Consider the following 40,662-nt stretch of genomic DNA (forward strand, 5'->3'; position numbering starts at 1 on the left):
TCGGTCGGGTTGCACCCCACCCGGCTGCCCGAGGGTCGTGGGCGGGCCCCGCTGCCCTGGACGATCATCAAGGGCATCCGGTCCAGCGCCGTCAGTCTGTTCTTCCTGAACGAGGGCGCCGACGAGGGCGAGCTCATCGCCCAGCGCGAGTTCACGGTGAGCCGCCGCGACGACGTCACCGAGGTGTACCGCAAGGTGACCGAGATCAACATCGAGCTGCTCGCCCAGTACGTCCCGCTGCTGCTCGCGGGCCAGGTGGTGGCGCGCCCGCAGCCGCCGGGCGGATCGGTGTGGGAGCGGCGGCGGCCGGAGGACGGCGTGATCGACTGGTCCAGACCCGCGAGCGAGGTCTACGACTGGGTACGCGCGCTGGCCGCGCCGTACCCGGGAGCCTTCACCTTCGTGGGTGGGCGCAAGCTGTTCGTGCACAGCGCCGACCTCATCGAGTGGGGCGAGCACCGGGAGCCGCCGGGCACCGTGCTGGCGCCGGTCTGGTCGACCGGCGGCGCCGGGGCTCTGGTGGCGTGCGGCTCCGGGCTGCTGGTCCTCCGCGAGGCTCAGTGGGAGGGCGCCGGACGGCACGACGCGCTGGCCCTGCTGGAGTCGGGCGAGCTGTCGGTAGGCACATGCCTGGGGACGTGAGGCTCACCGGGGCGGTGATGGCGCACCCCAAGCGCATGGAGGCGGCCGTCAGCCTGGCGGGCGGCGTCCTCGACGTGGTCACCGATCCCGATCCGGCAGGGCGGCCGTCGGCGTTCCGGACGTCGCTGCTGGCGTGGTCGAGCATCCCCGAGGGAGCCACCCACCACGTGCTGCTCCATGACGACATGGTGCTGTCGGACACGTTCTTCGAGCGGGCGGCGGCGGCCGCCCGGGCCATGCCGGACGCGGCGCTGGCGCTGTTCGCGTTCTGGAACTCGCGCAACGGCGCCGCCGTGCGCCTGGGCGCGCTCGCCGGGGCGCGCTGGGTGCGCGGCGCCGGGGAGTACACACCCGTCGCGGCGCTGCTGCTGCCCCGCCGGGTGGCCGAGGGGTACGTGGAATGGGCACGCGGGCGGGGCGGCACCTGGCCGGACGACGTGCTGATGGGCCGGTACCTCCGGCAGGCCGGTGTGCCGGTGTACGTCGCGGTGCCCAGCCTGGCCGAGCACGAGGACCTGGCCAGCCTGGTGGAGAACGACTTCCAGGGGCTGCGGCGCTCACCCTGCTTCTTCGCCGACGAGCCGCTGTCCGACGAGGCCAGGGTGCTCGGCTCCCTGACCGCGATCCCGTTCTTCAAGCGAGGGGTGGCGCAGTGCGCCGTGCCCGGCGGCTCGGGGTGGCGGGACATCCGCTGTGAGGACTACCTGGACGGGCGGGGCTTCGACGTCGGCGGCCTGCGGGCGCGTTTCCCGGGCCGCTGGTGGCCGCTCTGGCTCACCGCCTTCACCATGGGCGTGGTACAGGAGAACTCCGGGGACCCACGGGTGCTGGATCGGGCGCTGGGGACCATGGGGCCCGGCGGGCTCTGTCACGAGCTCGGGGCTCGCGAGCTGGCCCGGCTGTCGGACGAGCTCCACGACGTCGCACGCGACGGGCTGGCGGCGGGGCTCTCGGCCGCTCCCCAGGCGGTGGAACGGCGGACGGTCGCCGTGACCGGCCCTGACACCTGGCTGCGCGACCAGGTCACGTGGGCGCTCGCCGACCGCGGTCACCTGGCATCCGATCATCCCGACGCGCTGGTGCACGTCTGCGCGCCGGAGCCGGACGCCGATCCGGCCGAGGAGCTGCGACTGGCCCGCGCGGCCTTCGCGGGCTTCGGCGGCCGGAAGGTCCTGCTCGGCTCCCGGGGGATCGCGGCCGGGGAGGCGGTGGTGTTGCGCCTCGGTGAGCCGTACGGGCCGGGGATGCCGCAGGGCGGGACGGTGGCGGAGCAGGTGCTGCGATCGTCGCTGAACCGGCCGCTGCGAGCCGATGGCGGGGTGGGGCGGCTGGTGCACGTGCGGGACGTCGCCGCCGCCGTCATAGCCGCTCTGACCCGCGGATCGGGGGTGTACGACATCGCGGGTCCGCGGCCGTTGAGCGGGCGGGAGGTGGCCGAGGCGGTGGCCGGTGCGGTCCGTCCCGTGCCGATCGAGGCCGCTCCTGACGCGGCGGCGGCGGACTGGGCGGCGGAGGAGGAGACGGCGGTAAACGTCGGGCGGGCCTCGAGCGAGCTGGGGTGGCGGCCGGAGGTGGACCTCGACTACGGCCTGCACACGTGCGCGCAGTGGCTGGCCTACGAGAGCGATCGCCAGTAGAGGCGCCCGTCAGGAGCCGCGACGACGAGCCGTCCCGCGGCGGCGGCCGGCGAGACACGGCTCGCGGAAGGGGCCGGTTCGGAGGTCGTGGTCCAGGCCGGACCCAGGTCGGTCCACTCCATGTCCTGACGATCGACCGTTCTCGTCAGCACGCGGTCACCCGCGATGGCGAACAGGCGCCCGTTCATCGCCGTCAGGCCCGTGGCCCCGCCCCCGCCGCCCATCCGGACCCAGGCGGCGTCCGCGAGCCGGCGGATGGGGAGGTACCACAGCTCGTCGTCCGAGGTGAGGGCGAACAGAGCCTCGTCCGCGGCGGCCAGGCCCGTGGCGCGCTCCGGCGCCCGGCTCACGTCCGTCCAAGGGGCCGGGCGGAGGACGGGGTCCCGGTAGCGGATGGCGCCGCCGGGGGCCAGGCCGTACAGGCCCGCCGGCGGGCCGCCGTGGGCCTCGCGGGGGGCGGCGAGCGCCAGGGCGTCGGTGACGTCGATCGGGCGCCAGGGCAGGTTCTGGCCGGACAGGTGACGGGTGCTCAGCGTTCCGCCGGACCTGGCGGCGAACAGCCGGTTCTCGCACACCACGAGCGCGACCGGCGGGTCCTCCGCGGCCGGGACCGGCGCGGCTTCCGGCGCCGGGGCCCGCCGGGCTCCCGCGGCCGGGACCAGCGGGCCGGCCGGACCGATGTCCTCCCACCGCGGCGGGCCGGGAGGGCGGGAGAGGCGGTCCATGACGTTGCGGGTGATGCGGGCCAGGACCGGGTCGCTGGCCAGGGTGTTGCCCCAGTTGATGGTGCCCGCGTTGAAGACCGTCCCGGCTCCCAGCCGGTGCACGCCCATGGTCGCCGCACCGCCCTTGCCGTGGCTGCGCCAGTGCGACAGGTCCGCCGTGGCGAGGACGACGAACGACGGCGGGGTGCCGTCGCGGCCCGTGGCCCGGGGTACGCCGTCCAGCCACTCCAGGTCGGCGGCGTCCGTCTCGTAACCGAGCGCGCCCCTGCCGAACGTGTCGCCGTCCCGCAGGCCGGTGCCCGCGTAGACCCAGTGGTCGGTGAAGCGGGCGGTGTAGGACTCCCGGGACATCACCCGCGAGTCCACCCAGCAGCCGGCGCCGTTGCGGAAGGTCAGCCCGGTGAGGATGTTCTCGGGACGGTTGACGGGGTCGCTGGGCCACTCGACGGTGGTGCGGCCGGGGTCGGTGCGCGAGAGCGGGTCGGCGACGGCGTCGCGGTAGCAGACCATCGTCCGGAGGTCGTCCTCGAAGCGGACCTGCCACCAGCAGGTGTTGCCGGAGAATATGGCGATATTTCCACCGGCCCGCGCGAACGCCTCCACCGCGTCCCGCATCTCCCACGACCAGTACTCGTCGTGTCCGTTGATCACCAGCAGCCGGTAGCGGCTGAGCAGGTCGAGACCGGCGTGCAGGTCCAGCCCCGAGCAGTAGTCGACCGCGTACCCCGACGGCCCGAGCCACCGCAGCAGCCCGAGCTCCCACTCCTCGACCTGCGGCCCCGCCCCCGGCCGGTCGAAGCTGACCTTGACCGCGCGATCGGGCTGCTCGGACTGGTAGAGCCCCTCACCGGGGACGCCGGGCCGGTTGTACGCCTCCCAGGTGGGGAAAGGGATCGACACCACCACCGGGGAAGCCGGCACCCGCCCCCGTACGACGAAGTACGCGGACCCGTCGCCCAGGACGGCGCGATAGAGCGAGCTGGGCCAGTCCGGGCCCACCTTGAGCGTCCAGGTGTCGCCGCCGGCCGTGTCCCGGAGCACGACCCGCCCCGACGGCACGTCCTCGACGGTGATCGCGCCCCCGTCCCCCAGCAGGTGGAACCGGAGGGTCTCGCCCTGCGCGCACGACGTTGCCGCCGCGTACAGGGTCATGCGGCCGCCGCTTCGACCAGCATCGACTCCAGGTCGAGCAGGAACCGTTCGATCGCCGGCGGCGCGAGCAGCGCGGTGTCGGCGTACAGCGACACCTCCATCCGCCCCGGCTCGCCGCCGAGATGCAGCCGGAAGTCGCAGATGTTGCGGTCCATGGCGTCCGTCCAGGCCAGCTCGGTCTGCTCCATCGAGGCGCGGACGGCCCGCTCGTCCAGCCCCGCCGCCCCGTCGTGCTGCACCAGCCGCTGGTCGTTGAAGCAGCCGAACGACCTGATCGCCGCTCCCACGCCCGACACCGCCTCCTCCATCGCGTACGGATCGAACTGGGCCTGCCGGTACGCCCGCAGGGCCACGCGCCAGCCCTGCCGCACCAGCTCCCCGAAAGGGGCGGTACGCAGGTCGAGGAGCACGAGCCCCTCCTGGGAGATCGTGGAGACCACGTCGCGGCGATCGGCCGCGAACCGGTTGTTGACGATCACCCGCAGGCCGCAGAACCGCTGGCCCGTGAGCCGCCCGGCGAGCCGGACCGCGGCCGTGAGCAGCACCGTCGAGGAGCTCACCCGCTCGCGGGCCGCCACGGCCCGGGCCGCCGCGGCGATCGCCTCGGAGGTCATCGTGGCCTCCCGGAACCGCGGGCTCCGGGGGACGTCCGACAGGTTCACGGGGTCCATGCGCCGGTATTCGGAGAGCCAGAAGGACAGGGCCTCCTCCGACGTGCGCCGTCCCTCGGCCGAGTGCTGCCACTCGGCGATCTCGCGCGGCGTGGCGCTCCGCACCGGCGGCAGCGCATCGCGCAGCAGGAGCAGCCGGAAGTCCTTCACCAGGAGCTCGGCCGCGTGCCCGTCGGCGGCCAGGTGGCAGAGGACCAGCACGACATGCCGGACATGGTCGCCGGCCACGACGAACGCCACCCGCAGCGGCCACTCCTCCCAGTAGTCGAACGGCTCGGCCGACAACCGGTCGCACACCGCCTGCGCGGGTTCGTCCGTCACCTCGACGTACGGCCGGGCGACGGCCGAGATCCGCTGCCGGGGCCGGTCAGGGGGCCCGATGAGGCGGGTGCGCAGCGCCTCATGCCGGGCGACGAGCCCGTCCAGGGCCTTGACGGCGCGCTCGACGGTGACGGGCCGCTTCGGCGCGGCGAAGATCCGGCCGATGTTGAGATAGTGCTCCTCCGGCCGCGCCGCCACGACGGCCCGCCAGATGTCGTGCTGACCCCAGGTGAGCGGCGAGTCAGGCATGGAGCCGTACGTAGTCCACCAGCTCGTCCAGGCTGCCGGCCGACGCCAGGTCGAGCTCGACGCCGAACTCGGCCTCCACCGCGTCGATCAGCCTGAGATAGCCGAGCGACGTGACGCCGAGATCGGCCAGCCTGGCCTCGCCCGCCAGCACCTCGGCCGCCTCGACCGCGCCGTCGGTGGCCTTCGCGACCATGTCGGCGAGCCGTCCGCGTAGCTCCTCGTCCGTCTGCACCTGGAAAAGCCCTCCCGTTTCCCGGAAATCGGGGCGAGTGTGTCACGCGGGGCTGGATGGCGGCAAGCGGCTGCCGGTAAGGGGTTGACGCAAATGTGCATTTTTTCTAGCGTCTTGCGGCAGCCCGATAATTATTTTGGGAGGTGGTTCAGTCGGCCCTTCCTGTCCCCGCTCTGCTGAGCTCACGCGCCGCCACCGCCCCCGACCACGAAGCCCTCATCGTCGCCGGAAGAGGCGGCCTGACACTCGGTGAGTGGGACGAACGCTCCGACGCCGCCGCCCACCATCTGCTGGACCGGGGCGTACGCCGAGGTGACCGCGTCGCGCTGGTGTTCGGCGGCGGCGACTGGCTCGACTACGCGGTGAGCTGGATGGCGGTGCTGAAGGCGGGCGCCGTCGCGGTCCCGCTGTCGGACCGCCTGGCCGCGCCGGAGCTGGCCGCCCTGATCGAGCACTGCGGCGCGACGACGACCATCCGGCGCGGCGACGAGCTCACGGGCGCGTCCGGCCGGCTCCCGTTCGAGGCCGACCCGCTCGACCTCGCCCAGATCCTCTACACCTCCGGCACCACCGGACAGCCCAAGGGCGTGGCCGCGAGCCACGCGAACCTCACCTCCCCGCCCGTCCACCCCAAGCGCCGCCCGTTCGCTCATTCCCGGCATCTCGTGCACGCCTTCCCCATCGGCACGAACGCCGGCCAGGTCATGCTGCTCCACGCGCTGACCGCCGCGCCCACCGTGGTCACCCCGCCGCTGTTCACGCCGGCCCGCTTCGCGGCGCTCATCGAGGCGTACGCGGCGGGGACCGTGTTCGTCGTGCCCGCGATGGCCGTCGAGCTGCTCGGCGCGCGTGTCCAGGACCGCCACGACCTGTCGAGCGTGCTGCTGCTCGGCTCGGCCGCCGCCGCGCTGCCGCCGAAGGTCGCCGCCGAGCTGACCGAGGCGTTCCCGAACGCGACGGTCGCGAACTACTACACCTCGACCGAGGCGGCCCCGGCCCAGACGATCATGATCTACGACCCCGACCGGCCGGGCGCTCTCGGTCACGCGGCCGGCGCCCTGAGGATCGCGGACGCCGACGGGAACCCGGCGGGGCCGGGCGAGACCGGCGAGGTGTGGCTGCGCGGCCCGGCGCACTCCCGCGCCTACTACGGCGAGCAGCGCGACGACACCTTCCGGGACGGCTGGGTCCGCATGGGCGACCTCGGCTACCTCGACGAGGAGGGCTACCTGTACCTCGTCGACCGGGAGAGCGACGTGATCAAGTCGGGAGCCGTCAAGGTCTCGACGCTCCAGGTCGAGGCCGCGCTGCACGAGCACCCGGCCGTGTCCGAGGCGGCGGTGTTCGGCGTGCCGCACCCGGTCATGGGCATGGCGGTGGCGGCGGCCGTCGTGTCACACGAGCCGGTGACGCTGGCCGGTCTGCGAGCCTTCCTGTCCGAGCGGCTCGCCCAGCACGAGCTGCCCACCCGGCTGCTGTGCGTCGACTCGCTGCCCAGGAACACCGCCGGAAAAGTGATCAAGCGAGAACTGCGCGGCATGGCAGAGGAGTGAACATGGTCCTGGCGTCGCAGGCGCAGCACGGCATGTGGATCACGGAGGTGATGCACGGCACCGGCACGGCCTACCACATGCCCTTCGCCATGTGGTTCGACGGCCCGCTGGACCGGGAGGCGATGCTGGCGGCGTGCCGGGCGGTGGTCGCGCGGCACCCGGTGCTGGGCTGCGCCTTCGAGGAGCGTGACGGCTCGCTGCACCTGGTGCCCGCCTCCGGCGCCCCGCCGATCGCGTTCGTCGTGGAGCCGGACCCCCGTCTCCTGGTCGAGCGGGAGATCGCGCTGCCGTTCGAGCTGTCCGCCGGGCCGCTGGCCCGGTTCACGCTGGTGGAGATGTCGCCGTCCCGGCACCTGCTGCTGTTCGTGGGTCATCATCTCGTCTTCGACGGCATCTCGAAGGACCTGCTCGTACGGGATCTGGCCGCCGCCTACTCCGGGGCCCCCTCCCCGCCGCTGCCCATGCCGTACGGGACGGCGGAGGAGCCCTCGCCGGAGGCGCGGGCGTACTGGCGGGCGCGGTGGCGCGAGGTGCCACACGTCGTGATCAACGGGGCTTCGAGGACGCCGCGACTGGCCGAGCACGGCGAGACCGTGCTGCGCGACCTGACCCACGACCTTCCCGACCTGCCCGGGTTGACCAGATTCCAGGTGTTCCTCGCCGCCGTGCACGCCCTTCTGCACCGGTACGGCAACGCCGACACGTCCGTGGCCGTGTCCATGTCGACCAGGACCGCCGAGACCCGGGACCACATCGGCCTGTTCGCCACCGAGCTGCCGGTGTTCTCGTCGTTCCCGCCCGGGGGCTCCTTCCGTGAGCTGGCCCTGGGCCTCAGGGACGAGCTGCGCGAGCTCAACGCCTTCCGCGAGGTGCCCGTGGCCAGGGCGGTGGGCGGCATCAAGCCGAGGGCGGCGCTCGCACCGGTGTCCATCAGCTACCGGCGGCGCGCGCCCGACCAGGTCTTTCCCGGCCTGAGCCTGTCGGTGGACTGGAAGATGTCCAACCACATGGTCAGGAACGCGCTCCACCTGCAGGCCGTCGACGGCGCCGACGGCCTGCTCCTGACGCTGCACCACAGCCCGGACGTGATCTCCCGGCGGGACGTCGAGCTGGCCGCGGACCACCTCTCCGCGGTGCTGCGCGCGGTCTCCGCCGATCCGGAGGTGCGGCTCGCCGACCTGCCGCTCCTCGGCGCCCCCGTGCCCGCCCCCGTGCCCGCCCCTGTGGCCGCCCCCTTGGACGCCACCGTGGACGCGCCCGCGGCCGGGCTCGCGCACGCCGGGGCCGGCGGCGAGCTCGTCGAGGGGGAGCTGATCGAGCAGGTGCGGCTGATCTGGATGGAGGTCCTGCGGATGGACCACATCGCGCCGGACGAGGACCTCTACGACCTCGGCGGGCACTCCCTGACCATCACGCAGATCAGCGCGCGGATCAGGAAACGGCTCGGGGTCGAGGTGCCGTTCGACGTGTTCCTCGACGATCCGACGATCATCGGGGTGGCCGCGGCCATCGACGGGCTGCGTTCATGATCTCCCTGGGCCAGGAGCGGCTCTGGTTCCTCCAGCGGCTCGACCCGTCCGACGCGGCCTACCGGGTCGCGGTGGTCCGGCGGCTGCGCGGGGCACTCGACGTCGAGGCGCTGACGAGGGCGTTCGGGGATGTCGTGGAGCGGCACGAGTCGTTGCGCACGAGGTTCCCCGACCAGGACGGGCTGCCGGTCGCGGTGATCGACCCGCCGGGGCCGGTCCCGGTGGAGCTCATGGCGTTCGAGCGGCCGGCCCCGGAAGGGGCCGCGCTCGACGAGGTCGCGCGGCTGCTCGGCGAGCGCGTCAACACGCCCTTCGATCTGGCCTCCGCCCCGCCCCTGCGGATCACGCTGGTCCGGCTGGCGGACGACGACCACGTGCTGTGCGTGGTGCTGCACCACATCATCGGCGACGGCTGGTCCCTGAACGTGCTGATGAACGATCTGGCCGCCTGCTACCTCGCCCGCGTGGAAGGCGTACCGGTCTCCCTCCCCGGCCTGCCCGTCCGCTACGCCGAGTACGCCGACGCGCAGCGGAGCCGCGACGCCGGCGCCGACATCGGCTACTGGACGGGCCGGTTGGCCGGGGTGACGCCGCTGGAGCTGCCCACGGACCGGCCGCGTCCCGCCCAGCGGAGCAGCGCGGGCGACGACGTGGGCTTCGACCTGCCGCCCGAGCTCGCCGGCGCGCTGTCGCGGCTGGCCAGGGCCGAGCGCTCGACGCTGTTCATGGTGCTGCTGGCCGCGTACCAGGTGCTGCTGGCCAGGCATGCCGGGCAGGACGACATCGTGGTCGGCTCACCCACCGCCGGCCGCGATCGGCCGGAGCTGGAGCCGATGGTCGGGCTGTTCGCCTCCACACTGGTGCTCCGGGGCGACCTGTCGGGCGATCCGTCGTTCACCGAGGTGCTGCGCCGTACCCGCCGTACCGTGCTGGAGGCGATGGCGCACCGCGAGGTGCCGATCGAGCGGGTGCTGTCCGCGCTCGACATCGAGCGCGACCTGTCGCGCACGCCGCTGTTCCAGGCGATGCTGGCGCTGCACAACTCCGCGGTCGGCTACGACGAGGCGGAGTCGTTCGCCGGGATGGAGAGCCTGCCGTTCCCGCACGGGGCGCCTCCGGCCATGGTGGACCTGCGGATGGATCTCTGGCCGTCGGGCGGGGGCTGGCACGGGGCGTTGTTCTACAGCACCGAGCTGTTCGACCGGGAGACGGTGACCCGCCTCGCGGCCCGCTTCCTGACCTTGCTGGCCTCGATCGTCGCCGCTCCCGAGACTCGGCTGTCGGAGCTGGACCTGCTTCCCGCCGCGGAGCGCGCGCTGCTCGACCGGGTCTCGCACGGCCCGTCCCTCGAGGTGCCGGCCGCGACCGTGGTGGACCTGGTCATGCGGCAGGCCCGGCTGCGTCCGGAGGCGACCGCCGTCTCGTGCGGCGACGACCACCTCTCCTACGCCATGCTCGCCGCCCAGGCCGTACGCGTCGCGGAGGAGCTGCGGGAGCGGGGCGCGGGGCCCGGAGCCGTGGTGGCCGTCCGCGTGCGGCGGTCGGCGGCACTGCCGGGGACGCTGCTCGGCGTGATGCTGACGGGAGCCGCCTACCTGCCGATCGACCCGGCGCTTCCGGAGAGCCGGGTGGCCTATGTGCTGGCGGACTCGGGAGCCCGGTTCACCCTGGACGACGCCCCACCCCCGGCCGCCGCCTCCGGATCCGCTGCCTCCGGACCCGCCGCTCCTGGACCGGACGGCGGGTCGGCCGCCTATGTGCTGTACACCTCCGGTTCGACCGGCCGCCCGAAGGGGGTGGCCGTGCCCCACTCGGCGCTGGTGAACCTGCTGGCCGGGATGGAGCGGCTGCTCGGGGCCGGACCGGCGGACGTGTGGCTGGGCAGCACCTCCCTCTCCTTCGACATCGCGGGGCTGGAGCTCTATCTGCCGCTGGTGACCGGCGGGCGGCTGGTGCTGGCCGGTGACGAGACCGTGCGCGACGGCGCCGCGCTGGCCGGGCTGATCTCCGCGTCGGGCGTCACGCACGTACAGGCCACCCCGTCGGGCTGGAACATGCTGCTGTCCGCCGGACTCGACGCCTCCGGGCTGGTGGCGCTGGCGGGTGGCGAGGCGCTGCCGCTCGCGCTGGCCAGGCGGCTGCGACGGAGGGTGGCCCGGCTGTTCAACATGTACGGCCCGACGGAGACCACGATCTGGTCCACCGCCTGGGAGGTCCCCGCCGAGCCCGGCCGGGTTCGCATCGGACGGCCGATCGCCAACACCCACGTCCACGTGCTCGACGGCGCCGGCGCGCCGGCGCCGATCGGCGTGCCCGGCGAGCTGGCGATCGGCGGGGCCGGGCTCGCGCTCGGCTACCTGGGCAGGCCGGAGCTGACCACCGAGCGCTTCGGGACCGGGCTCTACCGGACCGGCGACCGGGTCAGGTGGCTCGGCGACGGCGACCTGGAGTTCCTCGGCCGGGACGACGGCCAGGTGAAGCTGCGCGGACACCGGATCGAGCTGGGCGAGATCGAGACCGCCCTGGAGTCGCATCCGGACGTGCGGCGGGCGGCCGTCGTCGTCCGCGAGGACGAACTGGTCGCCTACGTGGTGACCACGCCTGCCGCCGGGGCCGCCGGTCCCCCGGGCCACCCGGCCGGCCTGCTCGACCACGTGGCCGGCTGGCTGCCCTCCTTCATGGTGCCCCGTGCCGTGGTGGCGCTCGACGCGCTGCCGATGACGCCCAACGGCAAGGTCGATCGGCGGTCGCTGCCCGAGCCGGAGGGGCCGGTCGCGGGCAGGGGAGGCAGGCCGCGCACCGCCCGCGAGCGGCAGGTGGCCAAGATCTTCGGCGACGTGCTCAGGATCGGCGACATCGGCGCGGACGACGACTTCTTCGCCCTCGGCGGCCACTCGCTGCTGGCCACCCAGGTCATCGCCAGGCTGGAGGCCGCGGGGACGACGGTGCCGCTGCGGACGTTGTTCGGGCACCCGACCGTGGCGGGGTTCGCGGCGACGCTGGAGGGCCTGCCCGCCGAACCGGGCCGCCCCCCGGTCCCGCGCCCGCCCGGCACGCTGCCTCCGCTCTCGGCCGCCCAGGAACGGCTGTGGTTCCTGCACCGGCTCGATCCGGGCGACGCCTCGTACAACATGTACGTCGTGCGCAGGCTGCGCGGCCCGCTCGACCCCGAGGCACTGCGGCGGGCGCTGACCGCGCTGCTCGCCAGGCACGAGTCGCTGCGCACCCGCTTTCCCGAGGTGGACGGGCGGCCGGTCGCCGTCGTCGAGCACGCCGCGCCCGCGGCCGTCGAACGGCTCGACGCCCGTGACGAGGCGCAGGCCCGCGCGTGGGTCGCCGCCCGCACCAACGCCCCCATGGACCTCGGTACGGCGCCGCCGCTGCGGATCACGCTGATCCGGCTGAGCGACGACGATCACGTGCTGTGCGTGGTGCTCCACCACATCATCGCCGACGGCTGGTCGATCACCGTCCTCCTGAACGACCTGGCCGTCCTGTACGCCGAAGCCCGGTCGGGCGGCACGGGGGGCCTGGCGCCGCTGATCGTCCAGCACGGGGACGTCGCACGGTGGCAGCGGGAGCAGGACGGGACCGCGGCGCTGGAGTACTGGCGGGAACGGCTCGCCGACCCGCCCACGCTGGCGCTGCACACCGACCGTCCGCACACGCCGGGTCCGGCGCGCGGTGACTTCCACCTGCTGGACATCCCCGCCGATCTGGCCAAGGCGCTGGACGCGACGGCGCGGCGGCACCGCAGCACGCTGTTCATGGTGCTGCTGGCGGCGTACCAGGCGCTGCTGGCGCGGCACACCGGTCAGACGGACGTCCTGGTCGGCTCGCCCACCGCCGGGCGGGACCGGGTGGAACTGGAGCCGATCGTCGGCTATCTCAGCACCACCCTGGTGCTGCGCGGTGACCTGTCGGGCGATCCCACGCTGGACGAGCTGCTGGCCAGGACGCGAAGGACGGTGCTGGACGCGATGGCGCACCAGGACGTGCCGTTCGAGCGGCTGCTGGCGGACCTGGACATCGAGCGGGACATCACCAGGAAGCCGATGTTCCAGACCATGCTGACGCTGAACAGCCAGACCGCGGACGGGGAGCGGGATCGGCTCGGCGACGAGCTGGAGATGGCGTACTTCGACGACGGTTACCGGCAGGCCAAGTTCGATCTGGTGGTGGAGGCCTGGCGGGCGCCGGGGCGGCTTCGGGTCGCGTTCGGGTACGACGCGGGGCTGTTCGACCCGGAGACGGTGGCGGGGCTGGCCGACCGGTTCGCGGTGCTGTTACGCGGCATCGCCGACCCGGACCACCGTCATGCCCGCCTGTCGAGCCTGCCGATGCTCACCGCCGCCGACTCGGAGCTGATCGCCTCGGCGGGCGGCGACGGGAGCGCCGGGCCGGGCGTCGACGTGCCGGAGATGATCGCGGAAGCCGTCGCCGCCCACCCTCACGAGCCGGCCGTCGTCTGCGGGCCGGAGAGCGTGACCTACGGCGAGCTGGCCGAGCGGGTCTCCCGGCTGGCCGCCGAGCTGACCAGGCACGGCGCGCGGCCTGGTGACGTGGTCGGCCTCCGTCTCGGCCGGTCGGTCGACGCCGTGGCGGCGATGCTGGCCGTCTGGCGCACCGGAGCCGCCTACCTGCCCCTCGACCCCGCCGATCCCGTCACCCGCCACCGGCACATGCTCACCACGAGCGGCGCCCGCCTGACCGTCTCCGACGGCCTGCGCGTCTCAGGCGGCCTCCCCGTCTCCGGCACGAACCGTCATCCCCACGATCAGCTCGTCCCGGACGGCCAGCTCCTCCCGGACGGTCGCCCAGGCGGCCCGGATCCCCGCGACGGCCTCGCGTACGTCATCTACACCTCCGGCTCCACCGGCACCCCCAAGGGGGTGGCGGTCGAGCACGCCGGCCTGGCCGCCCGTGTCCGGTGGATGCGCCGCGAGTACGGCCTGCGGCCCGGGGATCAGGTGGTCCAGCTGGCCTCGTTGAGCTTCGACACCCACGCCGAGGAGCTCTACCCCGCTCTGGCCGCCGGCGCCACGGTCGTGCTCGTCCCCGACGGCGGCGCCACCCTCCCCGATCTGCTCGCCGCACGCCCCGGCATCACCGTGCTCGACCTCCCGACGGCGTACTTCCACCAGCTCGTGGACCTGATCGACGAGATCGCCTGGCCGGCCGCCCTGCGCCTGGTCGTCATCGGCGGCGAGCAGGTCCGCGCCACCGCGCTGGCCCGTTGGCGCGGACGGTTCGGCGACCGGGTGCGACTGGTCAACACGTACGGCCCCACCGAGACCACGATCGTCGCGACCGCCACCGATCTGGCCGGCGACCCGGACCCGCGCCCGCCCATCGGCCGCCCGATCGAGGCCACCACCGTCCGGGTCCTCGACCCCCACGGCGCGCCCACCCCGCCCGGCGCCCCAGGCGAGCTGTACATCGGCGGCCCGGGCGTCGCCCGCGGCTATCTCGGCCTGCCGGAGCTGACGGCCCAGCGCTTCGTCCGGCTCCCCGGCGGGGACCGGTACTTCCGCACCGGTGACCGGGTCCGGCTGCGCCCCGACGGCCTGCTGGAGTTCCTCGGGCGCATGGACGAGCAGGTCAAGGTGCGGGGCTTCCGCATCGAGCCGGGCGAGGTCGAGCACTGCCTGCTCACGCATCCGGACGTGCGGCAGGTCGCGGTGCTCGCCAGGGACGGCGAGCTCGTCGCCTACGTGGTGGGCGAGGCGGCCGAGCTGGGCCGGCACGCGGCCGGGCGGCTTCCGCCGTACATGGTCCCCACCCGCTGGGTCGTCCTCGACGCGCTCCCGCTCACCGCGAACGGCAAGCTCGACCGCGGCGCGCTGCCGGAGCCGGACCGCCCCGCGGGCCAGGAGGCCACGCCGCCGCGGTCGGACGCGGAGGAGCTGGTCGCCGACGTCTGGGCGGAGGTGCTCGGCGCGGACAAGGTCGGCGCGTTCGACGACTTCTTCGCGCTCGGCGGGCACTCGCTGCTCGCCATCAGAGTGGCGGCGCGGCTCCGGGCGATCGCGGGGGTGGACCTGCCGATCCGTACGCTGTTCGCCCGCCGGACCGTCGCCGACCTGGCGCGCGCCGTCGAGGAGGCGTTGCTGGCGGAGGTGGCCGGGCTGTCCGACGAACAGGCGCTGAGCATGCTGGACCCGGAGGACACGGCGTGAGCGAGCTGACCCAGGCCCAGCGGGCGCTGCTGACCCAGCGGTTGCGGCGGCGCGGAAGCGTCGCGACGATTCCGCGGCTGCCGGAGGGACAGGCGCCGCCGCTGTCCTACGCGCAGGAGCGGCTGTGGTTCATGGAGCAGTACGCGCCGGGCAACCCCGCGCACACGATCCCGTTCGTCCGGCGGCTGCGCGGCCCGCTGTCCGCGGAGCTGCTGGGTGACGCGCTGGACCGGGTCGCCGCGCGGCACCAGCCGTTGCGGACCCGCTTCCCGGTCGGTGACGACGGGCAGCCGACGGTGACGGTCCCGGCGGACATCGCGGTCCCGCTGACCATCGCCGCCGACGACGACGACGGGGCGCGGGCTCTGGTCGACCGCTTCCTCGCCGAGCCGTTCGACCTGGTGACCGGGCCGGTGATCAGAGCCCTGCTGGTACGGCTGGCGGCCGACGATCACGTGCTGGCCATCGCCGTCCACCACATCGCAGCCGACGGCTGGTCCGCGAACGTCCTGCTGCGCGAGCTCCTGACCTGCTACGACGGGGGCCCGCTGCCCGAACTGCCGGTCACCTACGGGGACTTCGCCGCCTGGCAGCGCGAGCGGCCCGGCGGCGCGGACGACGTGGCCTACTGGCGCGAGCGGCTGGCCGGCCTGCCGCCGCTGGAGCTGCCCTCGGACTTCCCCCGGCCGCCCGAGCTGACCTACCTCGGTGCGGCACACCCTTTCCAGGTGGACCCCGCTCTGGTGACGCGGCTGGAGCGGCTCGGGCGGGAGCACGGCGCCACGCCGTACATGGTGCTGCTGGCGGCCTTCGCGGCGCTGCTCGGCCGCTACGCCGGGCAGGACGACGTGGCGGTGGGCTCCCCGGTGGCCGGGCGTTCGCTGCCGGAGCTGGACGGGCTCGTCGGCTGCTTCATCAACATGCTCGCCATGCGGGTGGACCTGTCGGGCGATCCGTCGTTCCTGGAGCTGGTGCACCGGGTGCGGGACCTGTCCATGGACGCCTACGCGCATCAGGAGCTGCCGTTCGAGCGGCTGGTGGCGGAGCTGAACGTGCCGCGCGAGGTGTCTCGGTCGCCGCTGTTCCAGGTGCTGTTCGCGATGCAGAACTACGGCGGCGAGCCGTCATCCGCCGGCGGGCCGGCCGTCGAGGGGTTCTCGCCGGGGGTGTGGGCCACGCGGTTCGATCTGGAGCTGTACACCGGTGGCGATGGTTCGTTCCTGTTCGTCTACAACGTCGCGCTGTTCTCGGCCGAGCGGATCGCGCGCATGGCCGGGCATCTCGGCGCCCTGCTCGACGGGGTCGCGGCCGACCCGTCGGCCCCCGTCTCCACGATCGAGCTGCTCACGGCTCCGGAGCGGGCGGAACGGGAGCGCTGGAACGACACCGGGCTCGACCTGGGCGCGGCCGGCCTGTTGCACCGCCCGTTCGAGGAGCGGGTGCCGTACGCGCCCGATGCCGTCGCGGTCGACCACCCGGGCGGCGAGATCACGTACGCGGAGCTGGACCGGCGGGCCGCGCTGCTGGCCGCCGAGCTGACGTCGGCGGGCGTGGGGCGCGGGGAGCTGGTGGCGGTCGTGATGGAGAGGGGGTGGGAGCAGGTCGTCGCGGTGCTGGCCATCGGCAAGGCCGGAGCGGCGTACCTGCCGGTCGACGCGGACCTGCCGGACCGGCGGCGCTTCGAGCTGATGGCGCGCGGCGAGTGCCGCGTCGCGGTGACCCAGCCGTGGCTGGAGCTCACCTGGCCCGCCGGCGTGACCCGCGTCCCGGTCACCCCCTCGACGGCTCCGCCGGCCGCCCCAGAGTGCCCGGCGGAACCGGACGACCTCGCGTACGTGATCTTCACCTCGGGCTCGACCGGCAGCCCGAAGGGCGTGATGATCGAGCACCGAGCCGCCCTGAACACCGTCCGCGACCTCAACCACCGCTTCCACGTCGGCCCGCGCGACCGGATCCTCGCGCTGTCCGCCCTCAGCTTCGACCTCTCCGTCTACGACATCTACGGCGCTCTGGCCGCCGGGGCGACCCTCGTCATGGGTGAGCCGTCGGCCGACAAGGACCCCGCCGCCTGGGCCCGCCTGGTCACCGAGCACCGCGTCACCGTGTGGAACTCGGTTCCCGCCCTCATGGAGCTCCTGGTCGACCACGCCGAGCACGAAGGCACCGACCTGAGCTCGCTGCGCCTGGTGCTGCTGTCCGGCGACTGGATCCCGCTGACGCTCCCCGGCCGGATCCGCGCCCTGGCCCCGGAGGCCGAGATCATCAGCCTGGGCGGCGCCACCGAAGGCTCCATCTGGTCCATCTTCCACCCGATCGGCGAGGTGGACCCGGGCTGGTCGTCGATCCCCTATGGCCGTCCGCTGGCCAACCAGTCCTTCCACATCCTGGACCGCGGCCTGTGCGACGTGCCCGTGGGCGTGCCCGGCGACCTCCACATCGGCGGAGCGGGCGTGGCCACCGGCTACTGGCGCGACCCGGAACGGACCGCCGCCGCCTTCGTCGCCCACCCGCGCACCGGCGAGCGCCTCTACCGGACCGGTGATCTGGGCCGCTACGCCCCGGACGGCACGATCGAGTTCCTCGGCCGCGCCGACGCGCAGGTGAAGATCCGCGGCTACCGCGTCGAGCTGGGCGAGATCGAGACCCATCTCGCCCGCCACCCGGACGTGGCGGAGTGCGTGGTCACCACCCACGGCTCGGGCACCCGGGCGCAGCTGGTGGCGTACGTGGTGGGCCGGGTCGATCCGGTACGGCTGCGCGGCCACCTCACCGAGACCCTGCCCGCGTACATGGTCCCCACCCGCTTCGTCCCCCTCCCCCACCTGCCTCTGACGGCCAACGGCAAGGTGGACCGGCGGCGCCTGCCCGCCCCCACGTCAGCGGCGGGCGACGCGGAACCGGGCGGGCACGTCGCACCCGGCACGGAGGCGGAGCGCCTGGTCGCCGCGGTCTGGGCCGAGGTGCTCGACGTGTCGGCCCGCGACGGCTCGGCTTTCGGCGTCGATGACGACTTCTTCGACGTCGGAGGACACTCCCTGCTGGCGATCAAGGTGGTGGCCAGGTTGCGCAGGGTGTCGCCGCCCGGCGCGGCGCCCATCGCCGTGGTGGACCTGTTCAAGCACCCGACCATCCGCGGGCTGGCCGCGCTGCTCGACGGCACCGCCACCGCGTCGCGCGGGCTCCTGCACGAGCTGACGCCTCGCCGTGCCTCCCCTCCTGAGCTCACCTACGTGTGCGTGCCGTACGGCGGAGGCGCGGCGGTGGTGTACCAGCCGCTGGCCGACGCCCTGCCGGAGACGTACGCCCTGTGGTCGCTCGCCATCCCCGGCCATGACGTCGGCCTGGACGAGGAGCGGCTGCCGCTGGAGGAGGTGGCGGCCCGGTGCGTGCGCGAGATCCAGGAGAAGGTCCGCGGACCGGTCGCGTTGTACGGGCACTGCGGCGTGGGGTCGGCCCTGATCGTCGAGATCGCGCGGCGGCTGGAGGCGGCGGGACGCGAGCTCGAAGCGGTGTACATCGGGGCGATCTTCCCGTTCGCCCGCCCCCGGAGCGGGCCCATGGCGGCGCTGTCCAAGCTGGCCAGACGGGAGTTCCTGCGGAGCGACCGCGGCTATGTCAACTGGCTGACGTCCATGGGTCTGGACATGGGCGACCTGGAGCCGGGACAGGCCCGGCACATCATCAGGAACATGCGGCGCGACAGCGAGGCCGCCGAGGAGTATTTCACCGGGTTGTTCGAGAGCTCGGTGGAGCGGCTGCGGGCGCCGATCATCAGCGTGGCCGGAGAGCACGACCCGGCAACCGAGTACTTCGAGGAGCGGTATCGCGAGTGGCACTTCCTCACGCCCACGGCCGCCGTGGTGGAGTTGGACGAGGCGGGCCACTTTTTCCTGAAATATCGGGCGGCTGAGCTCGCCGAGATCGTCACCCGCACGCATCTCGCCCTCGCACCGAGCGAGCCCGACCCAGCCCCGGCAGCTGCCCCGGCATCAGGACCCGTCGCAGCGCCCGTCACAGAGCCGGGGGCGGCCTCGGAGGCTGTGGGCGGGGTCAGCTGGCGGTTGCGGGAAGTGTCGCGGGCCGGGGCGCGGACCGCGCCGGCCGGGCCGCAGCCGAGCATGAAGCGGTTCACGGCCGTCGCCACCGGTCAGCTGGTGTCCCTCCTGGGGTCGGCGCTGACCGGGTTCGCCATCCCCCTCTGGATCTATCTGACCACGGGCTCGCTGGCGCAGTTCGCCCTGCTCTCCGTGATCGGGCTGCTGCCGGGGATGGTCGTCGCCCCGCTGGCGGGCGCGATCGTCGACCGGGGGAACCGCCGGGCCGTCATGCTCGGCGGTGACGCCGCCGCCGTCGGCGCCCAACTCGTGTTCGGGACACTCCTCTGGACGGGCAACCTGCAGACCTGGCACGTCTACCCCCTCCTCGCGGTGCTGTCCGTGGCGCTCACGTTCCAGCGGCTGGCCTACACCTCTGCCGTGCCGCAACTCGTCCCCAAGCGTTACCTCGGGCACGCCAACGGCATCGTCCAGATGGCCGGTGGCATGACGCAGCTGCTCGTCCCCCTCGCGGCCGTCGGGCTGATGGCCGCGATCGGGCTGGAGGGGATACTCGTGCTCGACGTGGCCAGCTACGTGTTCGCGATCGGGGTGACGTCGCTGGTGCGCTTCCCCGCCGCGATGGCCTGGCGCCGGAAGGAGCCGGTCCTGGCGGAGATGGCGGCCGGGTTCCGCTACTCCTGGGGGAACGCGGGGTTCCGTCAGATGCTCGTCTACTTCGCGGTGCTCAACATCTTCCTGTCGCCCCTGTTCCTGCTGATCTCGCCGCTGGTGCTCTCCTTCGGCACGCTGGCGGACGTGGGGCGGATCTCGTTCGTGTCCGGGCTGGGGGTCTTCGTCGCCGGTCTGACCATGACGGCCTGGGGCGGCCCGAGGCGGGGGCGGATGCGGGCGGTGCTGTGGTGCACGCTGGCGCTGGCGGTGTTCTGCCTGGTGACGGGGCTGCGGGCGGATCTGGTGACGATCGGGATCGGGGCGTTCGGGATGTCGCTCTGGGTGACGCTGCTGAACGGCATCTATGCCACGATCGTGCAGGTCAAGGTGCCGCAGCGGTTCCACGGGCGGGTGTTCGCGCTGAACACGCTGATCGCCTGGTCCACCCTGCCGCTCGGCTTCGGGCTCGTGGCGCCGTACGGCGCGGCGGTCTTCGACCCGCTGCTCGCCCCCGGCGGGGCGCTCGCCCCGACCGTGGGGGCGCTCATCGGGACCGGCGCCGGGCGGGGGGTGGGGCTGATGTACCTGCTGTTCGCCCTGGCGATCACGGTGGTGGCGGTGGTGGCGCTGCGGTCGAGACTGCCGGGGCTGCTCGACAGGAGCGCCGACGCGACCCCGGACGACCTGGTCGGGCTACAGGCCCTCGGGCGGACGCTCTAGGGTCTCCTTCAGCGCCTGCAGGAACAGGACGACCTCCCTGCCGTTGACCAGCCGGTGGTCATAGGCCAGGCCGATCGCCGCCACCGTCCGCTCCCCTTCGGGCTGTGGTGAGGTGAGGGCGACGGCGCAGGCCTGGCCGGGGAAGACGATCGGGACGGCCATGATGATGTCGGCGTCGTGATGGAGGGTGACGACGATGTTCCCGCCCGTGAGGTGCTCTTCACCGAAGCCGCCGTGCTGGGCCAGCCTGCGGAACTCGGCCAGGCGCTCGGCGATGTCCGGCACGGTCAGGCGGTCGCGGATCACCGGCACGTACAGGCCGGTTCCCATGTCGATCGTCACCCCTACGCGTGGTCGATCGGGGATGCGGACGGTCCGGTCGTCGACGAGCTCGGCGAAGAACATCGGGAAGTCGGCGTGCAGCCGGGCGACGGCCGCGATGAGCAGGTCAGGGAGGCCGACCAGCCTGCGTAGTCGCCTGGTCAGGGTCCGGGCCGTCGTCAGGGCGGGGGTTACGTCCACCTTTATCGCGGTGTAGCCGGCGGGGATGGTCTGGTGCGACCGGGTCACGGTTCGGCCGACCGCGCGCTGGTGGTTGGACAGCGCACGAGTCTGCCCGCCGGCGGTGGAGATCTCGGCGGCGAGCCGTTCGACGTCGGTTCGCCGCACCACCTTGACCTCCAGCCCGGCCACCAGCGCGGGGTCGAGGCCGAGCTCGTCCAGCAACGCGCGCGCGGGGGCCGTGACGATCGGCCCGCCCGCTTCGGGGACCGGCTCCGGCTCGGGCTCCGGCTCGCTGTCCGGCTGCGGCCGGGCGGCGGGCACCGGGCCGACTCGGGCGATCAGCTGGCCGGGGGCGCACGTCGCACCGGTCCGCACCAGCTGGGTGAGCACCCCGTCCTGCTCGCTGACCAGCTCGTCCACCGTCTTCGACGTCTCCAGCGTCACCAGCGGGTCATCCCGCCGCACCGGCGCGCCGTCCTCGGCCAGCCACTCCAGCAGTGTGTACTCCGAGTCGTTGTTGTTCAGTTTCGGGACCCGGATCTCACCCATCGAGCGCCTCCAGTACGGCCCGGCAGATCGTGCTGTCCTGGAGCACCACGTCGCGCTCCAGGTGAGCGGCCGCGGGGATCACGCTGTCGGCCGAGCTGACCAGGCGGATCGGCCGCCGGAGCGAGCCCCACAGCCGGGTGTGCAGGTCGGCGGCGAGGTGGGCGCCCCAGGTGCCGCCCGCGCTGCCGTCCTCCGCCACGCAGATCAGTCCCGCCTGACCGAGCAGCGGCAGCAGCGCGGCGGGGTCGAACGGGTACAGGCGCGACGGGACCAGCACCGCCCCGGCGAGGTCATGGGAGAGCAGCAGCGTCCGCATGGCGGCGATGGCCCGGTGCGCCACGCCACCCGGAGCGATCACCGCGTAGTCGAGGTCGCTGTCGAACCGCACCACGGCGACGTCTCCCACGAGGTCCCGGGTGAACAGCTCGTCCACGTCGTACATCCGGCGGGTGTAGAGGACCTTGTCCTCGAAGAGCAGGCAGGGCTCTTCCAGCGCGAGCATGCGGTCGAGGACGGCGCGGTTGTCGTGGAACGGCGACATCTCGAAGAGCGACAGGCCGGGCACGCCGACGAAGTGCTTCTGCAGGTTCTGGCTGTGGGTGGGGCCGTAGCCGCGATTGCCTCCCGAGGGGCAGCGGATGATCAGCGGCATGGGGACGCGCCGGCCGTACATGGAGACGGACTTGCTGGCGAAGTTCACGATCTGGTCGAAGGCGAGCGCGGCGAAGTCACCGAACATGATCTCGACGATGGCCTTCTCCCCCGCCAGCGCGAGACCGGAGGCGGCGCCGACGATCGCGCCCTCGCTGAGCGGCGTCGTCAGGACCCGGTCGGGGAAGCGGGTGGACAGGCCGCGGGTGATCTTGAAGGCGCCGCCGTAGGGATCCAGGAGGTCCTCGCCGAGGACGTACACGCCCGGGTCGTCGCCGAGCAGGCCGTGCAGGGCCTGGTTGAGATTCTCGCCGACCCTCACGCGGCGGTCCGGGCGGCCGGGGGGCGGGCGGCCACCTCTTCGGCGATCGCGTCCACGCGGGCGCGGGCCGCCGCCTCGATCCGGGCCGACTGGCCGGGATGCTCGGCCTGGTAGGAGGCGTACCAGTCGGGGCGAACGGCGTCCGGCGGGCGGGTGTCGTCACCCTTGCTGTGCGGGCCGAGGCGGTGCGTGGCGAATTCCACCACCAACGGCGAGCCACCCCGGACGGTCTCCACCAAGGGCGCCAGCTGCCGTCGTATGTCGGCGACATCCAGGCTCGACACCCGCGTGTGCCCGATCCCGAAAGCGGCGGCCCGCCCCGCGACGGTGCCCGCCATCTGCAGCTCGGTCGGCGTCGACTGGGCGATGCCGTTGTGCTCCACCACCACGAGTAGCGGCAGCCGCCAGAGCCCCGCCATGTTCAACGCCTCGTACACCGCTCCCTCGCCCCACGTCCCGTCACCGATGTACACGCAGGCGAGCGCGCCGGGCTCGTGCCGCTTCAGGTGCAGGGCGACACCCGCGGCCACCGGCAGGCTCTGCCCCTGCACCCCGGTCGACAGGTAACGGTCGCGGCGCAGATGCTGGCTGCCCCCCACGCCGTCGCACACGGCGCCCTTCCGGCCCATGATCTCGGCGAGCAGCCCTTCGGGGTCCTCGAACCGGGCCAGGTAGTGGCCATGACCGCGATGGTTGCTGAACACCCAGTCACCATCGCTCAGCAGCGGGCGCAGGGAGACGGGAACGTACTCCTGCCCGAGGCAGGTGTGGGTGGTGCCGTTGAGCTCGCCCCGCTCGAAGAGCGCGAGCAGCTTCCGTTCGAAGGACCGGATCAGCAGCAGCAGCGCCAAGTCCTCATCAGCCAGCCTGTTCATAGGCCCCTTGAGTCCCGGGAGAACCTCCAGAAAGGCTATACAACACCGACTTGTCACGTCTACGGCTGATCAGCGGAACGCCGGCGGGCGGCGCCACGCATGAGCCCGGCCAGTCCCAGGAGCAGCAGCCCGGCCGAGGCCCACGCCGCCCAGTCGCCCAGCCGCCCGTACAGGGTGGTCCGCGCGCGGCCGGGCAGTGCGGCGGTGACCGTGGTCATCTCCTTGGCGCTGCGCGCCTCGGCCAGCACACGTCCCCGCGGGTCGCTGACGACCAGCAGTCCCCCGCGGGCGGCTCGGGCGACCGACAGGCCGCTCTCGACCCCGCGGGTGATCGCCATCCGGCTGTGCAGCCAGGCGTCGTCGCCGAAGTCCCACGCGGGGGCGAGCAAGGCGGTGGCTCCCCTGCTGCGGTAGTCGCGCACCAGCTCGGGGAAGTCCAGGTCCTTACAGATGATCAGGCCCCACGTGGAGCCGGGCAGGAAGGTCAGGCTCCTGCCGGGAGTCAGCTCCGACTCCAGACCGGGAATCATGTGCTGTTTGTCGTACTCCACCGGGTAGGCCAGGGCCGCGTTGACCGTCACGTCGCCCTTGCGGAGGACGGCGCCGACGACGACGTCCACACCGGGCCCGCCCCGTGGCAGCGGAGAGTCGGTGCGAAAGGTCTTCTCCGGCAGGATCACCACGCGGGCGCCCCCGGCCGCGGCGGCCTGGATCGCAGAGGTGTAGCGGCGCGAGAGCTCTCGTCCCTGCGGGGAGCTCAGCTCGACCGAGTCGGGCGGGTCGTCGGTGGAGACGAGCGCGACCTGCCGGCCGAGGCCGTCGGCAGGGCCCGTCGAACGCCAGACTCCGTGGCCGAGCGCCAGGCCCAGGATCGCGCCCGCCGTGACGGCGACCCGCAGCCTGCCGGGCGCGCCCGGCGCGAGCACGGCGGCGATGGCGGCAGGCACCAGCAGGAGCAGGAACGTGATGCCCCAGACCCCCGTGAGCGCGGCGGTCTGCAGCACGGGTGACACGTCCGCCTGGGTGTAGGCGAGACTCCACCAGGCGCCGTGCGGCGCCGACAGCGAGACCGCGTACTCCAGCGCCACCCATGCCGCCGGCACGGCCAGCGTCGCGAGGACCTGGCGCCCTCCGGCCAGGAGGGTGCGGAAGAGCAGGGTGATGAGGCCGAACGCGATCGACGTGCCGATGATGATGGACGCCGTCACGACCAGAGGGGTCTCGATGGTGCTGGAGTAGTAGGACCACATCTGCGTCTGACCGCCCAGCCAGGCCAGTGACGCCGAGGCGAAGGCCGTGCCGGCGCCCACCCTGCTCACCACGAGCAGGACCGGCAGGAACGCCACCCAGGTCAGCCAGGGCACCGGATGGAGCCCGGTCCCCAGATGCAGGAGGAGCGCCGACAGCAGAGCGGCGGCGACAGGAGCGAATTTGTTCACACCTCGATGATCTGGACAACGCCCCGGCGGGCGCGTCAGTCGTGAGCGTGATCTCCTGTGTCACTCCCACCGGGGACGACGAGGCCGGACTCATAGGCGAAGGCGACCGCCTGCACCCGGTCGCGGAGGGTCAGCTTGGTCAGCATGCGGCTCACGTGGGTCTTGACCGTGTGCTCGGTGACGACGAGCTCGGCGGCGATCTCGGCGTTGGACAGCCCGCGGGCCACCAGCCGCAGCGTCTCGCGCTCGCGGTCGGTCAGCTCGCCCAGCCTGGCCGCCAGGCGCGGCGCGACGTCGTGGCTGGGCCGCCTGACCAGGTCCTCCAGCAGTCGCCTGGTGGCGGCGGGGGACAGCAGCGAGTCACCGGCCGCGATGGTGCGGACGGCTTCCGCCAGCTCGTCCCTGCGGATGTCCTTGAGCAGGAAGCCACTGGCTCCGGCGCGCACGGCGTCGTAGACGTACTCGTCCAGGTCGAACATGGTCAGCACCAGGACCTTGGCCGTGGTGGCGGCACAGATCTGCCGGGTGGCCTCGATGCCGTTCATGCCGGGCATGCGCACGTCCATCACCACCACGTCGGGCCGCAGTTCGACGGCGGCGGCCACCGCGGACTCGCCGTCGGCCGCCTCGCCGACGACCTCCATGTCCGGTTGCGAGCCGAGGATCAGGCCGAAGCCCGCCCTGAAGAGATCCTGGTCGTCGGCGACAAGCACACGCAGCATGATCACCATCAAACAGGAAAGGCCGCCCTGACCACGAATCCGCCGGTGTCGCCGCTCCCCGCGTGCAGCGTGCCGCCGCACGCGGCGGCGCGTTCCCGCATCCCGGCCAGGCCGTACCCGCCGGAGTGCCCGTTCGGCCCGCCGCCCCCGTCGGCGATCTCGATCTCCAGCCCCTGCTCGCCCCACCGCACCCGCACGTGGACGGCGGGAGTACCCGCGTGTTTGAGCACGTTGGTCAGGGCCTCCTGGACGATCCGGTAGGCGGCCGCCTCGACGCCACCGGTGATGGGCCGCGGATCGCCCTCGACGGTCAGCGTCGTCTCGAGGCCGGTGCGCTCGAGCAGTCCCGGCAGGCCGTCGAGGCGGGGTTCCACGAGGTCGCCGCCCGCTGAGCGCAGCGCGGCCAGCAGCCCGCGCAGCTCGACGAGCGCCCCCCTGCCGGTCTCGGCGATCGCCTCGAAGGCCGCCTCGGCCCGCGCCGGATCCAGTGGCCCCGCCTCGGCCTGCACGACCATGAGCCCGACGGAGTGGGTGACGATGTCGTGCATGTCGCGGGCGATGCGGGTGCGCTCGCCGGCCACCGCCGCGAGGTGCTCCTGCTCCAGCCTGCGGGCCCGTTCGGCCAGCTCGGCCAGGCGGGAGTGGCGGGCGCGGGCGCTGGTGCCCAGCGCGTAGGCGGCCACGAACGCGGTCCCGATCAGCCGGACGGTCTGGTCGTCCTCGGCGGGCAGGGCCAGCGAGACCCCCACCGTGGCGGCGACGATCGGGATGGCGGCCATCCGCACCCGCAACGGGCTGAGCTCGGCGACGGTGTACACGGCCACGAGCGGCCCGAACGGCAGAAACGGCTTCTCCCACATGACCATGACGGTCATCGCCGCGCCCACCAGCAGCCCCGTGGCCATCGGTGCCCGGCGCCGCCACCACACCGGCGCCGAGGCCAGGAAGCCCAGCGCCACGATCCACCAGGCGCGCGGCTCGGGCACCAGGAGGGGGCCCACGGTGGCCACGGTCACCGCACCCGTGATCGCGACTTCGGTCGTGCGCGACGACAGCACCGGCATCCGCCCACTATCCAGGAATTCCGGGACGCCGGGCATCGCTCTCAGGAGTGATCAGGCGAGTGAGCTCGCCCAGGCGGCCCCTGGACGGATCCCCGGTTCTGACACAGGGTCGAGAGTGAAGCAGACATCCCTTGAAGCGCCCGTACGGAGGATCATGTCCCACACGATCGCTGCCTTACTCCTGCTCTCTTCAAGCATCACCGGTGGCCTGGGGGCGGCCGGCCAGGCGCCCGTGGTCAGCACAGCGGCCGCTACGGGCCCGAATCTCCGCGCCTGCTTCGACGGCAGGTGCGAACTCACCCTTTCCAGGCCCGTGTCGTTCCGGGTCAGCTCCCGCTACGGCATCACCAGACTGTCCATCACCTTCACCAGGCAGGTCGTGCGGGTGAAGGGCACAGGACCAGGCGTGAGCTCACAGGCGACACTCGGCGCGGGAGCCTCCGGATCGGTCAACGGAATCGGCGTGCGCGTTGTCTCACTGACCGGTCGCAAGGCGGCGCTGCGCCTGTCCCCGGTCCGCTGACTCGCCACACAAAGTGGTACAGAAGCCAAGAATGGCGACGAAGATCGTCAAAATGCTATACAGGGGAAGATCGTCGGAAGCGCCGTGGCGGCGCCGACAGAGAGGGAGTCGCCTTGAACACTCTGCTTGCTCTGGAACCCCGTGAAGCAGGTACAAACGTGCCGGAGCCGACCGTCGGCTTCCTCGAGACCGTCATGGCGCAGGAGGGGCGGCTGCAGATCGACAGCACCTGGTCCCAGGCGGCCGACAGCACCTGGTCGTAGGCGACTGACGGCACCTGGCCCGCTGTCGAGGCCGTGCTGAACGTCCTGGGAGAAGAGGTCCGGCATGCTCTTCTGGTGTGATGGCGTCAATGTCTGAGGTGTCAGCGAGGGACTCCGAAGCCATCGAGAGAATCGTCGAAGAGCATGTCCGGACCGGCCATCGCATCCGTCTCGGACCGACGTGGCTGACGGTGCGTCCTGATGGTGTCCCGCTGCCCGACCATGGCTGGAAACTGCACGTCTCCTCCCGGTCGGCAACCTACTCGGAGCTGGTCGAGAAGCTCGTTCCGCTCCTTCTGGCCGAGGGCTGCGTGTTCAAGCTCGCACGCTCGCACCAGGTCCTCGACAGGCTGAACAACGGCTACAGCGCCCCGGCGAGCGTCGGGAAGGCGTTCACGATCTACCCGGACCAGCGGCGTGTCCGGGGGCTGGGCCTGGAGCTGGCCGAACTCCTGCGTGGTCATCCGGGGCCGCGGGTGCTCAGCGATCGGCGGGTGGACCAGGACTCCCCGGTGTACTACCGGTACGGCCCGTTCAGGAAGGCCGGCGACTCCGGCGCGCGGGGACGGTTCGCCGCCCGGATCGACGGGCCCGGCGGAGAGGAGTTCGAGGGGCGCGCCGGCCTGCACTACGAGCAGCCGGCCTGGGTCGTCGATCCGTTCACCGGCCTGCGCCCGGGTGAAGAGAGCGCTCCGGAGGAGCCGGCGGTTCTCGGCCACCACTACCGGGTCGTCGAGGGAATCTTCGAATCCGCGCGGGGCAACGTCTATCGAGCCGTCGATCAGCGCGACGGGACGTACGTCGTCATCAAGCAGGCCCGCGCCCTGGTGGACGAGACCGCCACCTCGGGCGACATCCGCATGCGGCTGCGCAACGAACGCCGGGTCCTGCAGGCGCTCAAGGACTGCCCCGGTGTCCCGCGATTCCTGGATCACTTCCGGCACGGACAGGACGAGTTCCTGGTGACGTCCGACGCCGGCCCGGTCAACCTCGCCGAGGACGTCGCCCGGAACGGTCCGTACCCGATCGACGCGCATCCCGGCGCCCGAGATCGGCGTCGCCTCGAAACGCTCGCCCGACGACTCGCGCGGATCCTCCTCGATCTTCATGCGCGCGGCGTCGTCATGCGCGACCTCGCACCGAAGAACGTGGTGATCGACGGTGACCGGGTCAGCGTCGTCGACTTCGGCGTGGCCGGCTACGACGGCCTGCACCTCCCCGGAGGGACGCATGGCTATGCGCCGGCGCGGCAGCGGCGCGACGAGCCGCCACGAGACACCGACGACCTGCACGCCCTCGCCATGACGCTGCTGTTCGCGACGTGGCACATGCGGCCGGTCACGCCGGAGGACGACTCCGATCTGCCCCGCGAGCACGCACTCCAGGCCATCCGGTCCGCCCACGGCGAGGAGCCGGCCGGAGTGATCGGCGTCATCGCGGACCTGCTCGGCGACGAGCACACCGCCCGGACCGCACTGCGGCGGCTCGCGGCCGGGGAGCTCCCGATCCCGCGGACCGCCGAGAGCCCACCCACCACCGAGAGCCCGCGCACCGCCGAGGTCTCGGGCACCACGCGGACAAGGATCCGGACGAGGACGGAGCCGTCTCGCTGATGACCGGGCCGGCCGGAATCCCGGGCTTCTTCCGCCGCCTCGCCCGGCAGGGCGGCCGGACGCCCCTTCCCCTGCCCGTCGCGACGTGATGATCCGCCCCGGTTCCGGCCAAGGAGACACTGTGCACGCTCCCGACCTCCGTACTTCTGGACGTCTCGCGGAAGATGAGCCGCGCGACCAGGAGGATCGCCTCGGTCCTCGCACCGGCGACGCGATCGGGGACATGCTGCGCGACGCCTACCGGGCATCTCTGACCTCGGACGCCGCCCCGGTCCTCCAGATCGTGGAACGCGACGACGGCCTGGTGAAGTCCCTTCCCGTCGCGCCCTGGCTCGCGCCGATCGAGCAGTGGCCGGCCGAGCAACGCCGGGCATTGGATCTGCTCCAGGGAAAGGTCCTGGACATCGGCGCCGGCGGCGGACGAGCCGCGCGCGCGTTGCTCGACCGGGGCCACGCCGTCACCGCGATCGACATCTCCCCTGGCGCGCTCGAGGTGTGCAGGCAGCAAGGGATCCGGTCAGCCGTTCTCGGCACGGTCGACGAACACGCCGCGACGGGGGCGCGTTACGACAGCTTCCTGCTCCTGGGCGCCAACCTGGGCCTGCTGGAAAGCCGCGAGCGCGCACCGCGGTTCCTGCGGGCTCTGGCCGCGATGGCCGCACCCGGCGCCGTGATCGTCGGCCAGGGCAACAACAGGACCGATTGCGACGATCCACAGCATCTGCCCTACAACGAACGGAACCTGCGGGCCGGCCGCATCGCCGGACAACGGACCATGCGGATCCGCTATCGCGACGTGGCGACACCCTGGTTCCACTACCTGTGCCTGGCACCACGTGAGCTCGCCGACCTGGCCTCCGGCACGGGCTGGGAACTCACCGACGCCACCTATGACGAGAACTCGACGGTCGACTACATCGCCACCCTCCGCCGAGTGGGCTGACCGGCGGGATGTGGCGCCCCGCCGGTCAGCCTCGTTCGGTCAGCCGCGTTTCACGGGGTGGGGGCGAGCACCTTCGGCTCTTCCGCCTTCGGCTCGGCCGGGCGGCGCCGCATCCGCTCCTTGGCCCGCTCGACCATCACGTACAGCGTCGGCACGAGCACCAGCGTCAGGAGCGTGCTGGTGATCAGGCCGCCGATGACCACGATCGCCAGCGGCTGCGAGATGAATCCGCCCGATCCCGTCACGCCCAGCGCCATCGGCGTCAGCGCGCAGATCGTGGCCACCGCCGTCATGAGGATCGGCCGCAGGCGGCGCCGGCCGCCCTCGATGACCGCCTCGACGATGCCCAGGCCCTGATCGCGGTACTGGTTGATGAGGTCGATGAGCACGATCGCGTTGGTCACCACGATGCCGATGAGCATCAGCATGCCGATCAGCGCCGGCACGCCCATCGCGGTGCCGGTGGCCACCAGCAGGCCGACGGCGCCGGTCGCGGCGAACGGGATCGACACCAGCAGGATGAGCGGCTGGGCGAAGCTGCGGAACGTCGCCACCATGATCAGGAAGACGATCGCGATGGCCGCCAGCATCGCCATGCCCAGGTCGGAGAACGCCTCCTGCTGATCGGCAGACGCGCCACCGATCTCGTACGTGGCGCCGCCGGACAGGTTCAGCTTCTTCAGGCGGGTGTCCAGCGTCTGTGTGAGGCTGCCCAGGTCGCTGCTCGTGGTCTTGGCGGACACGGTCGCCGAGCGGTCACCGTCGATGCGGGTGACCTGCGTGGGCCCGGCCACCTGCTCCACCTCGGCCACCGACGACAGCTTGACCAGGCCGGCGGCGGTGGGCAGCTTCAGGTTCTCGATCGCCTTGACGTCGTCGGGAGCGTCGCCGGTGCGCAGCACCAGGTCGCTGGCCCGTCCGTCGAGCGTGAGCTGGCCGAGGGGGGCGCCGCGGAAGGCCTGCGCCACGCTCTGGCCGATCTGCGCCTCCGTCAGGCCCTTGGCCGCGGCCTTCTCACGGTCCACCCGCACGTCCACGCGGGGCGCGCTGGCCTCCAGGTTGGAGGTGATGTCCCGCAGTCCGGTCACCTCGCCCATGGCCGCCTTGACCTGGTCGGCCGCCGAGCGCAGCGCCGCGCTGTCGGGCGCCTGCACGATCACGTCCACCGTGTCGGAGGAGAAGCCGCCGCCCGAGCCGCCGACGCGCACCTCGCCGACGTCCTTCATGCCGGCCAGCCGATCGCGCAGCGCCTGCTCCACCTTGGGGGTGTCGGCGTTCTCGGCCAGGGTCAGGGAGTACGAGGCCCGGTCCGCGCCGGCGCCCCCGCCGAAGCCGCCCTGCAGCGCGTTGCCGCCGCCCACCGTCACCTGGTACGACTCGACGCCGTCCAGGCCGGTCAGCACGCCCTCGACCTTCTTGGCCGCCGCGTCGGTGGTGGCCAGGTCGGTGCCGACGGGCATCCGCTGGGTCACCGACACCGTGTTCTGGCCGGAGGAGTCGAGGAAGTTCGTCTCCAGCCGGCTCGTCAGGCCCATCGTGCCGATGAACACCGCCACCCCGACGAGCACGGTCACCAGCTTGTAGCGCGTCGCGAACCGCAGCACCGGCAGGTAGGCGCGCTGCAGCGGGCTGCGCAGCTCCTTGGCCTCGGCCTCCTCACGCTGGGCGCGCGCCTGCTCGGGTGTCAGGTCGGGGGCCTTGAGGAACCAGTACGCCAGCACCGGGATCACCGTCAGCGACACCAGCAGCGAGGCGAGCAGCGCCACCGCCACCGTGATCGCGAACGGCCCGAACAGCTCGCCGACCATGCCGCCGACCACCGCGATCGGCGCGAACACCGCCACCGTCGTCAGCGTCGAGGCCGTCACCGCGCCCGACACTTCCCGGACCGCCGACAGGATCGCCCGCAGCTTGGGCTCGCCGTAGCCGAGGTGGCGCTTGATGTTCTCCAGGACGACGATCGAGTCGTCCACCACCCGGCCGACCGCGATGGTCAGCGCGCCGAGCGTGAGCATGTTCAGCGAGTAGTCGCCGGCCCACAACGCGATCAGCGCGATGATCACCGACAGCGGGATCGACACCGCGGTCACCAGCGTGGACCGGATCGACAGCAGGAACACCAGGATGACCAGCACCGCGAACGCCAGGCCGAGCAGGCCCTCGGTGGTGAGGTTCTCGATCGACTCCTGCACGTACGGCGCCTGGTCGAAGACCACCTCGACCGCCGTGTCGGAGGAGTCGCCGAGGGCTTTGGTCAGGTCGGGCAGCTTCTCGCGTACGTCGCCCGAGATGCTCACCGCGTTGCCGTCGGGCGTCATCGTCACCGACACGCCGAGGCTGGTCTTGCCGTCGGTACGGGTGATCGAGGTCGGCTCGGCCAGGCCCCGCTCCACGGTGGCGACGTCACCCAGCTTGACCGGCTTCAACGCCTTGACCACCGGCTGAGCCTGCGCCGTCTGCGGCCGGCCCGACTGCGGCTGCCCGCTCTGGGGCTGGCCGGCCTGGGGCTGGCCCGCGCTCTGCGGCTGGCCGCTCTGGGGGCGGCTCGCCTGCGGCTGCGCGGTGGAGGGGGCCTGCGGCTGGGCGGGCGTCAGGTAGAGGGCCTTCAGCTTCGCCACCGAGTCGACCCGGGCGCCCACCTGTACGGTCAGCGACCTGCCGTCCGAGGTGAGCGTCCCGGCCGGGACCGGCGTGCCGTTGGCCCTCAGCACCTCGGGGATCTGCGTGGCCGACACCCCGGCCTTCGCCATCTTGCCCAGGTCCGGGGTGATCGTCACGACCTCGTCCCGGGTGCCCGTGACCGTCGCCTCCCGTACACCCTTGATGCCCTGCAACTCCGGCAGCATGACCTGGCGCAGCTTGTCCGCCATCGCCCGTGAGTCGCCGCCGTCGCCCACCGCCAGCACCATCACCGGGATGTCGTCGGTGTTCCCGGCCCCGACCTGCGGCTCGACCCCGGACGGCAACTGGGGCTGCACCCGGCTGACAGCCTGCTGCATCTTGTTCAACGACGCCTCGATGTCCGTGCCGAAGGCGAAGGCGACCTGGATCTGCGCCAGGCCCTCCTTCGACGTCGAGGTCATCTGCTCCATGCCGTCGAGTCCCTGGAAGGCGTCCTCCAGGGGCTGGGTGACCTGGTCCTCCACGATCTCCGGGGACGCCCCGGGATAGGAGGCGATCACGAAGGCGCCGGGGAAGGCCAAGGACGGCAGCAACTGCTGTTTCAACTGCGGAATCGTGAACGCGCCGAATGCGCTGAGCACGACCGCGACCAGGATGACAAGCGTGCGGTTGGCGAGGCTCAACCGGGCGAGTGCGGTCATGAGGGGTCCCTCCAAGTGTTCGCCCCGAGACTAACACTTCGCCCCATACGAATATTTAGGACAAGGCGAGCTTCCTGATAAGCTTCTCAGGAAGCGAAGAGGTGAGAGTGGACGACGAACGCGAAGACCTGATCCGCCGGATCACGGAGACCCAGCGGGGCCTCGGGCGGGCCTTCGCCCGGCACCCGTCTCCCCTGTTCAGCTCCAACCTGACGATGCGCCAGCTCAAGGTCGTCATGGTCCTGGCCCTCCACGGCTCCGCCTCGGGCCAGGAGCTCGCCCACGACCTCGGCGTCGGCCTCGGCACGGTCACCGGCATCGTCGACCGCCTCGTCGCCCAGGGACTGGTCAGCCGGCACGAGGACCCCCACGACCGGCGCGTGCGCCGGGTCGAGCTGACCGCCGAGGGCACCGACCTCATCGGGCGCATCCAGGACGCCGGCATGCAGCACTACCGGCGGGTCATGGAGCACCTCGACACCGGCACGCTGCGCACCCTCGACACGATCGTCCGCCGCATCAGGGACATCGCGGAAGACCTGGAGAAGGAAGAGACCTCGCGCGGCTGAGTCGACCATCTGGCTGAGCCGTGGACGGCGCCGCACCCGACTCCTACGGCTGTCGCAGGGCCGTCAAAGGCGCAGCCCGAGGGGCGCCGCTCCCACGAGGCCGCCGTCGATGACGAGGTCCTGACCGGTGATGTACGACGCGTCGTCCGAGGCCAGGAAGGCGACGGCAGCGGCGACATCGTCCGGGTGGCCGAGCGAGCCGAGCGGCACCTCCGCCAAGATGCGGCTCTCCGCGCCGGGGTCGATCGCGGACCGGTACATCTCGGTCTCGATGTAGCCGGGGCTGACGGAGTTGACGCGGATGCCGCGGGGCGCGAGGTCGGTGCCGAGCGTGCGGGCGAGATTGTGCACGGCCGCCTTGCTGGCGGCGTAGATCGAGGCCACCGGGAGGCCGCGGTGCAGGGTCCAGGAGGCGTTGATGACGACAGCGCCTCCGTCGCCCATCAGCGGCAGCGCCTTCTGGATCGTGAAGAACACTCCCTTGAAGTTGATGTCGACGGTGTGGTCGAAGTCCTCCGGGGTGAACTCCGGCCTGAAGTCCGCGATTCCGGCATTGGCGAAGACCGCGTGGAGGGCGCCGCGCCAGGTCTCGATGCGTCGCACGAGGAGAGCGAGGTCGGCGTCGACGCTGACGTCCGCGCGGACGGGCAGGACCCGCTCGGAGCCCAGGCGTTCTGCCGCGATGTCGAGACGGGCCTGGTCGCGGCCGGTGATGACGACGTACGCGCCCTCGTCGAGGAGCCTGCGCGCGGTCGCGAAGCCGATGCCGCTGGTGCCGCCGGTGATCAAGACTGTTCTGTTCGTGAATCGCTTCATGCCGACGATCCTCGAACGGCGCGAGCCTACGCGGCAGTGTTGGCTGAACCTGGGTCTGACACCACCATCAGGCGCTCCAGCAGAGCCGTCGTTCCCGTCCCGGGTGCGGGGGTGTGCAGCGACAGGCGGTGGCCCGGCAGCTCGGGCAGCGGCAGGGTGATGGCCTCGAAGGTCAGCGTCCCCAGACCGGGAATCTCCAGGGCCTTGGTGCCGTGGGTGGGGCCGCCCACGGGGAGTTCCGCCCAGATCTCGGCGAAGGCGGGGCTCGCGGCGCACATGTCCGAGGCCAGGCGGCCGAACTCGGGGTCGTCCGGGTAGCGGGCGGCGTCCGCCCGGAACAGGCCGATCATCGCTCGCGCCGTGTCGTGCCAGTCCACGACTGCCGCCCGGTAGCGGGCGTTGGTGAAGAAGCTGACCAGGCAGTTGTGGTCGTACTCGTTGCACTGGAACACGACCTCCGCCGCGCGGTTGACCGCGAGGACGTTCCAGTGCCGGTCGATGACGTACGCGGGCCGCGGCAGCCAGCCCTCCAGCAGTCGCCGCACGGCATCGGGGACCCGGCCATCGGACGGGGCCGCCTGCGGCGGATTGAGGCCGGCGAGGAGGTACAGGTGCTCGCGCTCGGTGGGCTCCAGGCGCAGCACCCTGGCGATGGCGTCCAGGACGTCGGCGGAGACGTTGATGTCGCGTCCCTGCTCCAGCCAGGTGTACCAGGACACTCCTATGCCGGCGAGCACCGCCACCTCCTCCCGCCGCAGCCCGGGCGTACGGCGGCCCTCGCCTGCCGGCATGCCCACGTCAGCGGGCGTCACCCGGTCTCGCCGCGACCGGAGGAACGCACGCAACTCGGCACTGCGCCGCTGCCGCGCAGCTGTGGAGAGCCGGGAGATGTCCATGAGGTCATGCTAGTGACAGACCTCGTCCGGACAGCGCGCCGAGGCGTGCCGCTGCCCGGGGGTGCCGGTGACCGGCCGGGCCGTCTCGCGTGCGAGAGCGCTGTGCCCGCAGCGTCTCTCCGGACGGAGTTCGGACGACGGCCCGGCGCCTTTACAAAGTAGATTTCAGCGGTCGAGCCGGGACAGCACCTCCGGCAGATCGCCCTCGTGGACGACCGTCAGCCGGCGCGTCGCCCGCGTCACCGCCACGTACAGGTCCTGGCCGCCCTTCGGCGACTGCGCCAGGATCCCCGCCGGGTCCACCACCACGACCGCGTCGAACTCCAGCCCCTTGGACCGGGTCACGGTCAGCGCCACCACCGCCTCCTCCAGGTCGTCGCCCGGGAACAGCGCCGCCACCCGCGCGTGCAGGGCGTCCGGGCAGATGACGCCCGCCCGGCCCTCGCCGATCGCGGCCAGCTCCTCCGCCACCAGCCGGGGCAGCTCGGCGATCCCGCACCGCACCGCCCGCGGCTCGTCGCCGCCCTCGCGCACCGACTCGGGCGGCTCCTCCCCCGGCGCCACGGAGCGCAGCACGTCGGCCGCCACGCGCATGATCTCCACGGGCGTCCGGTAGTTGACGAGCAGCCGCTCCTCCCGCCAGCGGCCCTTCAGGTGCGGGTCCAGCACCCCGGCCCAGGAGGCGGCGCCCGCCGCCGAGCCGGTCTGCGCGATGTCGCCCACGATCGTCAGCGACTTGGCCGGGACCCGCCGCATCACCATCCGCCAGGCCATCGCCGACAGCTCCTGCGCCTCGTCCACGATCACGTGCCCGTAGGCCCAGGAGCGGTCGGCCACCGCCCGCTCGGCCGTGGTCAGCTCCTCGCCGCCGTCCGCGTGCCGGCCGGCGAGCACGTCGGCCCGGCCGAAGACGCCCTCCTCCAGCAGGCCCGTGGACTCCAGCACCTCGCGGGCGTACAGCTCCTGCCCCTCCCACTCCGCGCCGGCGGCACGGGCGGCGGCACGGGCCGCGGAGTCGTCCTCGCCGAGCAGCTCGGCGGCCTCGTCCAGCAGCGGTACGTCGCCGACCGTCCACGGCGCGTCCGCCGGCCGTACGAGCAGGGGCCAGTCCACCCCCGACGGGCACACCTCCCACAGCGTGTCGGAGGAGGACAGCAGCTCGGAGATCAGCCGCTGGGGCGTCAGCTCCGGCCAGAGCCCGTCGATCGCCTCGCGCACCGGCGGCTCCTGCCACAGCCGCCGGGCGGCCAGCTCCACGTCCAGCTCGTCCAGGTCGCCCTCCAGGTCGAGCGGCTCGGCCAGCTCCGGGTCCTCCAGCTCCATCTCGGGCAGGCGCAGCGACTCCTCCACCGCCCGCGCCTCGGCCCGCGCGAGCTCCTTGAGCAGCTCGGTGACGAACAGCTTGCGCGCCATGTTGTGCCGCAGCCGCACCGCGCGCGCCCGGTCGCGCAGCCGCAGGCACGTCTCGTGCGGCACTCGCAGCGTCAGCCCGTCGAGGCGCACCTCCAGGTCGCCGCGAGGAACGCGCTGGCGGGCGCGCACCGCCGCCTCCACCACCTCGGCCATCCGCGCGTCGCCCTTGACCACGGCCACCTCCGGGTCGTCGGCCGCCACCGCCCGCACGCCGGGGAACAGCTCGCCCAGCGTCGCCATCACCACCTGCGTCTCGCCCAGCGACGGCAGCACCTGGCCGATGTAGCGCAGGAACATCGCGTTCGGCCCGATCACCAGCACGCCGCGCCGCTCCAGCGTGTCGCGGTGGGTGTAGAGCAGGTACGCGGCCCGGTGCAGCGCCGCGACGGTCTTGCCGGTGCCGGGACCGCCCTGCACCACCAGCGCGCCCTGCAGCGTCGAGCGGATCACCCGGTCCTGCTCGGTCTGGATCGTGGCCACCACGTCGCCCATCCGGCCCGTGCGCCCCCGCCGCAGGGCCGCCAGCAGCGCCGCCTCGCCGACCAGCGTGCGCCGGTCGCCGTCGCTCATCTGCTCCAGGTCGAACACCTCGTCGTCCAGGCCCACGACCGTACGGTCCTTGAGATGCAGGTGGCGGCGGCGCAGCAGCCCGTCGGGGTCGCCGGCCGTGGCCACGTAGAAGGGGCGGGCGGCCGGGGCCCGCCAGTCGATCAGCACCGACTCGTGCTCGGCGTCGCGAAGCCCGATCCGGCCCACGTACAGGCTCCGGCCGGACACGTCGTCGATCCGGCCGAAGCACAGGCCGCGCTCCACGGCCCGCAGCCTGGCCAGCCGCCGCGTCTGCTCGGCGGCCGCCACCTCACGCTCCACCCGCGCCTGCCGGGTGCCGCCGGCCCCGCCGCCCAGGTGCGCCGTCCGCAGCGCCGCCTCGGCCCGGGCACGGGCCTCGTCGAGGTGGCCGTAGAGCGCCGAAACAGTCACCTGTTCCTTGTCAAGGGCTTCCGCAAGAGCATCTTGACGCTTACTCATGCCGTGGTATACTCCTATCGGGAGGTCTGTGAAGCGCAGCTCATTCTGTGTCGAGCATGCGAGCTTAACCCTCCCGTCGAGCCCGCCGCAACCACGCAGGTCCGCGGCGCCCGCGACCTTCACGGCGCGTTGAGCGGTTCCAGGTCCCTTGCCCGGAGCGCGCGCTTGACCGTGGTCATCGGCGGGTGGAGTCGCGCAGGACCAGGCGCCACTCGATCGGGCCGGTCTCATCCGCCGCTTCCTCGCCCAGGACCAGTTGCGCGCAGCGAGCTCCCTGGGCGCGCAGGTTCTGCGCGACGGTCGTCAGCCCGGCGGCGGCGGCCGCGTCGGTGTCGTCCCAGCCGGTGACGGCGAGGTCGCCGGGGACGGCGAGACCGGCACGAGCGGCCGCCCGCATCAGGCCCAGGGCGAGCTCGTCGCTCATGGCCATGACCGCGTCCGGGGCGTCCGGCCCCGCGAGGAGCGCGGTGGCCAGGGAGTCCGCCTCGCACGCGCTGTTGCGTGCGCACACCGCGACTCGCACCTGCGGCCATCGGCCGCCGGTTGCCTCCCAGGCGTCCCGGACTCCGCGCAGGCGCTCACGAGTCACACGGAAAGTGGCCTCGGCCGGATCCAGCCCGTTGCGCACCCCGGTCGTCCGGGCGCGATCGAGCGGGAAGCTGAGCACCATCGGCCGCCGGGCGCCGGCGAGGGCCTCGGCGGCGACGGCGCGGGCCGCTGCCCTGTCGTCGATGGCCACGAACGGCACGTCCCGGTGCTGTGGTCCGCCGTGCACGACGGCGGGCAGACCGGTGACGGCCACCGCCGGCAGCACGGGGTCGTCGTCGCTGGTCGTCCAGACGACGAAACCGTCCACCGCGGCCTCGGCGACCCGGTCGGCATCGGAGGGCGCCCCGGTGATGGGCACGATCGTGAGCCCCAGGCCGTGACCGGCGCACACCTCGGCGACGCCGGCCAGGAACCGGGTGGCCTGAGGATCCTCGAAGGCGTACGTCAGGTGCTCGCCCAGCACCACCCCGAGACTGCCGGTCCGTCCCCTGCGCAGCGAGCGGGCCCCCGGATGAGGGCCGGGGTATCCCAGTCGTGTGGCGGCCTCGCGCACCCTGGCCCGGGTGCGTTCGGAGACGCGATCAGGCTGGGCGTAGGTGTAGGAGACGGTCATCACCGACACCTTCGCCGCGCGAGCCACCTCCGCCATGGTCGGCCGGGGCCGAGAAGGGTCTTTGGCCATGCCTCACCCTATCTTGTGTATCGTTACACTCCATGTGTAACGATACACAAACGAGCATCCGTCATGGTCACACCCGGGCCTGGGTGCCGTACGCGGGATTCACTGTCTTCGGTGCGTTCTGGGGCGTGTGGGGCGCGTCCGTCCCCGCCATCCGCGACCAGGCCGGGCTGACCGATGGCCAGCTCGGCACCGCGCTGCTGTTCATCGCCGCCGGTGCCCTGCCCGCCATGCCTCTCGCGGGCCGGGCCGTGGACCGGTGGGGGCAGCGCGTCACGGCGATCACCCTGACGTCGCTCGGGATCGCCGGCGTCGCCGTGGCCGTCACCGCTCGCGACCTGCCGGCCCTGTCCGTAGGACTGGCGGTTCTCGGCGCGTCGTCCGGCGCCGCGGACGTGACCATCAACGCGGCGGCCGGCTCCGCCGAACGGGCCAACGGCCGTCCAGTCATCACCCGGGCGCACGGCTTCTTCTCCTTGGCCGTGGTCGCGGCCAGCCTCGTCACCGGCCTGCTGAACGCCGCCGGCCTGCCCGTGGTCGTGCCGTACTTGCTGGTCGTGCTCGCCGCCGGCGCTGTGAGCGCCGCCATCGGCACCGGCGATCGCCCGCAGGCCGATCCCGGCCGCCACGATCACGCCCGCACCTCAGCCGCGCACAGCCGGCCGGGTCTGCGCGCTCATCTGCCGCTCCTGCTCGTCGCGGGCGCACTGGGGGCGCTCGGGTTCGCCGTGGAGAACGCTCACCAGAGCTGGAGCGCCGTCTACCTCGCCGATACCGTGCGCGCCGGACCCGCGCTGGTCGGCACCGGGCCCGCGGTCTTCGCACTTGCCGTCTCGCTCACCCGCTTCGCGATCAGCGCGGTGAAGGCCCGTCGTGCCTGGATCGTTCTCACCGCCGGCGCGGTGATCTCCGCGGCGGGGACGTCCCTGCTGGCCCTCACCGCGTCTCTCCCTCTGGCTCTGCTCGGGCTGGCCCTGGCCGCCGTCGGCACCGCCGTGCTCTTCCCCACCGTGCTCGGCCTCGCCACCGCCAACGTCCCCGCCGCCACCCGCGGTGCCGCCACCTCGGTCGTGTCCACCATGGCCTATCTCGGCTACCTCGCCGGGCCGGTGTACGTGGGGCACTGGGCGCAGACGACCGGGCTGCCGGGCGCCATGCTGGCCGTGGCGGCACTCTCCACGGCCTTGGCGCTGCTGGCGTGGCCCGCGCTCAGAGCCGTCGTCCCCTCCCGGGACAGCACCGAGGTGAGCTCGAAAGCCGCCAGTACTTGATCTTGTTGCCGCCGGAAGCCCTGACCCGGCAGTGCGGGGCATGGGCCTTGATCTGGCGGGCCGGCGCGAGCGCGGCCTCGACCTCGCCCCACGCCGCATCCGGGTCAACGCGGACGGCGCCCCGGGTGCGTCAGGGGGACTTGTGCCGCTGGTAGTAGCGGGCGACGCGGGCGCGGTTGCCGCAGCGGGCGGCCGAGCACCACCGGCGGCGGGGGTGCGCGGGCAGGAAGAGCATGACGCAGTCGTCGGCCTCGCACTCGCGGACGCGCCCGGCCGCCGGGTCCGCCAGCAGGTCGGCGGCGGCCTCCGCGTGGCTCGCGGAGGCCGCCG

26 protein-coding genes (1 of these 26 only partly in view) are annotated in these 40,662 nt (G+C 72.8%); 11 read left to right on the forward strand and 15 right to left on the reverse strand.

Going from position 1 to position 40,662, the window contains the following annotated elements; all coding sequences use genetic code 11:
* Positions 1 to 642, forward strand: partial view of a methionyl-tRNA formyltransferase gene (locus MTP10_RS29630; RefSeq protein WP_310713210.1) — the 3' portion only. Its footprint begins 300 nt before the window's first position; only the last 642 of its 942 coding nucleotides appear in the window; its start codon lies beyond the left edge, outside the window; it ends in the stop codon at positions 640 to 642.
* Positions 639 to 2,279 carry a hypothetical protein gene (locus MTP10_RS29635; protein WP_310713211.1) on the forward strand — a complete coding sequence of 547 codons (1,641 nt, stop codon included), beginning with the start codon at positions 639 to 641 and terminating at the stop codon, positions 2,277 to 2,279. The genes MTP10_RS29630 and MTP10_RS29635 overlap by 4 nt, the downstream gene beginning before the upstream one ends.
* On the opposite strand, the gene MTP10_RS29640 is transcribed toward MTP10_RS29635, so the two are convergent.
* From MTP10_RS29640 to MTP10_RS29650, 3 genes are read right to left on the reverse strand one after another with little or no spacing between them, the layout of a single operon-like run.
* The gene (locus tag MTP10_RS29640; protein WP_310713212.1) at positions 2,258 to 4,156 is read right to left on the reverse strand and encodes a N,N-dimethylformamidase beta subunit family domain-containing protein; all 1,899 of its coding nucleotides are present in this window, start codon (positions 4,154 to 4,156) and stop codon (positions 2,258 to 2,260) included. The genes MTP10_RS29635 and MTP10_RS29640 overlap by 22 nt on opposite strands.
* Positions 4,153 to 5,397, reverse strand: a complete 1,245-nt coding sequence (locus MTP10_RS29645; protein WP_310713213.1) for a condensation domain-containing protein — start codon at positions 5,395 to 5,397, stop codon at positions 4,153 to 4,155. The genes MTP10_RS29640 and MTP10_RS29645 overlap by 4 nt, the downstream gene beginning before the upstream one ends.
* Complete coding sequence (locus MTP10_RS29650) at positions 5,390 to 5,629, reverse strand: acyl carrier protein (protein ID WP_310713214.1); 240 nt, start codon at positions 5,627 to 5,629, stop codon at positions 5,390 to 5,392. The genes MTP10_RS29645 and MTP10_RS29650 overlap by 8 nt, the downstream gene beginning before the upstream one ends.
* A gap of 143 nt (positions 5,630 to 5,772) precedes the next feature.
* Here MTP10_RS29650 and MTP10_RS29655 point away from each other — a divergent pair, with 143 nt between their 5' ends.
* The 4 genes from MTP10_RS29655 to MTP10_RS29670 are packed head-to-tail and all read left to right on the forward strand — an operon-like array spanning position 5,773 to position 20,319.
* Positions 5,773 to 7,182: an AMP-binding protein gene (locus tag MTP10_RS29655; protein ID WP_310713215.1), complete on the forward strand. Its 1,410-nt coding sequence runs from the start codon at positions 5,773 to 5,775 to the stop codon at positions 7,180 to 7,182.
* Positions 7,183 to 7,184: 2 nt separating this feature from the next.
* On the forward strand, positions 7,185 to 8,711 hold the full coding sequence (locus MTP10_RS29660) for a condensation domain-containing protein (RefSeq protein WP_310713216.1): 1,527 nt from the start codon (positions 7,185 to 7,187) through the stop codon (positions 8,709 to 8,711).
* Positions 8,708 to 14,890: a non-ribosomal peptide synthetase gene (locus MTP10_RS29665; RefSeq protein WP_310713217.1), complete on the forward strand. Its 6,183-nt coding sequence runs from the start codon at positions 8,708 to 8,710 to the stop codon at positions 14,888 to 14,890. Before MTP10_RS29660 ends, MTP10_RS29665 begins: the two co-directional genes overlap by 4 nt.
* Positions 14,887 to 20,319, forward strand: a complete 5,433-nt coding sequence (locus MTP10_RS29670; protein WP_310713218.1) for a non-ribosomal peptide synthetase — start codon at positions 14,887 to 14,889, stop codon at positions 20,317 to 20,319. The genes MTP10_RS29665 and MTP10_RS29670 overlap by 4 nt, the downstream gene beginning before the upstream one ends.
* On the opposite strand, the gene MTP10_RS29675 is transcribed toward MTP10_RS29670, so the two are convergent.
* From MTP10_RS29675 to MTP10_RS29700, 6 genes are read right to left on the reverse strand one after another with little or no spacing between them, the layout of a single operon-like run.
* Positions 20,293 to 21,372 (reverse strand): 2-oxo acid dehydrogenase subunit E2, encoded by a 1,080-nt coding sequence (locus MTP10_RS29675; RefSeq protein ID WP_310713219.1) that lies wholly within the window; start codon positions 21,370 to 21,372, stop codon positions 20,293 to 20,295. The genes MTP10_RS29670 and MTP10_RS29675 overlap by 27 nt on opposite strands.
* Positions 21,365 to 22,345, reverse strand: coding sequence for a transketolase C-terminal domain-containing protein (locus MTP10_RS29680; protein WP_310713220.1), 981 nt, complete (start codon positions 22,343 to 22,345; stop codon positions 21,365 to 21,367). The genes MTP10_RS29675 and MTP10_RS29680 overlap by 8 nt, the downstream gene beginning before the upstream one ends.
* Entirely contained in the window at positions 22,342 to 23,220 is an 879-nt protein-coding gene (locus MTP10_RS29685) for a thiamine pyrophosphate-dependent dehydrogenase E1 component subunit alpha (RefSeq protein WP_310713221.1), read from the reverse strand. Before MTP10_RS29685 ends, MTP10_RS29680 begins: the two co-directional genes overlap by 4 nt.
* 59 nt (positions 23,221 to 23,279) lie before the next feature.
* A complete protein-coding gene (locus tag MTP10_RS29690; RefSeq protein WP_310713222.1) occupies positions 23,280 to 24,659 on the reverse strand; it encodes a nitrilase-related carbon-nitrogen hydrolase in 1,380 nt (459 codons plus the stop codon).
* A gap of 35 nt (positions 24,660 to 24,694) precedes the next feature.
* On the reverse strand, positions 24,695 to 25,381 hold the full coding sequence (locus tag MTP10_RS29695) for a response regulator transcription factor (protein ID WP_310713223.1): 687 nt from the start codon (positions 25,379 to 25,381) through the stop codon (positions 24,695 to 24,697).
* An 8-nt stretch (positions 25,382 to 25,389) separates the two neighbouring features.
* Positions 25,390 to 26,445 (reverse strand): histidine kinase, encoded by a 1,056-nt coding sequence (locus MTP10_RS29700; RefSeq protein ID WP_310713224.1) that lies wholly within the window; start codon positions 26,443 to 26,445, stop codon positions 25,390 to 25,392.
* A 154-nt stretch (positions 26,446 to 26,599) separates the two neighbouring features.
* Between MTP10_RS29700 and MTP10_RS29705 the strand changes: the two genes are divergently transcribed.
* The 3 genes from MTP10_RS29705 (at position 26,600) to MTP10_RS29715 (ending at position 29,787) form a co-directional block, all read left to right on the forward strand.
* Positions 26,600 to 26,968 (forward strand): hypothetical protein, encoded by a 369-nt coding sequence (locus tag MTP10_RS29705; protein WP_310713225.1) that lies wholly within the window; start codon positions 26,600 to 26,602, stop codon positions 26,966 to 26,968.
* A 454-nt stretch (positions 26,969 to 27,422) separates the two neighbouring features.
* Entirely contained in the window at positions 27,423 to 28,844 is a 1,422-nt protein-coding gene (locus tag MTP10_RS29710) for a protein kinase domain-containing protein (RefSeq protein WP_310713226.1), read from the forward strand.
* Positions 28,845 to 28,965: 121 nt separating this feature from the next.
* Entirely contained in the window at positions 28,966 to 29,787 is an 822-nt protein-coding gene (locus MTP10_RS29715) for a methyltransferase domain-containing protein (RefSeq protein ID WP_310713227.1), read from the forward strand.
* 50 nt (positions 29,788 to 29,837) lie between these two features.
* On the opposite strand, the gene MTP10_RS29720 is transcribed toward MTP10_RS29715, so the two are convergent.
* Positions 29,838 to 33,110, reverse strand: coding sequence for an efflux RND transporter permease subunit (locus MTP10_RS29720; protein WP_310713228.1), 3,273 nt, complete (start codon positions 33,108 to 33,110; stop codon positions 29,838 to 29,840).
* A gap of 107 nt (positions 33,111 to 33,217) precedes the next feature.
* On the opposite strand from MTP10_RS29720, the gene MTP10_RS29725 reads away from it, so the two are divergent.
* Entirely contained in the window at positions 33,218 to 33,679 is a 462-nt protein-coding gene (locus MTP10_RS29725; RefSeq protein WP_310713229.1) for a MarR family transcriptional regulator, read from the forward strand.
* Between the two features lie 63 nt (positions 33,680 to 33,742).
* On the opposite strand, the gene MTP10_RS29730 is transcribed toward MTP10_RS29725, so the two are convergent.
* The 4 genes from MTP10_RS29730 to MTP10_RS29745 form a co-directional block, all read right to left on the reverse strand.
* On the reverse strand, positions 33,743 to 34,495 hold the full coding sequence (locus MTP10_RS29730; protein WP_310713230.1) for an SDR family oxidoreductase: 753 nt from the start codon (positions 34,493 to 34,495) through the stop codon (positions 33,743 to 33,745).
* 26 nt (positions 34,496 to 34,521) lie between these two features.
* The gene (locus MTP10_RS29735) at positions 34,522 to 35,391 is read right to left on the reverse strand and encodes a helix-turn-helix transcriptional regulator (RefSeq protein ID WP_310713231.1); all 870 of its coding nucleotides are present in this window, start codon (positions 35,389 to 35,391) and stop codon (positions 34,522 to 34,524) included.
* 165 nt (positions 35,392 to 35,556) lie between these two features.
* Positions 35,557 to 37,833, reverse strand: a complete 2,277-nt coding sequence (locus MTP10_RS29740; RefSeq protein ID WP_310713232.1) for an ATP-binding domain-containing protein — start codon at positions 37,831 to 37,833, stop codon at positions 35,557 to 35,559.
* 175 nt (positions 37,834 to 38,008) lie between these two features.
* On the reverse strand, positions 38,009 to 39,064 hold the full coding sequence (locus MTP10_RS29745) for a LacI family DNA-binding transcriptional regulator (protein WP_310713233.1): 1,056 nt from the start codon (positions 39,062 to 39,064) through the stop codon (positions 38,009 to 38,011).
* Between the two features lie 83 nt (positions 39,065 to 39,147).
* On the opposite strand from MTP10_RS29745, the gene MTP10_RS29750 reads away from it, so the two are divergent.
* Positions 39,148 to 40,332 carry an MFS transporter gene (locus MTP10_RS29750; protein ID WP_310713234.1) on the forward strand — a complete coding sequence of 395 codons (1,185 nt, stop codon included), beginning with the start codon at positions 39,148 to 39,150 and terminating at the stop codon, positions 40,330 to 40,332.
* Positions 40,333 to 40,462: 130 nt separating this feature from the next.
* On the opposite strand, the gene MTP10_RS29755 is transcribed toward MTP10_RS29750, so the two are convergent.
* A partial coding sequence (locus tag MTP10_RS29755; protein WP_310713235.1) for a CGNR zinc finger domain-containing protein occupies positions 40,463 to 40,662 on the reverse strand: 200 nt, incomplete at its 5' end.

The organism is Nonomuraea sp. 3-1Str (assembly GCF_031570565.1).
GTDB lineage: Bacteria > Actinomycetota > Actinomycetes > Streptosporangiales > Streptosporangiaceae > Nonomuraea.

Excerpts from the sequence above, each read along its gene's own strand:
- MTP10_RS29640 (WP_310713212.1), bottom strand. The coding sequence starts at position 4,156 with ATGACCCTGTACGCGGCGGCAACGTCGTGCGCGCAGGGCGAGACCCTC.
- MTP10_RS29645 (WP_310713213.1), bottom strand. The coding sequence starts at position 5,397 with ATGCCTGACTCGCCGCTCACCTGGGGTCAGCACGACATCTGGCGGGCC.
- MTP10_RS29660 (WP_310713216.1), top strand. The coding sequence starts at position 7,185 with ATGGTCCTGGCGTCGCAGGCGCAGCACGGCATGTGGATCACGGAGGTG.
- MTP10_RS29665 (WP_310713217.1), top strand. The coding sequence starts at position 8,708 with ATGATCTCCCTGGGCCAGGAGCGGCTCTGGTTCCTCCAGCGGCTCGAC.
- MTP10_RS29675 (WP_310713219.1), bottom strand. The coding sequence starts at position 21,372 with ATGGGTGAGATCCGGGTCCCGAAACTGAACAACAACGACTCGGAGTAC.
- MTP10_RS29685 (WP_310713221.1), bottom strand. The coding sequence starts at position 23,220 with ATGAACAGGCTGGCTGATGAGGACTTGGCGCTGCTGCTGCTGATCCGG.
- MTP10_RS29695 (WP_310713223.1), bottom strand. The coding sequence starts at position 25,381 with ATGCTGCGTGTGCTTGTCGCCGACGACCAGGATCTCTTCAGGGCGGGC.
- MTP10_RS29700 (WP_310713224.1), bottom strand. The coding sequence starts at position 26,445 with ATGCCGGTGCTGTCGTCGCGCACGACCGAAGTCGCGATCACGGGTGCG.
- MTP10_RS29705 (WP_310713225.1), top strand. The coding sequence starts at position 26,600 with ATGTCCCACACGATCGCTGCCTTACTCCTGCTCTCTTCAAGCATCACC.
- MTP10_RS29720 (WP_310713228.1), bottom strand. The coding sequence starts at position 33,110 with ATGACCGCACTCGCCCGGTTGAGCCTCGCCAACCGCACGCTTGTCATC.
- MTP10_RS29730 (WP_310713230.1), bottom strand. The coding sequence starts at position 34,495 with ATGAAGCGATTCACGAACAGAACAGTCTTGATCACCGGCGGCACCAGC.
- MTP10_RS29735 (WP_310713231.1), bottom strand. The coding sequence starts at position 35,391 with ATGGACATCTCCCGGCTCTCCACAGCTGCGCGGCAGCGGCGCAGTGCC.
- MTP10_RS29740 (WP_310713232.1), bottom strand. The coding sequence starts at position 37,833 with ATGAGTAAGCGTCAAGATGCTCTTGCGGAAGCCCTTGACAAGGAACAG.
- MTP10_RS29745 (WP_310713233.1), bottom strand. The coding sequence starts at position 39,064 with ATGGCCAAAGACCCTTCTCGGCCCCGGCCGACCATGGCGGAGGTGGCT.